Origin of the sequence: Rhizobium sp. CC1099 (assembly GCF_029714385.1) — a bacterium.
Taxonomy (GTDB): domain Bacteria; phylum Pseudomonadota; class Alphaproteobacteria; order Rhizobiales; family Rhizobiaceae; genus Rhizobium.
The window spans coordinates 3,393,183-3,442,500 of record NZ_CP121641.1; the positions used below are offsets into that span (position 1 = coordinate 3,393,183).

At 59.6% G+C, this 49,318-nt stretch carries 41 protein-coding genes, 1 tRNA gene, 2 rRNA genes and 2 pseudogenes (2 of these 46 only partly in view); 14 read left to right on the forward strand and 32 right to left on the reverse strand.

The window, feature by feature from the left end; translation table 11 throughout:
• Positions 1–675, forward strand: partial view of a lysylphosphatidylglycerol synthase domain-containing protein gene (locus QA644_RS16975; RefSeq protein WP_283069667.1) — the 3' portion only. Its footprint begins 297 nt before the window's first position; only the last 675 of its 972 coding nucleotides appear in the window; its start codon lies beyond the left edge, outside the window; its stop codon occupies positions 673–675.
• Here the strand turns inward: QA644_RS16975 and QA644_RS16980 are convergent.
• Both QA644_RS16980 and QA644_RS16985 read right to left on the reverse strand, forming a co-directional pair.
• Positions 625–2,157, reverse strand: coding sequence for a phospholipase D-like domain-containing protein (locus tag QA644_RS16980; RefSeq protein WP_283069669.1), 1,533 nt, complete (start codon positions 2,155–2,157; stop codon positions 625–627). The genes QA644_RS16975 and QA644_RS16980 overlap by 51 nt on opposite strands.
• Positions 2,158–2,248: 91 nt before the next feature.
• Positions 2,249–3,496 carry a transposase gene (locus QA644_RS16985; protein WP_283069671.1) on the reverse strand — a complete coding sequence of 416 codons (1,248 nt, stop codon included), beginning with the start codon at positions 3,494–3,496 and terminating at the stop codon, positions 2,249–2,251.
• Between the two features lie 62 nt (positions 3,497–3,558).
• Here QA644_RS16985 and tnpA point away from each other — a divergent pair.
• Both tnpA and QA644_RS16995 read left to right on the forward strand, forming a co-directional pair.
• A pseudogene (gene tnpA, locus QA644_RS16990) lies at positions 3,559–3,789 on the forward strand (IS200/IS605 family transposase); the annotation flags it as partial.
• A gap of 170 nt (positions 3,790–3,959) precedes the next feature.
• On the forward strand, positions 3,960–4,724 hold the full coding sequence (locus tag QA644_RS16995; protein WP_283069672.1) for a TIM barrel protein: 765 nt from the start codon (positions 3,960–3,962) through the stop codon (positions 4,722–4,724).
• A 115-nt stretch (positions 4,725–4,839) separates the two neighbouring features.
• On the opposite strand, the gene QA644_RS17000 is transcribed toward QA644_RS16995, so the two are convergent.
• From QA644_RS17000 to QA644_RS17055, 12 genes are all read right to left on the reverse strand, one after another.
• On the reverse strand, positions 4,840–6,564 hold the full coding sequence (locus QA644_RS17000) for an ABC transporter substrate-binding protein (protein ID WP_039846210.1): 1,725 nt from the start codon (positions 6,562–6,564) through the stop codon (positions 4,840–4,842).
• Positions 6,565–6,642: 78 nt separating this feature from the next.
• Positions 6,643–6,924, reverse strand: a complete 282-nt coding sequence (locus QA644_RS17005) for a DUF2160 domain-containing protein (RefSeq protein ID WP_027507881.1) — start codon at positions 6,922–6,924, stop codon at positions 6,643–6,645.
• Between the two features lie 11 nt (positions 6,925–6,935).
• Positions 6,936–7,763, reverse strand: a complete 828-nt coding sequence (locus QA644_RS17010) for a carbohydrate ABC transporter permease (protein ID WP_074069775.1) — start codon at positions 7,761–7,763, stop codon at positions 6,936–6,938.
• Between the two features lie 10 nt (positions 7,764–7,773).
• Positions 7,774–8,640, reverse strand: a complete 867-nt coding sequence (locus QA644_RS17015) for a sugar ABC transporter permease (RefSeq protein ID WP_283069675.1) — start codon at positions 8,638–8,640, stop codon at positions 7,774–7,776.
• A 2-nt stretch (positions 8,641–8,642) separates the two neighbouring features.
• On the reverse strand, positions 8,643–9,713 hold the full coding sequence (locus tag QA644_RS17020; protein ID WP_074069777.1) for an ABC transporter ATP-binding protein: 1,071 nt from the start codon (positions 9,711–9,713) through the stop codon (positions 8,643–8,645).
• A 9-nt stretch (positions 9,714–9,722) separates the two neighbouring features.
• On the reverse strand, positions 9,723–10,802 hold the full coding sequence (locus tag QA644_RS17025; RefSeq protein ID WP_283069676.1) for an ABC transporter ATP-binding protein: 1,080 nt from the start codon (positions 10,800–10,802) through the stop codon (positions 9,723–9,725).
• 42 nt (positions 10,803–10,844) lie between these two features.
• On the reverse strand, positions 10,845–12,362 hold the full coding sequence (gene glpD, locus QA644_RS17030) for a glycerol-3-phosphate dehydrogenase (RefSeq protein ID WP_194728277.1): 1,518 nt from the start codon (positions 12,360–12,362) through the stop codon (positions 10,845–10,847).
• A gap of 203 nt (positions 12,363–12,565) precedes the next feature.
• Positions 12,566–14,569: an aldo/keto reductase gene (locus QA644_RS17035; RefSeq protein WP_283069677.1), complete on the reverse strand. Its 2,004-nt coding sequence runs from the start codon at positions 14,567–14,569 to the stop codon at positions 12,566–12,568.
• Positions 14,570–14,611: 42 nt separating this feature from the next.
• Positions 14,612–15,697, reverse strand: coding sequence for a sn-glycerol-3-phosphate ABC transporter ATP-binding protein UgpC (gene ugpC, locus QA644_RS17040; RefSeq protein WP_283069678.1), 1,086 nt, complete (start codon positions 15,695–15,697; stop codon positions 14,612–14,614).
• 13 nt (positions 15,698–15,710) lie between these two features.
• On the reverse strand, positions 15,711–16,553 hold the full coding sequence (locus QA644_RS17045; protein WP_022716007.1) for a carbohydrate ABC transporter permease: 843 nt from the start codon (positions 16,551–16,553) through the stop codon (positions 15,711–15,713).
• On the reverse strand, positions 16,550–17,410 hold the full coding sequence (locus tag QA644_RS17050; RefSeq protein ID WP_092587031.1) for a sugar ABC transporter permease: 861 nt from the start codon (positions 17,408–17,410) through the stop codon (positions 16,550–16,552). Before QA644_RS17050 ends, QA644_RS17045 begins: the two co-directional genes overlap by 4 nt.
• Positions 17,411–17,486: 76 nt before the next feature.
• Positions 17,487–18,761 carry an ABC transporter substrate-binding protein gene (locus tag QA644_RS17055; protein ID WP_074069784.1) on the reverse strand — a complete coding sequence of 425 codons (1,275 nt, stop codon included), beginning with the start codon at positions 18,759–18,761 and terminating at the stop codon, positions 17,487–17,489.
• A gap of 86 nt (positions 18,762–18,847) precedes the next feature.
• On the opposite strand from QA644_RS17055, the gene QA644_RS17060 reads away from it, so the two are divergent.
• The 3 genes and pseudogenes from QA644_RS17060 (at position 18,848) to QA644_RS17070 (ending at position 23,636) form a co-directional block, all read left to right on the forward strand.
• The gene (locus QA644_RS17060) at positions 18,848–19,759 is read left to right on the forward strand and encodes a helix-turn-helix domain-containing protein (RefSeq protein ID WP_194730243.1); all 912 of its coding nucleotides are present in this window, start codon (positions 18,848–18,850) and stop codon (positions 19,757–19,759) included.
• Between the two features lie 146 nt (positions 19,760–19,905).
• Positions 19,906–20,311: pseudogene (locus QA644_RS17065) on the forward strand (ISNCY family transposase); the annotation flags it as partial.
• A gap of 280 nt (positions 20,312–20,591) precedes the next feature.
• Positions 20,592–23,636, forward strand: a complete 3,045-nt coding sequence (locus tag QA644_RS17070) for a PAS domain S-box protein (protein ID WP_283069679.1) — start codon at positions 20,592–20,594, stop codon at positions 23,634–23,636.
• Positions 23,637–23,703: 67 nt separating this feature from the next.
• On the opposite strand, the gene QA644_RS17075 is transcribed toward QA644_RS17070, so the two are convergent.
• Positions 23,704–24,096, reverse strand: coding sequence for a response regulator (locus tag QA644_RS17075; protein WP_283069680.1), 393 nt, complete (start codon positions 24,094–24,096; stop codon positions 23,704–23,706).
• A 441-nt stretch (positions 24,097–24,537) separates the two neighbouring features.
• On the opposite strand from QA644_RS17075, the gene QA644_RS17080 reads away from it, so the two are divergent.
• Positions 24,538–25,173: a response regulator transcription factor gene (locus QA644_RS17080; protein ID WP_074070446.1), complete on the forward strand. Its 636-nt coding sequence runs from the start codon at positions 24,538–24,540 to the stop codon at positions 25,171–25,173.
• Positions 25,174–25,227: 54 nt separating this feature from the next.
• Here QA644_RS17080 and QA644_RS17085 read toward each other — a convergent pair whose 3' ends face one another.
• From QA644_RS17085 to QA644_RS17105, 5 genes are all read right to left on the reverse strand, one after another.
• Positions 25,228–25,557, reverse strand: coding sequence for a hypothetical protein (locus QA644_RS17085; protein ID WP_283069681.1), 330 nt, complete (start codon positions 25,555–25,557; stop codon positions 25,228–25,230).
• A 669-nt stretch (positions 25,558–26,226) separates the two neighbouring features.
• Complete coding sequence (gene otnK, locus QA644_RS17090; protein ID WP_283069684.1) at positions 26,227–27,507, reverse strand: 3-oxo-tetronate kinase; 1,281 nt, start codon at positions 27,505–27,507, stop codon at positions 26,227–26,229.
• A 3-nt stretch (positions 27,508–27,510) separates the two neighbouring features.
• Positions 27,511–28,287: a 2-oxo-tetronate isomerase gene (gene otnI / locus QA644_RS17095; protein ID WP_283069686.1), complete on the reverse strand. Its 777-nt coding sequence runs from the start codon at positions 28,285–28,287 to the stop codon at positions 27,511–27,513.
• Between the two features lie 11 nt (positions 28,288–28,298).
• Positions 28,299–29,234: an L-threonate dehydrogenase gene (gene ltnD, locus QA644_RS17100; RefSeq protein WP_074069792.1), complete on the reverse strand. Its 936-nt coding sequence runs from the start codon at positions 29,232–29,234 to the stop codon at positions 28,299–28,301.
• 86 nt (positions 29,235–29,320) lie between these two features.
• Entirely contained in the window at positions 29,321–30,637 is a 1,317-nt protein-coding gene (locus tag QA644_RS17105; RefSeq protein WP_283069687.1) for an MFS transporter, read from the reverse strand.
• Positions 30,638–30,865: 228 nt separating this feature from the next.
• Here QA644_RS17105 and QA644_RS17110 point away from each other — a divergent pair, with 228 nt between their 5' ends.
• Positions 30,866–31,864, forward strand: a complete 999-nt coding sequence (locus QA644_RS17110) for a LacI family DNA-binding transcriptional regulator (RefSeq protein ID WP_283072409.1) — start codon at positions 30,866–30,868, stop codon at positions 31,862–31,864.
• Between the two features lie 593 nt (positions 31,865–32,457).
• Here the strand turns inward: QA644_RS17110 and QA644_RS17115 are convergent.
• Positions 32,458–33,909, reverse strand: coding sequence for a DUF6880 family protein (locus QA644_RS17115; protein WP_283069689.1), 1,452 nt, complete (start codon positions 33,907–33,909; stop codon positions 32,458–32,460).
• A gap of 255 nt (positions 33,910–34,164) precedes the next feature.
• Between QA644_RS17115 and QA644_RS35180 the strand changes: the two genes are divergently transcribed.
• Complete coding sequence (locus QA644_RS35180; protein ID WP_349254104.1) at positions 34,165–34,491, forward strand: recombinase family protein; 327 nt, start codon at positions 34,165–34,167, stop codon at positions 34,489–34,491.
• Here the strand turns inward: QA644_RS35180 and QA644_RS17125 are convergent.
• Together QA644_RS17125 and QA644_RS17130 are read right to left on the reverse strand one after the other, a co-directional pair.
• A complete protein-coding gene (locus tag QA644_RS17125) occupies positions 34,397–34,651 on the reverse strand; it encodes a toxin-antitoxin system HicB family antitoxin (RefSeq protein ID WP_194728289.1) in 255 nt (84 codons plus the stop codon). The genes QA644_RS35180 and QA644_RS17125 overlap by 95 nt on opposite strands.
• Positions 34,648–35,037, reverse strand: coding sequence for a PIN domain-containing protein (locus tag QA644_RS17130; RefSeq protein WP_283069690.1), 390 nt, complete (start codon positions 35,035–35,037; stop codon positions 34,648–34,650). Before QA644_RS17130 ends, QA644_RS17125 begins: the two co-directional genes overlap by 4 nt.
• 67 nt (positions 35,038–35,104) lie before the next feature.
• Here QA644_RS17130 and QA644_RS17135 point away from each other — a divergent pair, with 67 nt between their 5' ends.
• Positions 35,105–35,602: a hypothetical protein gene (locus tag QA644_RS17135; protein ID WP_283069692.1), complete on the forward strand. Its 498-nt coding sequence runs from the start codon at positions 35,105–35,107 to the stop codon at positions 35,600–35,602.
• 79 nt (positions 35,603–35,681) lie between these two features.
• Positions 35,682–35,957 (forward strand): hypothetical protein, encoded by a 276-nt coding sequence (locus QA644_RS17140; RefSeq protein WP_283072458.1) that lies wholly within the window; start codon positions 35,682–35,684, stop codon positions 35,955–35,957.
• Between the two features lie 555 nt (positions 35,958–36,512).
• Here QA644_RS17140 and QA644_RS17145 read toward each other — a convergent pair.
• The 5 genes from QA644_RS17145 to QA644_RS17165 all read right to left on the reverse strand — a co-directional run bounded on the left by QA644_RS17145 (position 36,513) and on the right by QA644_RS17165 (position 43,079).
• On the reverse strand, positions 36,513–39,068 hold the full coding sequence (locus tag QA644_RS17145) for a DEAD/DEAH box helicase (RefSeq protein ID WP_283069693.1): 2,556 nt from the start codon (positions 39,066–39,068) through the stop codon (positions 36,513–36,515).
• 273 nt (positions 39,069–39,341) lie between these two features.
• Complete coding sequence (locus QA644_RS17150; protein WP_220372578.1) at positions 39,342–40,118, reverse strand: ABC transporter permease; 777 nt, start codon at positions 40,116–40,118, stop codon at positions 39,342–39,344.
• The gene (locus tag QA644_RS17155; protein WP_165435002.1) at positions 40,102–40,872 is read right to left on the reverse strand and encodes an ABC transporter ATP-binding protein; all 771 of its coding nucleotides are present in this window, start codon (positions 40,870–40,872) and stop codon (positions 40,102–40,104) included. Before QA644_RS17155 ends, QA644_RS17150 begins: the two co-directional genes overlap by 17 nt.
• Before the next feature lie 75 nt (positions 40,873–40,947).
• Positions 40,948–41,949, reverse strand: a complete 1,002-nt coding sequence (locus QA644_RS17160) for an ABC transporter substrate-binding protein (RefSeq protein WP_220372576.1) — start codon at positions 41,947–41,949, stop codon at positions 40,948–40,950.
• Positions 41,950–41,996: 47 nt separating this feature from the next.
• A complete protein-coding gene (locus QA644_RS17165; protein WP_283069696.1) occupies positions 41,997–43,079 on the reverse strand; it encodes a 4-oxalomesaconate tautomerase in 1,083 nt (360 codons plus the stop codon).
• A gap of 109 nt (positions 43,080–43,188) precedes the next feature.
• On the opposite strand from QA644_RS17165, the gene QA644_RS17170 reads away from it, so the two are divergent.
• The 3 genes from QA644_RS17170 to QA644_RS17180 all read left to right on the forward strand — a co-directional run bounded on the left by QA644_RS17170 (position 43,189) and on the right by QA644_RS17180 (position 45,494).
• Positions 43,189–44,091, forward strand: coding sequence for a LysR substrate-binding domain-containing protein (locus QA644_RS17170; protein ID WP_239596751.1), 903 nt, complete (start codon positions 43,189–43,191; stop codon positions 44,089–44,091).
• 223 nt (positions 44,092–44,314) lie between these two features.
• Positions 44,315–44,914 (forward strand): recombinase family protein, encoded by a 600-nt coding sequence (locus tag QA644_RS17175; protein ID WP_283069699.1) that lies wholly within the window; start codon positions 44,315–44,317, stop codon positions 44,912–44,914.
• Complete coding sequence (locus QA644_RS17180; RefSeq protein WP_283069700.1) at positions 44,898–45,494, forward strand: hypothetical protein; 597 nt, start codon at positions 44,898–44,900, stop codon at positions 45,492–45,494. Before QA644_RS17175 ends, QA644_RS17180 begins: the two co-directional genes overlap by 17 nt.
• A 61-nt stretch (positions 45,495–45,555) precedes the next feature.
• On the opposite strand, the gene ltrA is transcribed toward QA644_RS17180, so the two are convergent.
• The 4 genes from ltrA to QA644_RS17200 all read right to left on the reverse strand — a co-directional run.
• Entirely contained in the window at positions 45,556–46,917 is a 1,362-nt protein-coding gene (gene ltrA / locus QA644_RS17185; protein ID WP_283069701.1) for a group II intron reverse transcriptase/maturase, read from the reverse strand.
• Positions 46,918–47,385: 468 nt separating this feature from the next.
• Positions 47,386–47,462, reverse strand: a tRNA-Met gene (locus tag QA644_RS17190).
• A 108-nt stretch (positions 47,463–47,570) separates the two neighbouring features.
• Positions 47,571–47,685: ribosomal RNA gene (gene rrf / locus QA644_RS17195) — 5S ribosomal RNA — on the reverse strand.
• A 131-nt stretch (positions 47,686–47,816) separates the two neighbouring features.
• Positions 47,817–49,318 (reverse strand): 23S ribosomal RNA (locus tag QA644_RS17200) (it continues 1,441 nt past the right edge of the window).

Below are 49,318 nucleotides of genomic sequence, written 5' to 3' on the forward strand. Positions count from 1 at the left end.
CTGAGCAGCGGCGCTGTGCGCTACCGCTTCTATTCTCGCTGGGGCTTGAATGCCGAAGAAGTTGCAAAGGTCATCCTGTTTTGCGGCGTGACCGTAGGCATCGGCCTTTCGGCCCTTGCGGGCATCGCCCTCATCATCAATCCGCAGGATGCCGCAAATCTCCTGAAACTCGGCCCGGCCAGTCTGTTCGCGCTTGGCTGCGCCTGTCTCAGTCTGCCCGTAGTCTATGTCATTCTGTCCGCCATCGTCCGCACGCCGCTGCATCTTTGGAAATGGTCTTTCGAAATGCCCCGCCTGAAGCTCGCATTGGGCCAGGTCGTCATCGGCACGGTGAATTTCATCTTCGTCGCAGCCTGCCTGCATCAGATGCTGGCCGTACAAGGCCAGGCGAGCTACGTGCAGACGGCCACGGCATACGTGCTCGCCAATATCGCTGTCCTCGTTACCCACGTACCTGGCGGTCTAGGCGTCATCGAGGCCACCGTCAGCTATGTCCTGCCCGGCGCCGCCTCGATAGGGGCACTGGTGGCCTTCAGGGTGATTTATTTTCTGATTCCGCTGCTGATCGGCCTGCCGGTCTTCGCGATCAGCGAAGTCGTCGTTCCGAAGCCAAAGCAGGTACCGTCAGAAGATCGCTCTCAACAGTCGGCTCATGCGCAGACGCAGCTTCTGTAGCGGCCGGTAAGGTCGCCGGGGGTCCACGAAAGCAGTTCCGATGATCGGCGATGTCTCGCCTCGCGCACCGATCGCAAAGTGGCGAAGGCCGCGCTTACGGGTGTTCAGCACGTCTATGGCGTTGAGCAAAGACCGCTTCGCCGTCTCCATGTCTCTGACAGCTTCGCTCGTCGCATCGAGATGCTCGGCAATCAGCCGGTGGCGAAACGACGTTATCGCCCGCCGGTGAGCAGCACTTTCCGCCTCGATCGCCAGGTCGCATTCCGTATCGAGTCCCTCCGAACGATTGTTGAGATTCGAAGAGCCGATGCGAATGAAACGGTCGTCGACGATGATAAGCTTCGAATGGATGCCAACCTCCTGCTCGCCCCCCTTCCCGTCCGGGACCACCGGGTACATCACGCGCAGCCGGTCATAGCGATCGATGCGCTTCAGCCTGCGGATCAGCCGGTCGCGGTTGCGGCCCATTGCCAGCTTTTCGATCAGTCCGTGTGAACTCTTCGTAACCAGAACAGCAATCTCCGGGCCATCTGCCTCCTTGAGGCGTTTCGCGATGACCCGCGCCACGCCGAAGGAGGCAAGATATTGGGTCTCGATATAGATGTATTTCCTTGCCGCATTAATGGCATCGCGCGTCAGCCGAAAGGCTTCAAACCGCCCGCGTTTGCCGATCCATCCTGGCTCGGTGAGGGCAATCGCCGCCGTCACATTCTCCATTTCCGGCGGGAGCGTATGCGGCCATGACACGCCGCCCTGCGGAGTTACTTCGACCAGCTTGCCGGTCGCCTGCTTCCACCGCCGGCGGCACACGTCGCCGATCAGCCGCGCAGCGCTGCCTGAGACCATCGACTGCATATCATGCACAGGATCGTATGGCACACCGTCCGGAGCCTTTCGAAGCGGATTGTCGGCCCGATGATCAGGCTCATCCCAGCGCCGGGCGGTCAAATCTACACCGCCGAGGAAACCGATGCTGTCATCGATGGAAACCAGTTTCTGATGGTGGCAGCCACGCAGAGGATGGCGCAGATCGAAACGCAGGCTGATCTGCGGATGTGTGGAGAAGCCGTTTTCCTTGAAAAGCTTCAAGGATTTGCCGGAATAGACCGGCCCCATGCCCCAGATCAATATCCGGATCTGCAGCCGCGGATTTTCATCGGCAAGCGCCAGCAGAAGTTCGCCGAGCGTTTCCGAGCTTTGATGTGGCCTCAGCCGGATATCGGGATTGAAATCCCAGCCGATGATCCAGATCGAATGTCTTGCCTGTCGCAGAACCTCATCAAGCGCTGCGAAATAGGCAGCGCCGTCAACCAGAAAAGCCGCCTTATCCGCTTTGCCAACTCGCCAGACGTTTCGTCCGTTGCGGATAATGCCGCCCGGAATGACCGGAAGAGCGGCGCGGCGCCGACGCGCGACCGTCGTGATATAATCAATTGCTTTTGTTGTCTTACGGCTATCGGATACGGCTCGAAAATCGGTCATTCGCTGTCCAGCGCCCTTGAATATTATGCGCTGGAAACGCCCGAAATACGCGGCTTGTTCCCGGATGGAGCAAAAGCACCGGTTGTTTATCTTAACATCTTCCCCCGCTTGAAAGCGGGGGATTTCCGAGGGGGCGCGAAGCTCCGCCGATCGTTATCGCTTCAACGGAGAGCCGCTGCCCTTCCTCCACGATCATAGACGCCGTGTTCCGACGCAGGATGTTGATTGCAGCATTGTGGTCGGCATGGGCGCGCAAGCCGCATTGGCAACAGCGGAAAGACGCTTGGCTTTCGCGGCTTTCCCTGTCCACGGCTGCGCAGGCCGAACAGGTCTGCGAGGTGTGGCGGGGATCGACCTTGCACAGGTATCCGCCCCGTTCTTCGAGCTTGTAGGCCAACACGGTTTCAAAGCCGTGCCAGCCTTGTTCGAGGATCGCCCGGTTCAGGCCCGCCTTCTGGCAGACGTTGGTTCCGGGCGCGTCCACGGTTCCCCTGGCGCTGCGCGTCATGTTGCGCGTGGCGAGGTCTTCCAGCACGACCGTTGCGAAGCGACGGGCGATATCAAGACTGGCCTTGTGCCGCCAATCCTGCCGGATGCGGGCAGCACGGGCCTGCAAGGCTGCAACGCGGCGGCGGGCCTTGGCGTGGCGACTCGACCCGCGCTTGCGCCGCGCCAGAACGCGCTGGGCCCGGCGCTTCCTGCGCTCGATCTCCGCAAGGCCGGCAGGCATCCACCAATGCTCCCCGGTCGAAAGCGTCAGCGTGTTCGCCACGCCCCGGTCGATCCCCACGGCGGGCAAATCGTTTTGCGGGACGGCATGGTCGATTTCGCAGGCGAAGGCGATGTGCCAGCCGTTCGCCGCCAGGCTCACCGTCACATTCATGGTCTTGCCACGCAGGCGCCGCGTGTCGCGGAACTTCACCCAGCCGATCTTGGGAAGGCGCGCGGCGGACCACTTGCCGTTCAGGTGCTTGACCTCGATCTCCCGCCCCTGAAAGCGGAAGGCGCCGTTCACGCCCTTCTTGCGGCGCGAGGGATATCCTGCGCGCCCGGCGAAGAAGTTGGCATACGCCTTATCCAGATCGCGCAGGGCCTGCTGCTGGGGCGTCACATGCACGGCGGCAATCCAGTCGAACGCGGCCCGCAGTGCGGTCAATTCCCGCGCCTGGGCGATGGAGTTCAAGCGGTTCCCGGTCTGCCGCCGGTAATGCCGCCACCAGTCCCTGCGCTGCTCCAGCGCCAGATTATAGACCAGCCGCACAACCCCCGCGAACTGCCGCAACAGGACTTCCTGTTCGGCGGTCGGAGCGAGCTTGTAGCGGAAAGCGCGGTGGATCATGTTACGATTCTATCAATTGCTCCAAGGAGCGCAACCGTGGATCGTACCGGCAGGCATGTCGTCTAGACGGCGAGGACGATCATGTTCACCTGCTGGTGCATTACCCTCCGAAGATCGCCCTGTCGAAGCTGGTCAACAGCCGCAACGGCGTATCCAGCCGACGTCTGCGCGAGAGCCGCCCGGAAATCACCGGGCGCTACCACAACGGCGTTTTGTGGTCGCCGTCCTCCTTTGCGGCAAGCTGTGGCGGCGCACCGCTCTCGGTGATCGCCGAATATGTCAAATCCCAGCGCGAAGTGGCCCAAGGCCGCTCTCGCGTTCCTCCCCGGCCTGAACGCCGGGGTATCCCGCGAAGTTCACGATGACATGCCGCCGCAATCTGCTCGACCGATGGAAGCCGTTAAATCCGCATTGCCGCCTGCAGGCATTTGACGCGTTGCTATGGCACCAGGGAGAAATCATCATGCGCCAATACTCAGCCTGTATCGAATGGCTGTTCGCCGAACCCGGTGACCGTTTCGAAGACCGCATCTACCGCGCCAGGAAGGCCGGTTTGCCGGCAATCGAGTTCTGGCGGTGGACGGACAAGGATCTCGGCGCGATTTGCGCTGCCCTCAAGCAGACCGGCCTCGCCGTATCCAGCATCGTGACAGAGCCGATGATTCCGTTGACAGATGCCACCAACAAGCAAAAGTGGCTTGAAGGACTGGCCGCGTCGGTAAAGGTCGCCCAGAGGCTCGCCGCTCCTATCCTCATTGCACAGGCAGGTGACAATCTCCCCGGCCGCTCGCGGCAGGAGCAGCGCCTTGCGCTGACGGCTGCGCTGCGCGCCGGCGCCGATGTCCTGAGGGGCACGGGTGTGCGCCTCGGCGTCGAGCCACTGAACACCCGCATCGACCATATCGGTTATTTTCTGGAATCCACCCGCGAAGGCCTCGACATCACTGACGAGATCGATCGCCCCGAAATCGGGATCGTCTACGATATCTACCATTCGGCCGTGATGGATGAGCGAACCGAGGACGTGATCGGCGACCGGATTTCGCGCGTGTTTCATGTACACGTCGCAGACCACCCGGGTCGCAACGAACCCGGCTCCGGTAGCATCGATCTGGCGCACCGCCTCAACTGGCTGTTTGAGAGAGGATACGCAGGACGCGTGGGACTGGAGTATCGGCCGCTTACGCAAGGCGTTATGGCGGTCAGAAATGCGATTGGCGTGCTTTGATAGAGATCCGCTGGCAAGCTGCGATGACGCCGCGCATATCGTAAGCATACGGGTCGCGGCGGCCATTGCAGGGCGGGCCGGAAGCCTCGTTTCTTCCGACCCGCCCCGATGACGATCAGTTCGACTGCCAGCTCTTGACCAGTTCGTCGTAATTGACCGTTACCGGCTTCTCTTTCTCGTTCTCGACCTTCAATTGCGGAGCGAGGTTGCCCTTTGCGACGGCATCCTTGTTCCAGTATTCGAGATCCTGCTCTTCGGCGAGCTTCGGGCCGACATCGCCCTGGACGCCGGCGCGTTCCAGGCGCTGCAGTACCTTTTCCTGCTCGGCGCAAAGCGAATCCATGGCTTCCTGGGGGGTCTTCGCGCCCGACGAAGCATCGCCGATCGCCTGCCACCAGAGTTGTGCGAGCTTCGGATAGTCCGGCACGTTGGTGCCCGTCGGCGACCACTGCACGCGGGCGGGCGAGCGATAGAACTCGACCAGACCGCCGAGCTTCGGAGCGCGTTCGGTGAAGCTCTTGTCACGAATGGTGGACTCGCGAATGAACGTCAGCCCGACGTGGCTCTTCTTCACGTCGACCGTCTTCGACGTGACGAACTGAGCATAGAGCCAGGCGGCCTTGGCACGATCGTCCGGGGTCGACTTCATCAGCGTCCAGGAGCCGGCATCCTGGTACCCGAGCTTCATGCCGTCCTTCCAGTAGACGCCGTGCGGCGACGGGGCGAAGCGCCACTTCGGCGTGCCGTCCTCGTTCACGACCGGCAGGCCCTGCTTCACGAAGTCGGCGGTGAAGGCCGTGTACGTAAACATCTGCTGGGCGATCTCACCCTGCGACGGAACCGGGCCAGATTCGGAGAAGGTCATGCCCTGGGCTGCCGCCGGAGCGTAGGCCTTCATCCAATCCAGATACTTCTGGATCGAATAGACGGCTGCAGGACCGTTGGTGTCGCCGCCGCGTGCGACGCAAGAGCCGACTGGACGCGAGTTCTCGTCTACCTTGATGCCCCATTCGTCAACCGGCTTGCCATTTGGAATGCCTTTGTCGCCGTTGCCGGCCATGGAGAGCCAGGCGTCGGTGAAGCGCCAGCCGAGCGACGGATCCTTCTTGCCGTAGTCCATGTGGCCATAGACCTTCTTACCACCGACCTCACGTCCGGTGAAGAATTCAGCGATGTCCTCATAGGCCGACCAGTTGACCGGCACGCCGAGGTCGTAGCCGTACTTCGCCTTGAAGTCTGCCTTGTTCTTCTCGTCGTTGAACCAGTCGTAGCGGAACCAGTAGAGGTTCGCGAACTGCTGGTCGGGCAGCTGATAGAGCTTGCCGTCCGGCGCCGTCGTGAAGGACTTGCCGATGAAGTCGTCGATGTCGAGGTTGGGATTGGTGACGTCCTTCCCCTCGTTCGCCATGAAGTCGGTCAGACTGCGTGCCTGCTGATAGCGCCAGTGCGTACCGATGAGGTCCGAGTCGTTGATGTAGGCGTCGTAGATGTTTTCGCCTGACTGCATCTGCGTCTGCAGTTTTTCAACGACGTCGCCTTCGCCGATCAGATCGTGGGCGATCTTGATGCCGGTGATGGCGGTAAAGGCTGGTGCCAGCACCTTCGATTCATATTCGTGCGTTGTGATCGTTTCGGAGACAACCTTGATGTCCATGCCGGCGAAAGGCTTTGCCGCATCGACGAACCACTGCATTTCCTTTTCCTGGTCCGCACGGGAAATCGTCGAGAGATCGCCGACTTCCTTGTCCAGAAAGGCTTTCGCCTCATCCATGCCGGCATAGGCGGAGCCCGCCATGGCCAGCAAGATGCCTGCTGTTGTCGCTAGTAAATGCCGTCGCATAATATCCTCCCAGGGTTTGCGATTGCAGTCTTCACGTCTCAGGCGGCCAGTCCCCCGGCCATCTGTATTACCCTGCCGTCACACGTAGCGGAACACGCCAATGGCGTAGACTACGGCGAGGGCAAGAGCCCACCACAGGTTGGGCCCGACAAGGCCCAGCCATGCGAGATGAATGAATGCTGCACCGAGCAGCGAAATGAAAAGCCGGTCACCGCGCGTCGTTTCGAAACGCAGCACGCCGACCCGCGGCGAGCCCCCCGGCGCGAAATATTCCCACACGCTCATGCCGATCAGCAGCACGAGGATCGTCAGGAAGAACAGTGCCGTGGGCAGCGTCCACGCCATCCAGGAAAAGTTCATATCAATCTCCCTCAAACGCGTCCAAGAGCAAAGCCCTTGGCGATATAGTTCCTGACGAAATAAATGACGAGCGCGCCCGGCACGATCGTCAGCACGCCGGCAGCAGCCAGCACGCCCCAATCCATGCCGGCCGCCGAAACGGTGCGCGTCATGATCGCCGAGATCGGCTTTGCAGCCGTGGTCGTCAGCGTGCGGGCAAGAAGCAGTTCGACCCACGAAAACATGAAGCAGAAGAAGGCTGCGACGCCGATCCCGCTTGCGATCAGCGGCATGAAGATCTTCACGAAGAAGCGCGGGAACGAATAGCCGTCGATATACGCAGTCTCGTCGATTTCCTTCGGCACACCCGACATGAAGCCTTCGAGGATCCACACCGCCAGCGGCACGTTGAAAAGGCAATGCGCCAGAGCAACGGCAACATGCGTGTCGATGAGGCCGAACGCCGAATAGAGCTGGAAGAAAGGAAGCGCGAAGACGGCCGGCGGTGCCATTCTGTTCGTCAGCAGCCAGAAAAACAGGTGTTTGTCGCCGAGAAACCGGTAGCGCGAGAAGGCGTAGGCCGCCGGGAGCGCTGCAAGCACCGAGATCACCGTGTTCATCACGACGTAGATGATGGAATTGATATAGCCATTGTACCAGGAGGGATCGGTGAAGATCACCCTGTAGTTCCTGAGTGTCGGGTTCTGCGGCCAGAGCGAGAATGCGCCGGTGATCTCGGCATTCTCCTTGAAGCTCATATTGATCAGCCAATAGATCGGCAGCAGCAGAAAGACGATATAGATCGTCGAGACGACCCAGGAGAAGTTGCCGGCGGGTTTGTATTTCATCGTGGTTTCCATGACCCTCTCCTCATGAATTCGCGTCGCTGCTGGTCATGACCGTGTAGAATATCCACGAGAGCAGCAGGATGATCAGGAAGTAGACGATCGACATGGCGGCTGCAGGTCCGAGGTCGAACTGGCCGACCGCCATCTTCACGAGATCGATGGAAAGGAATGTCGTGGAATTGCCCGGTCCGCCGCCGGTGACAACGAAGGGTTCGGTATAGATCATGAAGCTGTCCATGAAGCGCAGGAGCACCGCAATCAGCAGCACGCGCTTCATCTTCGGCAACTGGATATAGCGGAAGACGGACCAGCGCGAAGCGCCGTCTATCTTCGCAGCTTGATAGTACGCCTCCGGGATCGAAACGAGACCGGCATAGCAGAGCAGCACGACAAGGCTCGTCCAATGCCAAACATCCATGATGATGATCGTGATCCACGCATCGATAGGGTCGCGGACATAGTTGTAGTCGAGCCCCATCGCTTCCAGGCTGTGGCCGAGCAAGCCGATATCGACACGGCCGAAGACCTGCCAGATCGTGCCGACCACATTCCACGGGATGAGGAGGGGAAGCGACATCAGCACGAGGCAGACGGGAACGCCAATGCCTTTTTGGGGCATGTTGAGCGCGATGAAGATGCCAAGCGGGATTTCAAGCGCCAGGATGATGAAGGAGAACAGCAGGTTTCGCTGCAGGGCTTCCCAGAAGCGGTCGGAATGCAGGATGTCGTCGAACCAGTCGGTGCCGGCCCAAAAGAACTCGTTGTTGCCGAAGGTGTCCTGAACGGAATAGTTCACGACCGTCATCAGCGGAATGGCCGCCGAAAACGCGACGAGCAGCAATACCGGCAGGACGAGAAACCAGGCCTTGTTGTTCCAGGTCTTTTCCATGATCAGCCCTCCCTGCCGACCCGCCACGAACCGGCGTAGATGCTGATCGCATCCGGATCGAAGCTGACGCGCGCATCCGCTGGAATTTCCACATCTTCCCGCACGACGATGGCGATCGGCTGATCCGCAAACCGCGCGCGAACGATCTTTTGCCTGCCGATATCCTCGACCTTCGAAATCGAGACGGGCATGCCTTCACGGCCGAGGCGGATGAATTCGGGACGGATGCCAAGTTCGATCTTGGCCGCACCATTCGTTTTCGGCGCGTAGCCGAGATTGATCGTCTCACTGCCAATCTTGACGGTATTGCCGGCAACTTCCGCCGGCATGACATTCATCCCCGGCGAGCCAATGAAATAACCCACAAACGTGTGGCTCGGGCGTTCGAATAGTTCCGCCGGCGTGCCGATCTGCACGATTTCTCCCTCATACATGACGACGACCTTCTCGGCGAAGGTCAGCGCCTCCGTCTGGTCGTGGGTCACATAGACCATCGTGAAACCGAACTGCTTGTGCAGCCGCTTCAGCTGCGACCGCAGCACCCATTTCATGTGCGGATCGATAACGGTCAGCGGTTCATCGAAGAGAATGGCGTTGACGTCGTTTCGCACCAGACCGCGGCCAAGCGAAATTTTCTGTTTCTGATCGGCCGTAAGCCGTTGCGCCTTGCGCTTGGCCCAGTCCGCAAGATCGATCATCTCGAGAATTTCGCGAACGCGCCGATCGACGTCGGCCTCCGAGACACCCCGGTTGCGAAGCGGAAAAGCGAGATTGTCGTAGACCGTCATCGTGTCGTAGATGACGGGGAACTGGAAGACCTGCGCGATGTTGCGGGCTTGCGTCGATAGCATCGTTACGTCCTGGCCGCCGAACAGGATGCGCCCGTGCGAAGGCTGCAGCAGACCGGAGATGATGTTGAGAAGCGTTGTCTTTCCGCATCCTGACGGACCAAGAAGCGCATATGCGCCGCCGTCGGTCCACTCATGATCGACTTCCTTCAGGGCATAGTCCTTGTCCGTCTTCGGATTGGGTCCGTAGGCGTGGCGGATATGGTCGAGCGTGATCCGTGCCATTCTGTCCCCCTATGCCGCTAGCCGCGTGGCGGCGATGGCGCGGCCGTTCTCGCCGAACGCCATCAGATGACGCGTGTCCAGGAACACGTCGACATCCGTATCCGGCTCGATATCATGAATGCCGTGCGCTAGCATAACCCAGCGCACCCCTTCGTAATCCAGATGCACGAAGCTCTCGGAGCCGGTGATTTCGGAAATCTGCGTTCTGGCGCGAAGCTTGGGCGCATCAGCGGTCTGTGGTTCCAGCGCAAGATGATGCGGATGAAACGCGATGGTGACCGGACCGTCCGCGATTGCCGCAAGATGTGCCGGCACCGGAATACCGATTAGGCCATTATGCTGAAAGCTCGCGCCTGCTTTCCAAACCGAAATGAAATTCAGCGGTGGGTCGGCAAAGGTCTTGGCCGTCACCAGATCGGCTGGCCGGCGATAGACGGAAATCGTCGGACCGAATTGCGTCACGCTTCCCTGATCGAGGGTCGCGGTATTGCCGCCGAGCAGCAAGGCTTCCGAAGGTTCCGTCGTCGCATAGACGAAAATCGCGCCCGACTGGGAAAATATCCTCGGCAGTTCCTGGCGCAGTTCCTCGCGCAGCTTGTAGTCGAGATTGGCAAGCGGTTCGTCGAGCAGCACCAGACCTGCATTCTTGACAAGGGCGCGCGCAAGCGCGGTCCGCTGCTGCTGCCCGCCCGACAGGTTGAGCGGAGTACGCTCGAGATAAGGTGTCAGCTTCAGGAGTTCTGCCGCCTTGCGCACTTCCACATCGATCGCCTTCGCGTCCCGGCCAGCGATCCTGAGCGGCGAGGCGATATTCTCATAGACGGTAAATGCGGGGTAATTGATGAATTGCTGGTAGACCATCGCGACATTGCGCTTCTGCACCGGCACGCCGGTCACATCGGCGCCATCGAAATGGATGGAGCCGCTGGTTGGACGGTCAAGTCCAGCCATGAGGCGCATCAACGACGTCTTGCCGGAAAGCGTCGGTCCCAGCAGGACGTTCAGCGTACCCCTTTCAAGTGTCAGATCGGTCGGGTGAATATGGTATTCACCACCCACCATCTTAGCGGCATTCCGCAATTCAAGCATTCCGGTTCCCGTGCCTCCTCACGACGGGGACGACATGGCGCTTCATCCCGCAAGTTGCGCAGGGATCGCGGCCATGTACTCCTCCAATTTCTGTACTTCATCCAATTGCAGATATAGCCCGTTCTTGGTCCTTCGCCACAGGATGTCTTGAGCGGTGACGGCCCATTCGTTGCGGACGAGATAGCGGACCTCGGCCTCGTAGAGATCGGAACCGAAGCAGTGGCCGAGATCGGCGATAGATTTAGCCTCTGCGAGCAGGCTTGCGGCGCGCGTGCCGTAGCGGCGCACCAGCCGGCGGGCATGGGCCTCGGCAAGGAACGGATAGTCCGCTTTCAGCTTGCTCACCTCGGCCGCATAGCCCTTGACCGGGAAATCGCCGCCTGGCAGATGGCTCCTCGCCGTCCACGGGCCGCCCTTCTTGCCGATCGCCTCGCCGATCTTTTCCAGCGCATGCTCCGACAGCCGCCGGTAGGTGGTCAGCTTGCCGCCGAAGACATTGAGCAGCGGCGCCTCGCCACCTTTGCCTTCGAGCTGCAGCACATAGTCGCGCGTCGCCTCCTGTGCCTTCGAGGCGCCGTCGTCATAGAGCGGCCGCACCGCCGAATAGCTCCAGACGATGTCGTCCGGGGTCACCGGCGCGTTGAAATATTCGCTGGCGGCGGCGCAGAGATAGCCGGTCTCCTCCGCAGAGATGCGCACGTCCTTGGGATCGCCGCTATAGTCGCGGTCGGTGGTGCCGATCAGCGTGAAGTCGTCCTCGTAGGGGATGGCGAAGATGATGCGGTTGTCGGGGTTCTGGAAGAAATAGGCGCGCGGCCCCTCGAACTTCTTCTTGACGACGATGTGGCTGCCCTGCACCAAGCGCACATGGCGGGCCTCGGTCTCGCCAAGGGCTGCACGCAGCACCTGGTCGACCCAGGGACCGGCGGCATTGACCAGCATGCGGGCCTGATGCCGGCGCCTTTCGCCGGTCAGCATATCGCAGCTGTCGATTTCCCACAGGCCGTTGTCGCGCCGCGCCGCCACCACCTTGGTGCGCGGCATGATCAGCGCACCGCGGTCGGCGGCATCGCGGGCGTTGAGCACCACCAGCCGGGCATCGTCGACCCAGCCGTCGGAATATTCGAAGGCCTTGGCAAACACCGGCTTCAGCGGCCGGCCCGCCGGATCGCGGCGCAGGTTCAGCACGGCGGTCGGCGGCAAAAGCCTGCGGCCGCCAAGATGGTCGTAGAAAAACAGCCCCAGCCTGATCAGCCAGGCCGGCCGGATGCCGCCCTTGTGATAGGGCAGCACGAAGCGCAGCGGCCAGATGATGTGCGGCGCCATCGCCCACAGCACCTCGCGCTCCATCAGCGATTCGCGCACCAGCCGGAACTCGTAATGCTCCAGATAGCGCAAGCCCCCATGGATTAGCTTCGTCGCCCCAGACGACGTGCCAGAGGCAAAGTCGCCCATCTCCGCCAGCGCCACCGAATAGCCGCGTCCAGCAGCATCCCGGCAAATGCCGCAGCCGTTGATCCCGCCGCCAATCACGAAAAGGTCGTGATGTGTTTGGCCCACTTTACCCCTCCCCGTGCGCCGTCGTCGATTTGCGCAACAGCACAAATCGAAAGTTTCTGAAGTAAAAACGAAAACCATTCGCGTGTCAAACGAATGTTTCTCGCATCAAGGCAGGATAAGAAAAAGCCGCTACCCGATTGGGTAGCGGCGCATTATGAAGCGGATGAGAGTGTAGGAAACCCGGCATGAACCAGGCTGATTTCCTAGCCCTCCAGCCACTTTACCTGTTCGAGCGTAAGCTCGATGTCGAGGGCCGAAAGACTATCTTCCAGTTCGGCGATCGTGCGCGGGCCGATCAGCGGAATGACTGGGAACGGCTGGGCGATCACATAGGCGAGCGCGATATGGATCGGGTTTCGGCCGAGCTTATTTGCCAGTTCATTCGCGCGGTCGCGGCGTCCGAAATTGCGATCGGAATACCAGCAGCGGACGATTTCCTCATCGTCGTGCTTGTCGCGTCCTGCCCGGTCGGTGAAGAAGCCGCGGCCCTGGCTGGACCATGCGAAGTTCGGAATCTGCTGTTCGTTCAGCCATTTCTTCCATTCGTCGTCCGAGGCCGCGACGCATCCAGCCCAGATCGGATCGAGCATTTCGGCCAGCGAAAAGTTATTGGAAAGCGCCGCAGGCGCTTTCTTGCCGGTCTTTGCCGCATAGGCCATTGCCTCGTCCATCCGCTCACGGGTCCAGTTCGAGCCGCCGAAAATCCCGCGGATGCGGCCGCGATTGACTTCGGCATCCATGGCATCGACGAACTCTCCCACCGGAATACCGGTATTGTCCCGATGCATGAAGTAGATGTCGACATAGTCCGTCTTCAACCGCTCGAGCGACTGATCGAGTTGCTTGGCGATCATGTCCGGGTAGCAGAGCGGCGAATGCGCCCCCTTGCCGATCAGCACGATCTCGTCACGCGAAACATTGCGGCTCGTGTGCCAATCGCCGAAGATACTCTCCGTCTTGCCGCTTCCGTAAACATAGGCCGTGTCGAAGACGTTGCCGCCCGCCTCGTAGAAGGCATCGAGCGTCAGCGAGGCGGCCGCAAAGTCCGGAAAGAACTCGAATCCAAGCGTTACGACGGAGGCCTGTTTAGAGATGCCCGGTATCTGGCGCTGCGGAATGCTGCCGCCAGGCCGGACTGCTCCGCCCGCAATATTCGTGGTTCGTTTTGACGCCTTCTCGACACCATATTCGAGGCCGACAGAGGCCCGCCATTTGTCGAGAACGCGAAGATTGCCGGTGGAATCGGCCCAACTCATGCCCGGCGAAGCGAATTCCTTCTCGCCGGCGCGGATTGCATCTCCAGCCGCATCGACTTCGAAGGAATAGAGCCAGCGGTCTTCCTTGACCTCGATCGTTTCCTGCTCGGCTCCCTTGAAAATCTCGATCGTGCCAACGCCGCCCTTGTGACCTGAGGCGAACCAGAAATCCTTGACCTCGATGCGGCCTTCGGAGCCGATGACGCGAAGCGTATTGTCCTGCTGGGCCATGATGGAGCAGGAGACTTCGGCAATGATGCCGTTTTGGAATTTCAAGACGGCGGAGGCCCATTCGTCTACGCCGGACTGTCCGAGGTGCGCCACGCCAAAAACCTTCTCCGGCTCGAGGAACGGCTTGCCTTCAACCGCGCCGGCGATCAGCCGCGCCATCGAGACGGGGTAGCCACCGACATCCAGAATGCCGCCGCCCGCCGTATCGTTGGCGAACAATCGATGCTCGGGCTTGAAGCCGCCCATGTTGAAACCGAAGCTTGAGCGGATGATGCGCACCGTGCCGATCACGCCGCTTTTCACCAGTTCGACGATCTTCGCCGTCTGGGGATGCAGGCGGTACATGAAGCCCTCGCCAGCAAAGACACCGGCCTTGCGCGCTTCATGGTAGATCGCATCCGCATCGAAGGCCGAAAGCGCAATCGGCTTTTCCACCAGCACATGCTTGCCAGCGCGAATCGCCTTGATCGCCCACTCGGCATGACCGGTATGCGGGGTGGCTATATAGACGGCGTCGATCTCCGGATCGGTCAGCAGCGCGTCATAGCCTTTAACGATGCGGGCGCCGGGAAAGCCATCGCCAAGGCCGGGCTTTTCCGGATTGCGGCTCGCGATCGCCACCAGTTTACCCGTACGCGAATGGGCAATGCCGTCTGCAAAGGTGCGGGCGATGGTGCCGGGGCCGATGATGCCCCAGCGGATCGGTTGCTCTGAACTCATGACTATTCCTCTTTCGTATCTTCGTCTTGGGAGCGGATTTCGTCAGCGCAAGCGATAGCCTGCGCTGTCGAACAGGAAGGTGCGTTTTGCCGATAGCGCGACGGTGAGCGTGTCGCGATCAGCTGCAGAACGGGATTCCGGACGTTCGATGATGAGTGGCTGGCCGCCCGCAGCGGTCGCATAGATGTAGCTGGTATTGCCGAGGTGTTCGGCAACATCGACCGCGACAGTGAGGTCGGCGTCGCCACTGCCCTGGTCGGCAAAATGCTCGGGCCGCACGCCGAGCGTTACTTGTGCCCCTTTTTCGGTTGCCGCCAAAACCGGCAGCGTCAGGCGGACGTTCCTGTCGCCCGCCAAGGCGACTGTCACGTTCGATGCATCGCGTTCAACAACCTCTGCCGCCAGAAAATTCATCTTCGGCGAACCGACGAAACCGGCGACGAACTGGTTAGCCGGATCGTCGTAGAGATCGAGCGGCGCGCCGATCTGCTCGATGTTGCCGGCACGCAGCACGACGATTTTGTCGGCAAGCGTCATTGCCTCCGTCTGATCGTGCGTGACATAGATCATCGTCGCGCCGAGCTGCTTGTGCAGCCTGGAGATTTCCACCCGCATCTGCACGCGCAGTTCTGCATCGAGGTTCGAGAGCGGTTCGTCGAAGAGGAAGACCTCGGGCTCGCGAACGATGGCGCGGCCGATCGCAACACGCTGGCGCTGGCCACCGGAGAGTTGCTTGGGGCGGCGTTCCATCAATTCCTTGATCTGCAGGATCTCGGCGGCGTGGCGCACCCGTTTCTCGGTATCCTCTTTCGGGTTGCCGTTCATGCGCAGGCCGAAAGAGAGGTTGTCTGCTACCGTCATATGCGGGTAGAGCGCATAGGACTGGAAAACCATGGCGATGCCGCGGTCGGCGGGCTCGACATTGTTGACGACCCTGCCGCCGATCGTGATCTCGCCCTCCGAGATATCTTCGAGGCCGGCGATCATCCTAAGCAGGGTGGATTTTCCACAGCCCGAAGGGCCGACGAAGACGACGAACTCGCCGTCCTTCACGTCGAGATTGGCGCCATGGATCACGCCGAAGGCGCCAAAGCGTTTTACAACATTCCTGAGTGAAAGCTCCGCCATGCGGCCTCCCCTATTATTTGATTGCACCGGCCGCGATGCCGGCGATGAAGTGGCGCTGCAACAGCACGAAGACGACGAGGATCGGCGCGGTCAGCAACATCGCACCCGCCATGATGCCGCCCCAGGAGACCTTGGTGAGGCCGATCAGCGTTCCAAGAGCTACCGGCGCCGTCATCATTCCGGGCCTGGAATTGATGAGCAGCGGCCAGAGATAGTTGTTCCAGGATGCCAGGAAGAGAATAATCGAGAGCGCCGCCATTGTCGGACGGGCAAGCGGCAAGGCGATGCGCAGGAAGATCTGCCACTCCTTGACGCCTTCGACGCGGGCGGCATCGAAGAGCTCGTTCGGCATCATCGAGAAGGACTGGCGCATGAAGAGCACGCCCAGCGAATTGAAGAGCGGCGGGACGATCAGCGCCACCCAGGTATTCGCCAGCTTGAATTCACGCGCCACCATGATGAATTGCGGGATCACGACGACGGCGAAAGGCAGGGTGATCGTGCCGAGAATGATGGCTGTGACGACGGAGCGACCGGCGAATCGATAGCGGGCAAGCGCCCAGCCGGCCATCGATGTCAGGAGCACCGACAAGAAGGTGTAGATGACCGCGACGGTGATCGAGATGAACATCGCCCGGAGAAAATTCGTATCGGCCTCCAGGTTCCTGAAATTCTCAACGAAATTCGTCGACGGCCAGAGCACGATGTCCGGGCTGAAGATGCCATTGTCCGGCATGGTCGAGAAGACGAACATCATCCAGAGCGGAAAGAGCCAGATGATGGCAAGCGGCGTCAGCACGATATGCAGCGCAATCTTGCGCATCAAGAGGGACTGCGACTTGGACCTCGACTTCATTTCGGCTCCCTCCCCACCCAGAGATTGAAAAGCGAAATCGCAATCGCCAATGCGGCTATCGTGTAAGCGATCGCCGACGCGTAGCCGAAATTTAGCGATGTGAAGCCCTGCCGGTAAAGAAGCAGGCCGAGCGTTTCCGTGCCCCCGCCCGGGCCGCCGCGATTGGTAATGAGGAAGGGTTCGGTGAAAAGCTGCATCGTGCCGATCACCGACAGCACCACGCAGAAGAGGACGATCGGCTTCAGGAGCGGCAGGGTGATGTGAAAGAACTGCTGTACCTTGCTGACGCGATCGAGCGTCGCAGCCTCGTAGACATCCTCGGGGATCGACTGCAAGCCGGCTAAGATGATGATCGCGTTATAGCCGGCCCAGCGCCAGGTAACGGCGATTATGACGAGGGCCATCGCCGCGTTCGCATTGTCGAACCAGGAAACGGGAGCGATGCCGACCGAACCGATCAGCTTGTTGACGATGCCGAAGTCGATGCTGAACATCAGCCGGAAGACGGCGGCATAGGCGACCTCGCCGACGACGACGGGCGCGAAGAAGGCGAAGCGGAAAAGAGGCCGCGCCTTCAGCAGCGGCGAATTTAAGAGCACCGCCATGACGGTTGCAAGCGCAATCATCACCGGTACCTGGATGACCAGGATGATCAGCGTGTTGTAGAGCGCGTTATAGAAAGCCGGGTCGCCGAAAAGGCGCCCCCAATTCGACGCAAGGCTGAATTTCCAGGGATTGACGCGCGTATTCTGGAACGAAATCAAGAACGAGTTGATGATCGGCCAGACCCAGAAGGTCGCGAAGACCAGCAGATAGGGCGCAAGGAACGCATAGGCGCTCCGGGTCCTGAACGGCATTTATTTCCTCCTCACAAGCGAAACGAGCCACCTTGTAGGTGAATGCCGGGCGCGCACCAGGCGCCCGGCCGGTTGCTCATTCTGCGATCGGAAGGCCGGTCGCCGAGGCGATCTGGTTGGCCGCATCGTCAAGTGCAGCTTTCGCATCCGGATAACCGCCCGCGAAATACTTCGTCTGCGCTGCCTTGTAGATCGCGTCCGCATCGCTCTGAAACGCCGTCCCGCGGCTCGGCACGATCTTCGGCAGCGTCGAAAGGATATCTGCCCAGACCTTCTGCCCGCCCCAGTAAGGCAGCGGCTCGTTGACGAAAGGATCCTGGACCGCCGACAGCAGCGAAGGGACGAGGCCGAAGGACTTCAGCATCGTGACCTGGCCCTCATTGGTTGCCAGCGCATAGTTCAGATAGGCCCAGGCCGCTTCCTTGTTTTCGGAATTGGCGTTGATGGCGAGCGACGAACCGCCGAGGTTTGCGGCATGCGGGCCGTCAGCCGTGAGGCTCGGCATCATGTAGACGCCCCATTTGCCGGAAAGGTCCGGCGAGCCTGAGCGTATCGTGCCCTCGTACCAGCCGCCATACATCTGGCTTGCGACCTTGCCGGCGGTATTGGCCTGGATTTTCTGGTCCCAGATGGCGGCTGTCAGCGTACCGGCGTCCTTCATCTGCTTGACCTTTTCGAGGGTCGCGACGCAGGCCGGCCGGTTGATCGTGATCGTCTGGCCGTCGGTGGAGAAATAGCCGCAGCCCTGCTCGTTGGCGATCATCCGGAACCATTCGCTATCGCCGTTGAAATCGGCCTGGGCCATGACGACGCCGGGATTGGCTTCGGAAATCTTCTTACCGGCGGCGATGAAATCGTCCCAATTCTTGATCGTTGCCGGATCGACGCCGGCCTTTTCATAGAAATCGCGGCGGTAAAAGACGGCGACCGGGCCGGAATCCCACGGCATCGCATAGGCGACGTCATCCACCTCCAGCTCGGTGCGTTTGAAGTCCGGGAATTTCGCCTGGATTTCCGCCGTATAGCCGAGATCCTTCAGGTTGGCGAAGCAGTCCGGGAAGCGGTTCCAGAAGATTTCCGCCTCGAAATTTTCGATCGTCACGATGTCCGGCAGGCCGTCGCCGCCGGCTGCGCAGCCGGCAAGAGTCTTGTCGAAGACTTGGCTGTTCCCGAGGTCTTCGACCGTGACCTTGATATCGGGATATTGCTTGTTGAAGCCTTCGAGCGTGGATTTCAGCGCCGATGCCGCGACGTTCCAGCTCCAGATGGTGAGATTGCCCGACTGCGCGAATGCGGAACCGGAAGAAAGCAGTGCGACCGCGGCGGTCGCACCGATAAGTTTGAAGCGCATTGAAAATCCTCCCTTTTCAATTGCCGTCCTTTAGCGAACGTGGCTAAGTTATCTGTAAGGGAGCCGCTGTCTCCTAAAAAGGGAATATCAATTTGGCGGAAAGTAAGGTTGCCAGCAGAGCCATCTATCAACCGGGCGCAAGCAGCATCGAAGGCTCGCCGACAGAGCTGCAGCTGTTTCATGCCCATCCACCGGTGATGGCGATGCCGCACTGGCATGCGCAGGTGGAGGTGAATTACATCATGCGGGGCACTGTGCATTACCGCATGAACGATCACGAAATGACGCTCAAGGCTGGCGACATGTGCCTCTTCTGGGGCGGCCAGCCGCATCAGATGGATGAATCCTCGGAAGATTCGCTCTACGCAGGTGCCCATTTGCCGCTTGTCTATTTCTTCCGTCTCCGCCTTCCCGCTGAAATCTCCAGCCGCCTGATGAAGGGCTCGACGCTGTTGACGTCTGCCACCGATGCCGCGGACAAAGAGAACTTTTCCCGCTGGTTCCGCTACGCGAATTCGGGCAATCCGGCAAAGGCGCAGCATGCCGTCGACGAGTTGCTGCTCCGTATCGAGCGCATCGCATTCGAACCCTATTCGATGACGGTCGTCGGCTACGGTGGAACGGAGGCCGATCAGCCCCATGCGCAACCGTCACGCAGCATAGTCAGGATGTGCGATTTCATCGCCGCCAATTTCATGGAGGACATCGACACCGTCGATATCGCCCGGGCGGCGGACCTGCATCCGAAATATGCAATGAACGTCTTCAAGAAATCGACTGGAATGACGCTCAGCAAATATCTCAATCTGCTGCGCCTCTCCCGCGCCCAGGCATTGCTGATGGCCGACGATACCAATGTGCTTCAGGTGGCGATGGACAGCGGTTTCGGCTCCATCAGCGCCTTCAACAAATCCTTCCGCCACATCGCCGGCATGTCTCCCTCGGACTTCCGAAGAGACATTCGCCTCGCCACATCCAGCGGCGCACCGGCAAGCTAGACTGGTTCCCGTCCATAAACGTTAAACTTCTAAAACGGTGTGAAGAATCACGATATTGCCGGGCGTAAAGCCCGGCTGCTTCAGGTACACCTTTAGGTCAAACTACTGATTCTAAAGACAAACCCGCAACCGCCGGGCAGCCGAGAATGCGCCAAGAACGCACCGTCCAGGCCAGTGTATTCGAGCTCTTTCGCCGAACAGGAGATCGGTCGTGAATTGAAGGCGATGTCGCAATGGTCGGATGAGCATCGCGATCTGCCCGGGCTGGTGACGCGGGAACTACGCCCGGCATGGTCTCAAGGAGACCACCCATTGGGGGATGTCGGCCGAGGCAGTGCCGCGCTGCGCATTGCTCAAGCATCGCCAGTTGAGTTGTCAGGAGTTGGCGTTCCATGTGGAAGTGTCCGCCCCGTTCCATGTGGAAGTGTCCGCCCCGTTCCGGGCTTTTGCCCGACAGCCGTGGGGCGGAGCCCGAGGAAGTCTGTCCTACACAAGACGATCAGCGCGATCCGGCCGCAAACCCTTGAAGAGATCAACCGGGTGCTGCTGGCTCGTGGAGGTCTCAACCGGCATGCCGGGATAGATCTGACCCGCCTTGAGCCAACCCTGAACCATCCCCGGCCCGCGCCAGGCCAGATCAGCGAGACCCGGATTGCGAGCGCCCAGCCATAGGAGCAATATAAGGAACACATAATATTCATCTGGCCGTCTGGGGAACTCGGCGATCATGTTACGGAATCACTTAATCCTCGCCGTCGCCGGCGTCGTTCTCGTTTTAAGTCTAGTCCTGGCCGGTCTATGGATCTGGACGGGAAACGTCATCGTCTCGATCATGTCCGAGCGCCTGATCCGAGAGGTGACGCATGCTGTGCATCGCGACGTCGGTCATTTGGTGCGCGGCGCCGACAAAGCGGTTTCCCGGTTGGCCAATGGTCTTGTTCGTCACGACCTATCGCCCGGCGACCCAGATGCTGTCGCACAGGAGCTCCATGCATTGCTGGCCGAGGAACCCGATGTCGACTGGATGTTTTTCGGCAACGAGGCCGGCGGGATGGTTTCGGTCGGGCGATTGGCAGATTCAAGCGTCGTGTTTCTGATCACCGATAAGTTTCGCGCAGGCGTCGTGCGCGAGTTCGAAGCACTGCCAAGCGGCAGGATCGGCCGATTGCGGAAGTCGGAAGGCGCGATCGATGCACGCCGGCGGATTTGGTACGCGCAGGCCAAGGAGACGGGCAAGCGATACTGGACCGAGCCCTATCTCGGTGTGGCCGAGCCGATCTTGGGCATCTCGCTCTCCGTCCCGGTCTTCAACAAGAACCGCAACTTCGTCGGGGTGTGCGGGATCGATCTCATCCTCACTCAGCTTTCCAGGTTCTTGCAGACGCTCGAAATCGGCGACAACGGCAGGGCCTTCATCATCGATGCCACCGGACATTTGATTGGCGCGTCGGGAGGAGTATCACCCGTCACCATCGGCGCCGACGGCGGGCACCTGCGCCTGCAGGCATCAGAGGCGACCGATCCCATCGTTCGCGAAACCGCCCGCTACCTTCGTCGGTACCCTGGCATCGCCGGGTCCTCGTCACCCGGACCGCACGTGTTTTCCTTCAGTGACCCCGAGGGCGGCAGGATCTATGCGGCGGTCGATCGCGCCGCTGTCCCCGGCGCACTTAACTGGACCATCATCTCAGCGGTGCCAGCTTCGGATTTCCTGATGCCTGTATATCGTGCGGCCTATCTCTCGATAGGCGTCGGAACGGTCATCGTCGCTGTCTTCGGGGTCCTCGGACTAGGGCTGGTCGGTCGCACGTTGCGGCCGCTGACTGCCTTGACGCAGGCGGCGCACGCGATTGCAAACGGCGAATGGCGAGACGTGCCCAAGGTTCGTCGAAACGATGAGGTCGGCCTGCTTGCCCAGGCGTTCGCTCTCATGACCTTCCGTCTCAAGGAGACATTGGAGGGCCTGCGTCGAAGCGAGGCCAACTTCGCAGAAGCGCAACACGTTGCCCATGTCGGCTATTGGGAACGTGACCTCGGCACAGACTGTCTTACCTGGTCAGACGAGACATACCGCATCTTTGGGCTGACGCCGCGCGCAGACACGGTGGTCAGTCTTGCCGAAGCGGTTGAGCGGATCCATCCAGAGGATCAGTCGAGCTGGAGCAAGGCCGCGGCAGAGGCCGTGCGTGGCGAATCTCGCTACGACTTGGAGTACCGCATCGTCCGGCCCAGCGGCGAGCTGCGCATCGTTCACAGCCAGGGCGATCTAACAAGGGACGCGTCGGGACGGCCGCACAGCATGTTTGGTACGATCCAGGACGTTACCGAGCGCAAGCGGGTGGAAGAAGCGCTGCGGGACAGCGAGGAGCAGTGGAGAGCCGTATTCGAGAACAATCCGACGATGTACTTCATGGTGGACGCGAGTGGCACCGTCGTGTCTGTGAATCCCTTTGGGGCGGAGCAGCTTGGGTACACGGTCGACGAACTGGTCAACCGACCCGTACAGGACATCTTTCACGAGGCAGACCGAGAAACCGTCCAGAGGCATGCGGCCGCCTGTCTCGAACATCTCGGCCGAGCCATGAGCTGGGAACTGCGCAAGATACGCAAGGACGGCTCGATGCTCTGGGTCCGCGAGACGGCCCGAGCGATGGTGATCAAGAAGCGACCTGTCATCCTGATCGTGTGCGAGGACATCACCGAGCGCAAGCGCGCCGAAGAGGCCGCCCGGCGGAGTGAAGAAGAGCTTCGCGAGGTCATCGAGACAGTTCCGGCGATGGTGTGGACCGCCTTGCCCGACGGCCGTGTCGATTTCATCAATCGGCGTTGGCAGGAGTTCACAGGCTTGTCCCTGGACGCAACGGCAAGAGCGAGCTGGGGCGCTGAAGCCCGATTTCACCCCGACGACCTCGAGCAGTATATGTCCAGTTGGCGTGCCTCCTTGACCACGGGCCACCCGTTCGAGGTTGAGGTGCGGATCCGTCGGGCGGCCGACGGCGAATATCGCTGGTGGTTTGAAAATGCCGTGCCGCTGCACGATGAGCACGGAAACATTCTCAAATGGTATGGGTTTCTCGTCGACATTGAAGATCGCAAGCGGGCCGAGGAGGCCCTGCAGAAGGCGCAGGCCGAGCTCGCGCATGTCGCGCGCGTGACGACGATGGGCGCCCTGACCTCCTCCATCGCCCACGAGGTTAACCAGCCGCTCGCCGCCGTGGTCGCCAACGCCAACGCCGCCCTGCATTGGCTCGCCAGCCAGCCCCCCAACCTCGACGAGGCGCGGGAGACGGTGACGCGCATCGTCCGTGACGGGCACCGGGCCGGCGAAGTCATCGGCCGGGTGCGCGCGCTCCTGAAGAAGACAGCCACTGTCACGGCGCAGGTGGACCTGAACGGCCTCGTCGAAGATTCGGTAGCCCTCGTCCAAGGTGAGGTACGCCGCCATCGGATCCTGCTACGGACCGAGTTGGCTAACGACCTCCCGCGCGTTGCGGGCGACCGGGTGCAGTTGCAGCAGGTAATCCTAAACCTGGTGATGAACGGCGTCGAGGCGATGAAGACGATCGCGGACCGGCCACGCAAGCTGCTGATCAGGTCCCTACTCGACGCATCCGGGGCCGTGCTGGTCGAAGTGCAGGACACCGGCGTCGGATTGGAACCGCAGAGTATGGAGCGGGTGTTCGAGGCGTTTTACACGACGAAGGCAGAGGGTCTGGGCATGGGCTTGGCCATCTGCCGGTCGATCATCGAGGCGCACGGGGGGCGGCTGTGGGCCAGGCCGAATGAGCCTTGGGGAGCTGTGTTTCAATTCACCCTGCCTTCAGCCCCGGACGAGAGCGCTCCTGGCGAGCACCCCGGCCTAACGCCGGCAGTGTGAGGTGGCGGGTCCTGGCGACACCTCATGCATCACCTTCGACGTGCAGCCTGGCGTCTGCAGCCCCTCATCAATCATTGTCGCCGTCGCTACGGCGCGCTAGCGCAGAACGGATGCACTTCAGCAGATCCTGCTCGCCAAACGGCTTTGCCAGATAGCCGACAATGTCCGGACCCAACCCACGCGCGTGCACATTCTCGTTCGGATAGGCAGTGATCAGAACGGTCGGAATGCTCTCGCCCAACGCAACGAGGCTGCGGTGCAGATCAAGCCCACTCATTCCGGGCATATGGATGTCCGTTACCAGGCAGGCCGTGCGGTTTAGATGGGGGAATTTCAAGAAATCATCGGCGGATGAAAAAGCCTCGGCATCAAATCCCAGCGACCTCATGAGTCCCTTGGTGGCCTCGCGCATCGACTGGTCATCATCGACGATCGCAATTAGAGGCTTCTTCGTTGGCACTGCTGCCTCCAAATTCGCGATAGGCGTTATTGCAGAAATCTAGGTGTGGTCGCGGCTGTAAGATACATCAGCCTGCAGGGGCGACAAAGGCATAGGGAGCTATACGATGGTATAGATTGTTTACGACTTGTCGTCGCGAAGAGCCGATCTCGCCAGGATGAGTTTTTGGTCCAGCTGGCTGCCGGCTTGGCGTGCGGGCGATGGCAGGAGGTGCAACGCCTTAGCCGGCAGCCCGATCCCATCATAACTGGCCTTGTGGCTGAGGGAATTAGGGCGCATTCTGATGTGCGAGAAAGCTTCGGTTCGGCACCGGCTGAGGAGAGAGGGGAGTGTTCTCATTGCGGCATCGCCACTCTGTCGGTTGGGCTCGCCCCGATGCCGCAGCAGCGGGTGCAGACACCGCGTGTCCGCAAGAGCCGGCTCCCCCTGAGGTGCGCTGACATGAGGGAGGTGCCAGCAACCGCCATCGTCATCGATGATGATCCGGCGATCCGCGAGGCGCTTGGCAGCCTGCTGCGATCCGTCGGTTTTGACGTGAAACTCCTCGCCTCTGTGGACGACTTCCTCAAGTCTGGACGACCCAACGGGCCGACCTGCCTCGTGCTGGATGTGCGGCTGCCGGGACAAAGCGGTCTTGAATTTCAACGAGAGTTATCGCGGAGAAATATTCAGCTGCCGATCGTCTTCATCACCGGGCATGGCGACATTCCCATGTCCGTCCAGGCGATGAAAGGGGGCGCGATTGAGTTCCTGACGAAACCGTTCCGCGAGCAGGATCTACTCGACGCCGTTCACGTCGGCCTGGCGCGCGACCGCGCTTGGATTGAGAATGAAAAAGCGTTGGCGAAGTTGCGTGCGAGTTTTGATAGCCTGACCCCGCGGGAGCGCGAGGTGATGGCTATGGTGGTGATTGGTCGGCTAAATAAACAGATCGCCGCCGATCTGGGCGTGAGCGAAATTACCGTAAAGGTTCATCGCAGCCAGGTCATGCAGAAGATGCGTGCCAAGTCCTTGCCCGAACTCGCCCTCATGGCGGACAAGCTGAAGCTCGAGCCAGGAAAGCCGCAAGGCTCTTAGGTCCGCCCGGCCAATCCTCCCGACAAAAGAGTCCTTGGAGGGCACCGCTTGACCTTAATGTATCGTCACGGAATGCTGCGAAAGGCAAAGCTCCTCAAAGTCCTCTACAAGGCGGACAAGCCCGAGCGAGTAGCACAAAAGACCGAACCGCGTCCCAGTCGCGTACAGGGTAAATGCAGATGTCCGGGATTGCAAAGCTTGCCCCCCGAGAGGCGCGATTGTTTCGCGCGGCATGACGGAAAACCTCATCAAATGCGCTTCAGGGTCCAAATTCGGCACTAATGGATAGTCTCGCGGCATCTGGATCGGATAACCTGATGCTATCGTCCAGCCTTCTGACATGCGCTGCAGATCGATTTCGATGCGGTTGAGGTCTTGTGTCATGGTGACAATCCTTAAAAGGAGCGCGGAGGAACGAACAGGCAAATGGTGCGACCCGTGGGCTCGCCGGCCACCGTGCATTGGTGAAACTGCCCGTCCGGACTGTTCTTGATGCGAGTATCCAGTGGCGTTATGAGCTCCCCAGTGAGCTTGATGACATATCCGCGGGGGCCTTCGAGGACCCCTTGATCGTGGATCTCGCGGCAATCCATCCCGCTGCAGCACGAAAACGGATATGTCCATCCGTGCGGCTGTGCCGCCGTTGGCGTCGCATCATGCGCCACTGCCGGAGCAGCGATCACGACTGCAAAGAAAATAGCCGCTGCCTTGCTCATGATCCGCACCTCGATGGTGAATTGAACCAGCTTCGGTTTCGAAGCTTCCCATTCGAAAGATTGAGCCGCTGTGAAATAGCATTTCCGTCTTTTCGGGCGGCTCCGCCTCCCCGATGTGCCGCCCGTCCATTCATGGCGCTTTGGGAAACGGCCCCGGGGGAGAATGTACACTGACGATAGCAGCACGTTGTCGGACCTGCCTATTGATCAGGAGGAAGGATCAGATACCAACGAGGAAGGGATGACTTATACGAGGGTTTAGGTGCGCTTTTACGCGGGACTAGATAGTACCCCCCAAGAACCGACGTCGATGGAAGTCCTCGACCCGATGACCAAGTCAGTGCATCATTGCTAGCGCAGCCGTGAAGAAATCCTCGCCTCCGAAGTTTCCGGATTTCAGAGCCAGAAGCATGTCACCCTGCTTATTGCCGACCGTTCGCAGCACCGGTACACCAGGCGCGATTTCCAGGCCGATCAGAAATGCTGGAATGGCGAGCCTGTCGACCGCTGCGCCGGAGGTTTCGCCGCCGGCGATCACCAGGCGCCGCACGCCTCTTGTCACAAGTTCCTCGGCAATGATCGACGTCGCGGTTTCGATCGCGTGGCCCGAGGCGTCCCGTCCGTATTGCGATTGCAGCCGGGAAACGGTTTCCGGCGACGCGCTCGCTGCGACGACGACGGGGCCGGCGGAAATGCGCTCTCCGGCCCAGGAAATCGCGGCGGACATCTCCTCGGGGCCGGCAAGCAGTTTTTCCGGATCGAGCCGCAGAACGGGCAACGACCGTTCGGCGACGTCTAGCTGCCGGAGCGTTGCGCTGGAGCAGCTGCCGGCAACGATCGCGGCAAGCCCGCCCACGGGGCGCATGGCGTCAGCAGTTGCTGCGGTCGTGGAGGATACCCGGCCTGAGCGCGTAAGGGCGCGGGCGAGACCAAGACCGAGGCCCGATGCGCCGGTAGACACCGGTGTCTGGAGCGCCACCTCGCCGAGCGTTTCAAGATCGTGTTCGAAGATAGCATCCGCGATCGCGGCGGTCGCGCCCGCGGCGCGCAGAGCCTCAAGCCGCGCCTTTACCGCACCGGCTCCGGCCGAGACCGTTGCCAGATCGACGATATCGACCGCACCGCGCGACTGCCGGGCCATGACGCGCACCAAATTGGCATCATGCATTGGATTGAGGGGGTGATCCTTTAGCGGGCTTTCGTTCAGCGGTCGCCCGCCGACAAAGAGGTGACCGAGATAGACGGTGCGTCCAGTTTCCGGAAAGGCGGGCGTAACCAGCACCGTGCCGCCGCCGGCAGCATTGTTCAGCGCCTCCGTCACCGGACCGATATTGCCGGCATCGGTCGAATCGAAGGTCGAGCAAACCTTGTAAAGCACATGGGCCGCCCCGCGCTTGCACAGCCATCGTTCGGCCTCCGTCGCCGCAGCCACGGCGTCAGCGGCCGCGACGGAGCGAATTTTCATGGAAACGACGACTGCGTCGACATCCGGCAGCACCAGCGACGGGTCGGGAATGCCGACGGTCTGCACGGTGCGAAGACCGTTCTTCGTTAGCGTGTTGGCAAGGTCTGACGCGCCGGTGTAATCGTCGGCGATCGATCCGAGCAGGATGGTCATCCGCTAGCTCCTTGCAAAAGGTCTGAACCAGTCGAGGCCGTCCAGCGTCTGGCCCCGGGGGATATATTCGCAGCCTACAAAGCCGCCGTAACCAAGCCGGTCAATTTCCTCGAACAAATAGGGATAGTTTAGCTCCTCCCCGTCCGGCTCATTGCGCGACGGCACGCTAGCAACCTGGATATGGCCGGTCATCGGCAGCAGCCGGCGCAACCCCATGACCACGTCGCCATGCAGGATCTGGCGGTGATAGACGTCGAACTGAAGCTTTAGATTGGGCAGGCCGAGGTCGGTGATGAACCGCTCAGCGGCACCGAAATCATTGAGGAAATATCCCGGCATGTTTCGTCCGTTGATGGGCTCAATCAACAGATCGATACCGTTCTCTCCGAGCCGCGCCGCAGTGTAGGCCACGGAATGCCGATAGCAGGTTGCGGCCTCTGTATCAGAGGGCTCGACAAGCCCTGCCATCAGATGCAGCCGCTTTGCGCCGGTCGCCGCCGCATAGTCCAGTGCCTGTTCCACGTCAGACTTCAATTCGTTGAACCGCCCAGGAAGAGCTGCGATACCACGCTCGCCCGCTATCCAATCACCCGGCGGCAGATTGAACAGTGCCTGCCGCAGGTTGTTGCGGGTTAGCCGTTCGGCGATCGCTTCCGGCGGGGCTTCATAGGGAAAAAGATATTCGACGGCGGCAAATCCGGCATCCGCTGCAGCATTGAAGCGATCGAGGAACGACCATTCGTTAAACATCATCGTCAGGTTGGCCGCGAAAATGGGCATACCTACCTCCTTTATCGCGACTCTTTGACTGTGCCAGGCAATTTCGCACCTGAGAGCTGGGCATAGAGCCGGGCGAGCGAGGAATCGTCGTCACGGCCCATACCGGCGCCTGAAGCGGCAAGGTACATCTGCAAGGCGGCCGCCACCAACGGTACCGGATAACGCTCCGAACGCGCCATGTCTTGAACGATGCCGAGATCCTTGACGAAAATCTCGATGGCGCTGAGCGGCGTATAATCTCCCGCCAGCACATGCGGGATCCGGTTTTCGAACATCCACGAATTGCCGGCCGACGCCGTGATCACCTCGTAGACCTTATCGAGATCGAGGCCTTGCTTGGCAGCGAAGGCGATCGCTTCGCACGCAGCTGCGATGTGCACGCCGGCAAGGAGTTGGTTGATCATCTTGAAGGCTGCCCCTGTGCCAGCCGCATCGCCAAGTTCATAGACCTTGGCGGCCATGGCATCGAGGGCCGGGCGAGCCGCTTCGAAGGCAAGCCTGGAGCCGGACGCCATGATCGTCAGCTCGCCGCTCGACGCTTTTGCCGCGCCGCCGGAAATTGGCGCGTCGAGGTAGTGTAGGCCGATGGCTTCCACCTGGTGTGCCAGGTCTCGCGCGACGGCAGGATCCATTGTCGCCGAAGAAATGAATACGGCTCCTGGTTTCATTAGGCTTGCGACACCTTCCGCACCAAACAATAGGGCCGCGGTCTGCGCGCCGTTTACGACGACTGAAACGATGATGTCAGCGCCCCGAACCGCGTCGGCGGGCGTGGCCGCGCCACGCCCGCCATCCGCGACGAAGCGATCGATGGCGGCAGGAGCGATGTCATAGCCGACGACGTCGAGGCCCGCGCGCTTCATCGACCGGGCCATGCCGGCCCCCATGGAGCCGAGGCCGATCACGGCAGCGACCGTCTGTCCCAGATTTTCAGCATGCGATGCCATGACGATATTCTCCAGGTTTTTGAAAATCTAGCGGGGCCCGCCCCCCTTCGAGCCGTAGATCTCCGGAGGGCGGCAGCTTGGAAGGTTTAGCGATTGACGGTTTTTCCGGGAACCGCCAGCACGGCCAGCGAGCCGACGACGAGCGCTGCAGCCAGGAAATACATGCCCGTGCTGTTGCTGCCGGTGAGGTCCTTCAGATAACCCACCAGAAACGGCCCGAGAAATCCGGCGAGGTTTCCGACCGAATTGATCCAGGCAATGCCGGCGGCCGCACCCGTACCGACGAGAAACGCCGTCGGAAGGGACCAGAAGAGGGGTGCGCAACTGATGGCGCCTGCGGTGGCGAGCGAGAGGCAGGCAATGGCGACTGTCGTGCTTGCAGCCGTCGTTGCTGCGACAAAACCGCCGGCCGCAATGAGGGCGGGAATGACGAGGTGCCACCGCCGTTCCCGCAACCTGTCGGAGGAGCGTCCGAGCGCCAGCATGACAACGAAAGCGCAGATGTAGGGGATTGCGGAAATCAGGCCGATATTCAAATTTCCGGTTACGCCCGAGGCCTTCACAATGGACGGCATCCAGAAGTTCAGTCCGTACTGCCCGAGCACGAAGCAGAAGTAGATAAGGCACATCAACCAGACGCGGCGGTCCGTCAGTGTTCCGGCAATGCTGTGGGGGCTCGAGACCTTGGCTCGGTTCTCCGCTTCGATATTGGCCGTCAGCACCGCCTTTTCATCTTCGTCCAGCCATTTGGCGGCACGGATCGTATCATCGAGGTAGAAGTACGTGGCGACGCCGAAAAGGATGGCCGGAATGGCTTCGATGAGGAACATCCATTGCCAGCCGGAAAGACCGTGCGTTCCGTGGAAGCTGTCCATCAGCAGGCCCGAAAGCGGATTACCGAAGATGGCGGATATCGGGATCGCGGACATGAACGTGGTAATGATCTTGGCGCGGCGGTGCGCCGGATACCAGGACGTCAGGTACAAGATTATGCCGGGAAAAAATCCCGCCTCGGCAACGCCCAGAAGGAAACGCAGGATATAGAAGACGGTTTCCGACGAGGTGAACATGAAAGCGGCGGAAACGAGGCCCCAGGTGACCATGATACGGGCCATCCACACCCGCGCGCCAACCTTGTTCATGATGACGTTGCTGGGCACTTCAAACAGAAAATACCCGATGAAGAAAATGCCTGCGCCGATGCCATAGGCCGCTTCCGACAGGCCGAGTTCACTCGCCATCTGGAGCTTCGCGAAGCCGACATTGACGCGGTCGAGATACGCGACCACGTAGCACAGCATCAAAAAAGGGACGATTCGCCAGAATACCTTGCCATATGCACGATCCTCCACCGCCTGTGCGGGATACACGCCATCGACTGGCGCCTGCGTTTGCAGCGTCATGATTTCCTCCAAGGGTTTACCGCAAATCTCCTTCCGCGGTACGCCGGCCGGGATGTTGGCAGCGCTGCCATTTTATTTAGACCATTTTGGCAGCGCTGCCAATAGGGAAATTGGCAGCGCTGCCAAAAAGGAACTTGCTTCTTGGTGAAAGCGGTGAAAAATGGTGGCACGGTGGATTCTACTCGCCCGCCACTGAGGTAGCCGCCAGGGTTGGATTCAAGCATGACCGTGGAATTCAAACATCAGGCTACAGTGACGCTTGCCGAGGTCGCAGAAGCGGCCGGGGTCGGCGAGAGCACTGTATCACGCGTGCTGCGCAACCACGGTTCCTTTTCCGACAAGACGCGGGACCGGGTCATGGCAGCGGTCGAGCGGCTGGGTTATGTACCGAACCGGATCGCGGGAACTCTCGCCTCCACCGGTTCGCGTCTTGTTGCCTTCGTCGTCCCATCGCTTTCAAACATCGTCTTCCCCGACGTCCTGAGAGGCGCCAGCACCATTCTGGAGGAAAACCGATACCAGGCGGTTTTCTCCGTCAGCGACTATGATCGGGAGAAGGAGGAAGCCCTGACCGCCGCGATGCTCGCCTGGCGGCCGGCGGCAGTCATGGTGGCGGGATACGAGCACACTGACGGCACCGTAAAGAGATTGCGCGCGAGCGGTTGCCGGATCGTGGAACTGCTCGATCTGGACGGTGATGCTCTCGACATGGCGGTCGGTTTTTCCAACCGTGCTGCCGGACGGGAAAGTGCTGCTTTCCTGCTAAAGCGGGGCTATCGCCACATCGGCTATGTCGGTCACGACCTGAACCGCGATACCCGCGCCGGCAAGCGGTTTTCCGGCTTCTGCGAAGCGCTCGCCGCTAGCGATGCGACCCTCGCCGATCGCGAAATTCTCGCGGGGGGATCATCCGTGGAGAACGGCAGACTGGGGCTGGAACGCTTGCTCGCCCGGACCGCAGATCTCGATGCGGTGTATTTTTCGAACGACGACATGGCGCTTGGTGGTTATTTTCATTGTCTCGCAAGGGGAATATCGATCCCCTCGCAGCTTGCCATTTTCGGCTATAACGGTCTCGATATCGGCCGGGCAACGCCGCAACCGCTCTCGACCATCCGCACCCCGCGCGTTGAGACCGGAAAGGTGGCCGCACAGCTTGTCGTCAATAATGCGCCATCCCAGGTCGTCGATCTCGGATTTGAGCTGATCGAAGGGGCAACCGCCTGACTTGACGTCTGGCGGGCAAAATATACGTCGGTGCTTCTGGCCTATGACTAGACACGGTAGCAGACATAGAACTTCACAACCTGATCTAATTCCTGGAATCGCTTAGTCACGGATAAACCGCTGACCTGCGATCGCTAGACGGGGTGTATGGGTGTATGCATCGCTGACCGGGGATTTATGCTTTTTATGCTAGCTTTTGCTTGAGGGAATTCCGAACGCAAAAAGGGCTCCGAGTTTCCTCGAAGCCCATTGAATTTGTCGTAAGCTTTGGTTGCGGGGGCTCACAACCAACGATTCCTGCGATTGGCCGAGCGCCGCATACCGAAGCTGGCACTTTAGACATGGTGTAGGTCGAGAAATGGAGTTCCGCGCCGGGCTTCTTTCCGGCAATTCCACGTACCAGGATTGCGGGCCGCCGTCTGAGCGATCGACCAGCGATAGCCGCGCGCCTTTTAGTGCTCACCCTCGCGAATGGGCTCCTTTCTTCACGGCACAAGCTGTAAGCCAAGTCCGCCTTCGGCCATGGCGAAGCGGCCGGACGCAAGGATAACTCCTGTTGAAATGCAGTCTTGTGAACAGGAGCAATGAGAACTTCAGTTTCGTTTCACGAGCGCCCAGAAGCCGGATTTTCGACCATGGGACTTTTGCAGACCGGCACTATAATAAGCATGGGAAGATATCCCGCTGACGGTAGTGGCCTCGGCGTCTGAACTGGCGGCAAGCGCATCCAGTTTCTTTAGATAACGCGCCGCATGTGGATAGGCCTTCGAGCGAGCGCGAGAGAGAATATCGTTGAGAAGCGCGCGATAGAGGACGACGGCGGCCAGAGGGTGATCGTGCTGCAGGGCGTCGGCCACCGGCGGTAGCATGTAATACTGTCCTCCATCCCATTCATTTCGGCGTTCGATCACCAGTTTCGCGGCGAGGTCGAGCCTCGGCCACTCCACCAGAAACGCCAGCGCCCGATAGATATGTTTCGACGCGAGAACAAGGGCGAAAGCCCGGTCGAGCGCCGAGAACTCCTCGAAGTCCGGCAGGGCGGCGATATATTCCCGCAACGTACCGGCATTCAGCGATGTCTCGAACGCCGACCATCGCAGCGTTTGGGCCGCATCCTTTTCGTCAATCGCTTCCAGTATCCTCGCCTCAAGGCTCACCCGCTCCGATGAGGTCGCCTCTTGCGGCATCATGCCGTCTGCCAGGTCGGACGCCGACACATATTTCAGTCCACCGGTTTTCTCACGTCGAACCCACCCGAACGCTTCTTGCGCCCTGCCCGCCTCCAGCAGGCGTTCCGCCATGCCGATCGTATCCTGCAAGTTCGGATGCTTCTTTTCCTCAAGCGCGATCAACCCGTCCAGATCGCCAAGCACGTGAGCAATGAGTTGCCTTATATCCCGGTATTGCGAGGCGTTCGAGAAGACATAGCAGTCTTTCGATTTCGCATCCTTCGCTTCCTGCTCCTGTTGAAGGACTGCCAGATCGGCATCCCACTTGCGCAAGACCTCCTTCGGCAGATGGTCTACCACCTCATGCGCCACATCGACCAGATAGCCGTGGCTGCTGTCACCCAGCGCCTCCACGATTCTCTCCGGCAGCAGACCGATCTCTTCTTCCAGCTTCGGTGTCAATTGGCCGAGCTCCGCGATCGCCTGATGATAGACGTCCTGCACATGGCCGTAGGAATCGTCGATCCGCTCAAACACCCGTTCGTGCGTGGCGATGAACCGTAACAGTCGGTCGATGGCCATGGCGGGTGACGCTTCACCCAGTTCGCCCGAGATGGTTACAACCGTCGCCGCCAGGTCGTCGCGAAAAGTTCGCGCCTTGTCCCAGTCGATGAAGCCCCGCGCCCTTTCCAGCCCACCGAGCCTGCGATCCACGAGTTTCGCAATCGCCTCCGGACCCTTCCGGGCGGCAAGCGCGGCCGACACCAGTTTGCGGAACGAGGCGTCGCGTTCAGCCTCATCCAGCACCAGCCGTGCAAGCTTTTCGGCTCCAAGCTCTGTTAGCGTATCGATGGAAATTGCAGATTTACGCGCCATGGGAGATGGGTTCCGGCAAATCGGACATCAATGTCAGTCGTCTTCTGCCAGATGGTACGCTGTCGGAGCAAGCGAGAATGGAAACCGGATCATTTTCGGCATGGCTTTCTCGGCACGTTGACGCTGTATATCCGCAAGCGAACCGCTCGCGCATTTCGCAGGCTATTTCGCTATGCTATCGCCACCGATGTCGCGCAACACCCCTTCTGTTGCACGCCTGGCTACTCCGAACACCGCCGATATTCCCAACTTCGCATGTGCCGGCTTCATGCCGAGAAGCAGGGCTGGCGCGTTATCGAGGAATATACCGATCACGCGATCTCCGGCGCCTCCCTTCTCCGTCCTGGTATCCAGGCGCTGATCGCAGACTCCACACGCAGCCGCTTCGACCTGATCCTCGCCGAGGCAATGGACCGGCTGTCGAGCGACCAGGAGGATATTGCCGGGCCTGTTCAAACGCGCAGACTCATTCCGGTAGCTCATCGTATCAAATGGTGTCCTCCGGCAGCGGCGGCACATCCGGCGCTTTGTCCAGCAAGCTTGTCAGAGCACCACGCTTCATCGTGCCTGCACGCGCCTTGAGGAATTCGCTCGCCGTCTCCACGGCCCCGATCTTCTGCGCGACCGCCGAAACGATCCACTGATTGAGCGACACGCCGTCCTCCATGGCGAGACGTGCCGCCGTCTCCTTGAGCGACTGCGGCAGTTGCAGCGGATATTTGTAGCGTTGGGCCTGCGTCATGTGTTCAGTCTCCTGACGATCTCTCCCGGTGTTATCACGGTGACGCCCAGCCCGAGCGCCGGGCGGAAATCCTTGACATTATGCGTCACGATGGCCTCGGCCTGTCCGTTCAAGGCAGCCTCAAGCACCATTTCATCTGCGACATCGGCCAGCATCGGGCGCGTTCGAAACGAAATATCGACGCCCTCAGAAATGGCGGCAAGCGCGCTCATCACCGAAGCGACAAGGCTGTGGCCAGTCGCCTGCCGGGTTCCCAGTCGACTCAGCACAGCCTCATACTCCAGAAACAGCGCTGTCGAACAAAGTGGTGTCACCAGTCCTTGATCAGCGAAACGCAGAAGCAAGTTGCTCGCTCCATTGCGGCTGCGAAACGCCGCCACGATCACATTGGTATCCAGAACAAGTTGCATGACAGGCAATTTATAGACATCTCATAGGATGTCAATGTTTTGCATGATGGTTCCCGTTATACATCGTCATCCGCCGCGCTTCTGTCCGATTATCGTTGGCGGCAATGCGGACTGCAAAGTTCTCGCGCGCCATCTGCCTACCAATTTCAACCTGAATATCGATGACGTTGCAGTATATTACCTTATTGGGGCGGCCCCTATCGGTCGCTTGCGAACTCCTCCTTATGAAATCCCTGGCGCGGCCAAGCAGGCATTTGAAAAGTGTCGGAGCAGTGGTAGCGGCGGCAGCGGCAACACATACGGTCTACATTTGGAATGGATCTTTTGCCTCGGTCTTAGCTTCTCGCTGATCGTCGTGGGGTCTACCGTCATCAAGCCAATCGCGCTGGATCTTGCCGCGTCCAAAAACGAGGACCTGTTGCGTAGGAAAATTGAACTGCACCAAATTAGCTTCCTCATCTTGTCGTTAACAGTTCACCGCCCCGTTCTTATACGCGGCAGCCGTCGCTGTAGTCAGCGTGAGGTTCATCGAAGTCACTGAGCTTGTCGTTTCCTGTGGGGTCATTGCCATGTTCTGCGTGGCGACGCTCGCCACAACAAGCAAAGCCGGAGCTGAAGTGATGATTGAGCTCGACCGCATCCATGATCATAAGATCAACCGCCTCGACGAACTACTGCCCTGGGAACTGGGAACCTGTCGCCGTGACCGGCGCCGAAGCCGCCTGATGGCCACGATAACCCATGTCTTCACCATCAACCATGTCGCCGAAATGCTTGGCGAAGACCTGGAGCTCTTGGAGGCGATCGTCAACAATTCCGACAATCTAACCTATGGAAGTATCATCAGCGTCGTATACGGTGACGATGAGGCAATCACTGTCGGAGGGGTGGTGTGATCAGACTTCTCGCCGCGGTCGTAGCTTTTAGTTTTGGCACGGTCCTAACTGGGGAAGCAGCAAACTGCAGCGGAATGTGCCTGTCCAGCAAGTCGCGGCTTTCAGAAGGCGATCTCTTGGCTCCGGCTATAGATCGCGCGGCGAAAACGCCAGCCTCACGAAAACAACCTCAATTCCTCGATGAAACAAGGCGGCCCTGCCCGTAGGGATACGGAACTGATGGGTGGCTGCGGTTTCTGAAACCCAGAAACGCAACAAGCCCCACGGAGGGGGCTTGTTGGGATCGCAGGGATCATTGGTTGCGGGGGCCTGATGGCATGGAGACTTGTAATTCTCAGCCTCAAGTCGGCCCAGCATTGACAATTTCCGTTTACGCCAGAAGCGCCATTATGCACAGTAATCTCGCCGTCCGAAATGGGGCCGGAAGGAGACTGTCGGTTTCGGGCAAGTTTGGCAGACAACCGCCCTTCATCGACCACCTCTACGACATTATACGACATCTGGTGCGACAGTGCTCTTTGCCGACAACGGGTAGAAAACTTCAAAGACTGCGAGCTACTCAAGCCCCTCCAAGACACGCCAGGCGCGTTTGTACGTCGCCGCACCGCCGCCCATTGCAGTCGCCCATTGCTGGTCGGTCATGTTTGCAAGCGCGCCACGCAAAGATCGAATGTCATTCGGAATCCTGCGTTCCTTGAAGTGGGCTACCAGCGGCTCCGCCGCGCTACGTGGAACACCCAAGAGGCGGAGATCAATCGCTTCATCGGAGTTCACTCCGTAAAAAATGCGTGAGGGAAGATTCCGATAAGATTTTTCCGGCGACATCTTCTCAATCTCCTCGCCCGCGGTAAGGCTCTGCAAGGCAGAAACACCCCAAGATCCAGCAAGCGTCAGCTTCCCGTAAACCGCCCGACAGGTCGTTGACAATGCTTCTGTCATCGACTGACCATCGGCTATGAAGTAGTCTCGGGCGAGCTGGGGAAGGGACGCGCCTCCGACCCAGTCTTTTACGACATCTGCCAGGAATGTTCCGTCGGGACCCTTGCCACCCGTGGCGTCCTTCAGCTCCTCGCGAATCTCCGGGATCTTGAAAAGGATGCCGAATGCGTCCGCGAGCACGCCGTTACCAGATGCGAAGAGAGTATCCGGGCTCCACGAACTTCCTGAAATTCCGGACTTCCCAGTCTCCGCCAGTGCGCGACTCACGCTTTCCCAAGAGAAGCCGGTGCTATCCACGAGCGACAGCGGCTTGCCTTGAATGACATTGGCATATTGGTTCACGGCCTCAACCAGCGCGTTTGCCGATGAGGCATCCTCCTGGCGCAGCTTTTGATAGCTCAAACTTCCTCGGAGGATCTGCTCCACCTGCGATGCGAAGCGCGCGTGGTTTCCGATTTGCTTGTACGAATGCGCAAGGTACTGGAGAAATGTCGACCATTCCTTCATATGGTAGAGGGTGTGCAACTCGATTGGACGCCCCGACTTCGTCATCTTTCGCACCATCTCGAACAGGACGGAATCGAGAACCGAAACATTACGTTTCACAAAGGTCTGCAGGATCTCAGACCTCTCGGCGTCGGTTGCGGCGAGCGCGATGATCCCAGTTCCGGCCTGATCAGCTCGACCCGCCCGCCCTGCCAGGTTCCAGAAATCTTCTGGCGGCATTGTCTTGCCATAAGGGTACTGATGCGTGGCCAGGACGACCCCGGTTACTGGGAAGTTGACGCCTTGAGCAATGGTCGTTGTTGCGACGAGCGTGTCGATGTGCTCGCGCTCCACCAGCCACTCCATGAGGAGTTTCGCTTCATCCGATAGTCCGGAGTGATGCACGCCAATTCTGCGTCCGAGCAGTGAGGCCAATGCGAAGTCTTCGCCAAACTCGCGTTTGACGAAGTCGGTGACGAACTCAATGTCCTCGAAGCCCCTGGCGCCGAGCAACTCCTCTCGCTTCGCGGCACGGGAACCCAGTTCGGGATCGTCGTGAAGCGTCTTCGCGATCGACCACGTATCGGCAACCTTGCCTGCGACGACGATAACAGGTCCTCGATGATTAAGTGAGACTGCGGTGGCAGCCGCAACATTGGACAGGTTTCCGCTGACGTTTGACCATTTGAGACCGAGGGGACGTCCGAGAGAAAGCTCGATCTCGTCCTCGATCTTGATCGTATCCTTATTTGTGTGGACGGTAGTGAGCTTCAGTCGGAAATCACCGGGCTTATCCGTCTTTTCCGGCATCGCGACCGCGATTGCCCGGTCGTTCGGGCGCCACTCGAACTCCACCGTGATGTCAGCGTTGCTGTCGGGAGCAAGCCACTTCGCTACCTCGCCAGCATTGTGGATAAAGGGCGTAAGCAATAGAAACTGCGACTGCCGGCATTCGCGATTGATTGTTGCGAGAAGAAGTTCAAGCCGGAGCCCTCGCTCATCTCCCGAAAGGTTGTGAGCCTCGTCCACAACTACGAGGGTAAGCGGCCGACCGATCTTCGCTTCCCACCCACCGCGTAGAAGCATGTCAAGCTTCTCCGGCGTCGTCACGATAACTCGGAACGCGTTGGCGTCTTCCGTCTCCGAGAGTAACTGGGCTTCAACCCCGTCAATCTCAAGTGCCGGGCTCAGACGTTCGACGACAATTCCGAGCGGCGCAAAGTCTCGCCGCAGACGAGCGCAGACCTGGTTCACAAGAGCGCGCGTGGGTGCAATGTAGGCGACCCATCCTCTGTCTGCGTCGAATTGGTTCAACGCCTGCAGCATTCGGAACTGGGCGATGAATGTCTTCCCGCTGGATGTTGGAAGGCTCACGACGACAGCACGGTGACCGGATCCAAGCAAACCGTTGTCGCGCAAAGTTATACGCTGCGGCGGTAACATCTCGAAGATGGGCTTTTCTTGTGCCCGCGACACACGGTTGCGGACGAACCTCGAGACCCTGCTATTTACTGCACGGGTCACGGTCCATATGCTGTTTCGGATCATCCGCTCCGACACGTCGCTTAGAAGCGAGACAAGTGAGTGCATGTCGATGAGTTCAGCGCGAAGACAAGCTGTGAGGCTTCGATCGAACTGGCTTTGGAGTTGCTCGCGAATGTCGAAGCTTCCATCCGGTGAAGGCACCTTTCTCGACGCGTCCTTGCCCCAGGCGTCTGCATGTTGGCCGACGACGCCCTGAGGGCGGACAGATAGCCTCGCTTAATTGTCCAAGCTTACCGTGTATCCAAAAAGTGCTCCCCATCGTAAAACATCGCGGTCACGAAAACGCCTGCGATTTTAGCACTTTGATTGATCAATCCGCTGGGGGCTGGTTACGCGTTCGAACTCAAGGCCGAAAAAGAGCGGGGTGCCGACGGCGGCACCCCATACCAACCACATGATACTTGAATCGGTTAGCTACGCCGCTCTTTCTTCCGCGGCGTTCGGTCTCCACTTGATGAGTCGGCCTTCCAGAACATCGAGAATTCGGTCGATGATGAGTACGAACATGGCCAGGATGATGATGCCGGCAAACACGCCGACCGCGTCGAAGTTACCTTCCGCTTGCGCGATCAGATAACCGAGCCCTGCAGAGGAGCCGAGATATTCGCCGATGATGGCGCCGACCACTGCGAAGCCGACAGACGTGCGAAGGGAGGACAGGATCCAGCTTGCCGCCGCCGGAAAATAGACGTGCCGCAACAGATCGGAACGTTTGGCTCCGAGGATTCTTGCGTTTGCGAGAACCACCGGATTGACTTCGCGGACGCCCTGCATGGCGTTGAAGAAGGTGATGAAGAAAACAAGCGTTACGGCAAGCGCCACCTTCGACCATAGGCCGAGTCCGAGCCAAAGCACGAAAATCGGTGCAAGCACGACGCGCGGAATGGCGTTCAGACCCTTGATGAAGGGGTCCAGGATCCGCGCCGCGCTGCGGCTGAGACCGAGCCAAACGCCTGCCGCGACGCCCAATCCGGTACCGATGATATAACCCAGCACAGTCTCCGTCAGTGTGATTGACACATGACGATAGAAGCCGGGGTCGACAATCCAGCTGACGATTTGGTTGAAGATATCTAGCGGGGCTGGAAAGAAGAAGACATCGATGAAGCCGGCGGTCACGCCGAGCTGCCAGCCGCCGAGGATAAAAACCAGCATACCGAGCTGGATAATGCGTTCAGTCACGACGTTCATAGCTTTTCTCCACTTCGCCGCGCAGGGAAGCCCAGATATTGCGATACAAATCCATAAAGCGTGGATCGAGTTTGATCTCAGCCACATCCCGTGGCCGCTCGAGATCCACCGGGAAACTTTCGATGACTCTCGAACGAGGGCCGGCGGCCAGAATGGCGACGCGGTCTCCCAGCGCGATTGCCTCTTCAAGGTCGTGCGTGATCATGACCACGGCGCGACGTTCTTCCTGCCAAAGGCGCAGCAACTCATTCTGCATGAGGTGCCGCGTGTGGATGTCGAGCGCGGAGAAGGGCTCGTCCATCAGGATCACTTTGGGACCGGCAATGAGGGCTTGCGCCATCTGGACACGTTTCCGCTGGCCGCCGGATAGTTGATGCGGATAGCGGTGTTCGAAGCCCTTCAGCCCGACCTTGGCAAGCCAGCTCATCGAACGCTCGCGGCGCTCAGTGGCTGCAACACCCCTGAACATCAGTCCGAGCTCGACATTCTCAATGGATGTCTTCCACGGGAGCAGCGCGTCCTGTTGGAAGAGATAGCCGATGTCGTTCTGGACGCCCTTTACCGGCGTGCCGTCGATCGTCACCGTTCCGCTCGCGGGTTTCAGAAGACCTGCGATCGCGTTCAAAATGGTGCTCTTGCCGCAACCGGTCGGGCCGACGATGGCGAGAAACTCGCCATCGGCAACCGCCAGGTTGACGTCCTGCACCGCGACATAGGAACCAAACGACATTGTCACGGCGTCGATCGATACCATCGACTTTGCGTTTTGCTGTCCCGTCGGGATAGGCATGGGGTTTACGACAGCCAAAGACATGGCCTCCTCCTAGGATCAGTTGGTGGTCTTATCCGTTACCTTGTCCACGAAAGCGTTCGTGTAGGTTTTGGAAAGATCGATTGTTGCGGCAGCAACCTTTTCGTTGAAGCTCTTGAGAACGGCCAACGGCGTCTGCGTGTCGGTCTCGCTGAATTTGCCGTCCACCGAGAAAATCGGTTTGGCATTCTGGACGGCCTTCACATAGGTGTCCCGGTCGCCGGAGATGAATTCTTTCGGCAGTTTTTCGACGATCTCTTCAGCGCTATGTGTGTTCATCCATGCCAGTGCCTTGACCGTCGCGTTCGTGACCTTCTGGATGGTTTCCGGGTTTTCATCGATATAGGCCTGCGTCGCATAGAGGACAGAGGTCGGATAAATTCCGCCATAGATCTCCTTGGCACCCTCGTCGCTGCGGGCGTCGATCAAAATCTTGCCGACACCCTTGGCCTCGATAAAGGTCGCCGCGGGATCGTAGTTGACCAGAAGATCGACTTTCCCTTGCTCGAGCGCCGCGACTGCGGCCGCGCCGGAACCGACGCCGATCAGCGAGATGTCGTCGGCCGAAAGATTGTTGCGCTGCAGGTAGTAGCGCACGAAGAAGTCGGAAGATGATCCCGGTGCGGTGATGCCGATCTTCGCGCCCTTGATCGTTTCCGGTTTGGTCGGATCGAAGGATGAGTTTTTCCCGCCGGCCAGAACCAGGCCAGAATTGCGCGCAAGCTGGACAAAGCCGACGACCGCCTTGTTCTGCGACTGCATCTGGATCGTATGGTCGTAGAAGCCGACAGCGATATCCGTGGAGCCGGCAACAAGCGCCTGCAGCGTCTTGGAGCCGCCAGATGCGAAGTTTTCGACGGTCACCTCAAGACCTTCCTTCTCGTAGAGACCTAGGCCAGCTGCGACCGGGAAGGGCAGGTTGTTGAGGTTGTAGGACCCGACGCTGATGCGGACGGGTTCCGCAAAAGCCGAACCGGCGAAGGCGACCGTTGCCGCAAGGGCGAGTATGAGTTTACGCATGTGTATTCCTCCCTGATGCGTGGCGCCCTCCCGGCAACCACTTTCGATTATGCCGCGCAAACCATTTGCACGATAGGTTTTGCAAAGACCCGGCCCTCGAAGAGGCGTCGGGCCGTCCGCAGGATTCCGGCAACTGTCTTGCCGTCGCGGGTATCCAGTTTTACTTCCAAACGACCGCTTGGATGTTCCAGAACGAGGACGACCGGCGGCTTGCGGTCGCCGATCAGTTGCGAGGCGACGGTTCCGTCGCTAATGCAGGCTGTGGCGATGCCGACCGCACCGGTCGTTGCGAGAGAAGGGTGGCACTGGTGCGGCATGAAATAGCGTACGCCGAGATCGCCGCCGTTGTTGGGCCTGGAGATCAGCACCGGCTTTGGCGTCACCTGGTTACTGACATCACCCATGCCCATGCGCCGGCCTGCCTCAAGCCGTAGCGTTTCGAGACGATACAGCATTGCCCCGTTGGCATTGAGCTCGGCAGCCGATTCATTGCCCGTCACACCGAGCGCGGCGGCCTCGAGCAGCATCATCGGCATCGCGCAATCGATGCAGGTGACGTCGATGCCGTCAATCCTGTCTCGCGGGTTGCCGGTGGGAAAAAGCTTGCCGGTGCGTGCCCCGGCAGCATCCATGAAGGTCAGCGCGATCGGCGCAGCATTGCCGGGCACGCCGTCGATCGAGGCATCTCCCATATAGGCGACGCGGCCATCAGGGGTCGGAACCTCCGCTTCGATGAGTTTACCGGTATTGACGTTGTGAATGCGCACGCGGGTTACGCCCGTCGCCGCCTTGACCAGGCCGGCCTCGATCGCGAACGGCCCGACGGCCGCCAGCATATTTCCACAGTTAGGTGAGGTATCCACGAACCGCTGATCGATGCGGACCTGGGCGAACAGATAATCCACATCGGCATCGGACACGGTTGCCGGGCCGACGATGGCAACCTTGCTGGTGACGGGGTTGCCGCCGCCGATACCGTCAATCTGCAGAGGATGACCAGACCCCATGACCGAAAGCAGGATCTGATCGCGTTGACGCGAATCCGATGGAAGATCGGATGCGAGAAAGAACGGTCCTTTGGAGGTGCCGCCTCGCATCAGAACACAGGGAATGGAAATCAGGTCGTTCATGGTTGTGTCCGCATACTGATGTGATTTAAATATCAATCAGCTTCTTTGTTGCAGTAAGCGGCAAAACGATTGATATGTGAAATGCGAATATCAGAGGGAATGATGCGCTATGAGCATTAATTGCGAGATATTGGATCTGCGCGCGTTTCTATCGGTCGTCGAATTGGAAAACTTCCATCGCTCTGCCGAAGCGCTCAATCTGTCACAGCCCGCACTCAGCCGTCGAATTCAGAAGCTGGAGCTGGCAATCGGGGCGCCTTTGCTCGAGCGCACCACGCGTCATGTCTCGACAACCGCCCTTGGCGCGGAGCTGATCCCGTTGGTGCGACGAATGCTTGAGGAGTTCGACACGTCGCTGTTTGCGGTGCGCGATGTCGGATCTCAGCGCAGCGGCCTTGTGACGATCGCATGTCTGCCAACGGCCGCTTTCTATTTTTTGCCGACCGTCATTAAGCAATTCAGCGCCGAGTATCCGAATATTCGTTTTCGCATTCTCGATCTGCCGGCCACCGACGGTCTGCAGGCCGTCGCCCGTGGGGAAGTCGAGTTCGGCATCAATATCATGGGCTTTTCAGATCCCGACCTCATCTTCGACAGGCTCATCGAAGATCCATTCGTGCTGGCGGCACGCAAGGATCATCCGCTGACGGCGAAGAGCGAGCTCGAATGGGATGACCTGGCGCCCTATCAACTGATCACAGTTCACCGGTCGAGCGGCAACCGTACGCTTCTTGACGCAGCATTGGCGAAATCGAACCTGAAACTGCGCTGGTCCTATGAAGTCACGCATCTCTCGACATCGCTTGGTTTGGTGGAAGCGGGGCTTGGAATTTCGGTTCTGCCGAAACTCGCTACACCACAGGAAGAGCACCCGTTCCTCGTCACGAGACCTATTGGCAATCCTCAAATCTCGCGAACGATCGGCATTGTGCGCCGTCGCGGTGGGACGCTTTCGCCGGCAGCCGAACGTTTCATGACCATGTTGATTGGAACGTGGGCCGAAAGAAACTGAGCCCGCACTTTTTAGCTCACACTCTGCTTCCGCGGCTCGCGACTGATGGTCGGTGAATCGACCATACGATGCCGGCCAGCGGGTGGGCGTCTGTGACGGCGGCGAATGACAGATTGGACATTGCCAGATCGCCGCCTGTATAGAGCGGCAATCTGGATGAGATCAGCGCGACAATCTGGATGAGACTCTGGTGTCGCGGTTGTCGGGGAGCGTATCATCTTGATTGCCGCTCTATACGCATCTGTTGAACAATGAAGGCGTTACCGGTCCACGTGGCAAAAAATGGCGCGACACGGCCATTCGCGGCCATGTCAGCCGTGGCACCGGCATCCTCAACAACGAGAGCTACATCGGCCGCATGGTCTGGAACAAGCGCAACTATCGCAAGAACCCGGACACCGAGCGCAGAACTGCCCGCGTCAACGATGCAAACGAGTGGGTGCTGAGTGATGTACCGTCCATGCGCATTGTCCCTGACGAACTGTGGCAGCGCGTGAAGAGCCGGCAAAAGGAGATCGGTGATCTGTTTGATTTCGGGCAGAGTAACCGGCTGAATGCGACGCAGCGCCCGGAATATCTGTTGAGCCGCATGCTGGAATGCGCGGAATGCGGAGGCCCTTACGCAATCTCCGGCAAGGACCGCTATAGCTGCACCAACCATCGCAAGCGGCTGCCGATCGACGAGCTTGACGGCGAATGCTGCAGCAACACCAAAACCATCAAGCGCCAGGACCTGGAGGAACGGGTGCTGAACTGCATCCCCGTCGCCTTCTACTCTCTCGATATCTTCGACCGGGATTTCGGAGATGATGATCGCGCATGAAGTCGGCATGTTGAAGCGTGCGCCTTCCCGCAAAGATGCGTTGAACGCCGAGCTTGCGACGATCAAGGCAACCCAGAAGAGCCTGATGCAGAAAATCCACGACCGCCATGCTGAAGGCCGGCCACGCCTTGCCATCCTGGACGACCAGCTCGACGAACTGGAGGTAACGCGGGAGAAGCTGGTGCTGGAACTCGCCAGCGCCGAAGCGCCGGCGGAGGATTTTCAGGAGAAGATCACGAAGCTGAAGACGCAGTTCAATCCGGCCAACGTCGAGATTGCTATCCGCAAGCTGCTCTTCCTCGCCCGCAACAATGCCGACGAACACGCCAAGCAACGGCTGATGCCGATCGAGCGTGATCTCATCCAGACCGTCGCGATCGGCAAGACGCCGGGCCACCAGCCGGCATCCTTGCAGGTCCACGGCTCGATCGCCAACATCATGGCGTCGATGGAGGTCTTGGATCTGATGGAGCAGCAGTTCATCGCAGCCGCGCAGAACGATCTGATGGCGAAGATGCGAAGATTGCTTCTGGCGAGATTGACACGGAGCAGAATCGGCATAGGGGGCGATCGTATGTGATCGCACCCCTGCCACACCACCCGGCATGCGGGTCCGCACCGGGCGGTTCGAGGGATTGAGGTCAAGCGAGTCTGGGCATTCCGAGCTGGTCGGCCCATTTGATCGTGAGGATGGAGTTGAGGAGCTTGGCGCTGTTGCGCCACCAGCGACGGGAGTTTCCCGCCACCTGCAGCGCCACATCGGCTTTTGCTCCCCTCGCCATCAGTTCCCGGAAGATCGTCCTGCTTATCTTCCATTGCTTGAGCTGGATGGCTCTCAGGCGGTGACGCATCCACTTGTCCAGCTTTCGCCAGACCCCAGGTGTTTGCGCCAGCCTGAAGTAGGCTTTCCATCCGCGCACGAAGACGCCCAGCTGTTCGACCACGGCCTGCAAGGACCGTCCCGTCACGCGGGACGTCAGCTCGCGGATGCGATCCTTGAACGCCTTGATTGCCCTGTCGGCGACACCTCGTTTGACCACACCCCCCGGCGCCACCCAGAAGGTGTAGCCGAGGAACTTGCGGCCGAAGACGCTGGCAACGGCGCTTTTGGTCTCGTTCACCGTCAGGTGAAGTCGGCCATAGAGGCGCCGCAGCAGAGCCATCACCCGTTCACCCGCCCGCTGCGACCGCACATAGACATTGCAGTCGTCGGCATAGCGGCAGAACGCATGGCCCCGCCGTTCAAGTTCCTTGTCCACCTCATCCAGCAGCAGGTTGGCCAGAAGCGGCGACAGCGGCCCGCCTTGCGGCGTGCCCCTGATCCGCTTGACGGTCGCATCCCCATCGACAATGTCGGCGTTCAGGTACGCCCGGACCAGGCGGATAATGCCGGGATCGGGGATTTTCCTGCGCAGACGGTCGATCAGGATGTCGTGGTCAACCCGGTCGAAGAACTTCTCCAGGTCCACGTCCACCACGACCCGCCGCCCGGACTGCACGAACGATTGCGCCGCCAGGACGGCATCGTGCGCACTCTTTCCCGGGCGGAAGCCGTAGCTGTGCTGGCTGAAGGTCGGATCAAGGATTGGCTGGAGGACTTGCAGGAGCGCCTGTTGGATCAGGCGGTCCAGCACCGTGGGGATGCCAAGCTCGCGCTCGCCGCCCCCCGGCTTCGGGATCATCACGCGACGCACCGGCTGCGGCCGATACGTCCCTTCCTGTAGGCTGTCGCGGATGGCCGGCCAGCACTTGCGCAGCATCGCGGCCGTCTGGTCGATGTCCAGTCCGTCCGCGCCCGCCGCGCCTTTGTTGGCCCGCACCTGCTTCCAGGCCTGCAGAAGGTTCTCTCGCCTCAGGGCCGCGTCCAGCAGCCCCGCGCCTGTGTCGTTCCTGTGCCGCGGCGGGGGCTCGGCTTCGTCGAGATCGGAGCTCCGGCAGGCTTCACCCGCCTCCTTCTCCAATCGCCCGGACACTCCCGGCATCTGACGCAGGGCCTTGCTCATCCTCGGAGGAACTTCACTCTCTCTCGTTCGGCCCTTCGTTTGCACCAAGGCGCTCCCTACTACGGCCTCTGCTGACTTCTCGCTCCGGCTCGACACCGTCGCCCTTTCAGGCGCAAAGCGAGATCTCCCCAGGTAAGAACGCACTCCTTCACTGCACGACCGCCGGATTTACGCTGCCTCCCCTCGGTCACAAGGGCTTCGCGGTTTGTTGCCCGCTCGCCCTGGTCGGCACCGCCTCATATCCGGTTCTTGTCCATCGGCCCGCAGTTTCGATCCACGCTTCCTCCCCACGGTCGGTCACCCTTCCGCAGTTGCGCTTCTCTTCGCTCGCTATGACCAGCTTACGGTGGGACTTGCACCCACAAGAATGTGCCCATGCTGGGCGCACAACAAAAAAAAAGCTCCTCGACGCTTACGCGGAGGAGCTTCGGTGCAAATACCCCGAATGGGAGAATTTGCAAGTTTCAGTGGTTGCGGGGGCAGGATTTGAACCTGCGGCCTTCAGGTTATGAGCCTGACGAGCTACCGGGCTGCTCCACCCCGCGTTATTGTTTTGAAGCGGAACGGACCGCTGTTGTTGCGGCCGGTTTATATCGGCTTATGGCCGTTGTTTTGTTTTGAGAAGATTGTGATTTTGTTGTTGCGTTTTGCAGACCTGGCGGCGACCGACTCTCCCGCGTCTTGAGACGAAGTACCATGGGCGCTGGGGCGTTTCACGGCCGTGTTCGGAAAGGGAACGGGTGCAGCCACCCCGCCATAACCACCAGGTCAGCGAAGCGCAACGATTTGAGAAGCTGGTGAAGTTTTCACTTCGTTTTGTTGAACACGTCATTGGCGGGGAAGCGCTTGTATGCTGCTTCTTATCGCCTGGCTCATTTTGATGAGCATTGTCAATGAGAACGATCAAGCCGATCGAGCTATTAGTACCGGTAAGCTTCATGCATTGCTGCACTTCCACACCCGGCCTATCAACGTGGTCGTCTTCCACGGCTCTGATAGGGAACACTCGTTTTCAGGTGGGTTTCCCGCTTAGATGCCTTCAGCGGTTATCCCTTCCATATGTAGCTACCCTGCTATGCCCTTGGCAGGACAACAGGTCCACCAGAGATATGTCCATCCCGGTCCTCTCGTACTAGGGACAGATCCTGTCAATATTCCTACACCCACGGCAGATAGGGACCGAACTGTCTCACGACGTTCTGAACCCAGCTCACGTACCGCTTTAATTGGCGAACAGCCAAACCCTTGGGACCTGCTCCAGCCCCAGGATGCGATGAGCCGACATCGAGGTGCCAAACAACCCCGTCGATATGGACTCTTGGGGGTCATCAGCCTGTTATCCCCGGCGTACCTTTTATCCGTTGAGCGATGGCCCTTCCACGCGGGACCACCGGATCACTATGACCGACTTTCGTCTCTGCTCGACTTGTCAGTCTCGCAGTCAGGCGGGCTTATGCCATTGCACTCGACGACCGATTTCCGACCGGTCTGAGCCCACCATCGCGCGCCTCCGTTACTCTTTCGGAGGCGACCGCCCCAGTCAAACTACCCACCATACACTGTCCCGGATCCGGATAACGGACCGCGGTTAGACATCCATGACGATAAGGGTGGTATTTCAAGGATGGCTCCACGGAAACTGGCGTCCCCGCTTCAAAGCCTACCACCTATCCTACACATGCCGACACGAATGCCAGTGTAAAGCTATAGTAAAGGTGCACGGGGTCTTTCCGTCTGACCGCAGGAACCCCGCATCTTCACGGGGAATTCAATTTCACTGAGTCTATGTTGGAGACAGCGGGGAAGTCGTTACGCCATTCGTGCAGGTCGGAACTTACCCGACAAGGAATTTCGCTACCTTAGGACCGTTATAGTTACGGCCGCCGTTTACTGGGGCTTCAGTTCAAAGCTTGCACCTCTCCCTTTAACCTTCCAGCACCGGGCAGGCGTCAGACCCTATACGTCGTATTGCTACTTCGCAGAGCCCTGTGTTTTTGATAAACAGTCGCTACCCCCTGGTCTGTGCCACCCCATCCTGGTTGCCCAAAATGGGGTCACGCTTCTTCCGAAGTTACGCGTGCAATTTGCCGAGTTCCTTCAACATAGTTCTCTCAAGCGCCTTGGTATACTCTACCTGACCACCTGTGTCGGTTTCGGGTACGGTCTATACGGTGGAGCTGTTTCCTGGAACCGCGTCCCTGCAAGATCAATCCAATAAGACCTTACAAGTTGAGCAATCCGTCACTACCACCAGGCCCACGAATATTAACGTGGTTCCCATCGACTACGCGTGTCCGCCTCGTCTTAGGGGCCGGCTAACCCTGCTCAGATTAACTTTAAGCAGGAACCCTTGGTCTTTCGGCGAGAGGGTCTCTCACCCTCTTTATCGTTACTCATGTCA

Coding starts and splice junctions, on each gene's coding strand:
- QA644_RS16980 (WP_283069669.1), bottom strand. CDS start 2,157: ATGACCGATTTTCGAGCCGTATCCGATAGCCGTAAGACAACAAAAGCA.
- QA644_RS16985 (WP_283069671.1), bottom strand. CDS start 3,496: ATGATCCACCGCGCTTTCCGCTACAAGCTCGCTCCGACCGCCGAACAG.
- QA644_RS16995 (WP_283069672.1), top strand. CDS start 3,960: ATGCGCCAATACTCAGCCTGTATCGAATGGCTGTTCGCCGAACCCGGT.
- QA644_RS17000 (WP_039846210.1), bottom strand. CDS start 6,564: ATGCGACGGCATTTACTAGCGACAACAGCAGGCATCTTGCTGGCCATG.
- QA644_RS17005 (WP_027507881.1), bottom strand. CDS start 6,924: ATGAACTTTTCCTGGATGGCGTGGACGCTGCCCACGGCACTGTTCTTC.
- QA644_RS17010 (WP_074069775.1), bottom strand. CDS start 7,763: ATGGAAACCACGATGAAATACAAACCCGCCGGCAACTTCTCCTGGGTC.
- QA644_RS17015 (WP_283069675.1), bottom strand. CDS start 8,640: ATGGAAAAGACCTGGAACAACAAGGCCTGGTTTCTCGTCCTGCCGGTA.
- QA644_RS17020 (WP_074069777.1), bottom strand. CDS start 9,713: ATGGCACGGATCACGCTCGACCATATCCGCCACGCCTACGGACCCAAT.
- QA644_RS17025 (WP_283069676.1), bottom strand. CDS start 10,802: ATGCTTGAATTGCGGAATGCCGCTAAGATGGTGGGTGGTGAATACCAT.
- QA644_RS17035 (WP_283069677.1), bottom strand. CDS start 14,569: ATGAGTTCAGAGCAACCGATCCGCTGGGGCATCATCGGCCCCGGCACC.
- ugpC (WP_283069678.1), bottom strand. CDS start 15,697: ATGGCGGAGCTTTCACTCAGGAATGTTGTAAAACGCTTTGGCGCCTTC.
- QA644_RS17045 (WP_022716007.1), bottom strand. CDS start 16,553: ATGAAGTCGAGGTCCAAGTCGCAGTCCCTCTTGATGCGCAAGATTGCG.
- QA644_RS17050 (WP_092587031.1), bottom strand. CDS start 17,410: ATGCCGTTCAGGACCCGGAGCGCCTATGCGTTCCTTGCGCCCTATCTG.
- QA644_RS17055 (WP_074069784.1), bottom strand. CDS start 18,761: ATGCGCTTCAAACTTATCGGTGCGACCGCCGCGGTCGCACTGCTTTCT.
- QA644_RS17070 (WP_283069679.1), top strand. CDS start 20,592: ATGTCCGAGCGCCTGATCCGAGAGGTGACGCATGCTGTGCATCGCGAC.
- QA644_RS17080 (WP_074070446.1), top strand. CDS start 24,538: ATGAGGGAGGTGCCAGCAACCGCCATCGTCATCGATGATGATCCGGCG.
- QA644_RS17085 (WP_283069681.1), bottom strand. CDS start 25,557: ATGACACAAGACCTCAACCGCATCGAAATCGATCTGCAGCGCATGTCA.
- otnK (WP_283069684.1), bottom strand. CDS start 27,507: ATGACCATCCTGCTCGGATCGATCGCCGACGATTACACCGGCGCGTCA.
- otnI (WP_283069686.1), bottom strand. CDS start 28,287: ATGCCCATTTTCGCGGCCAACCTGACGATGATGTTTAACGAATGGTCG.
- ltnD (WP_074069792.1), bottom strand. CDS start 29,234: ATGGCATCGCATGCTGAAAATCTGGGACAGACGGTCGCTGCCGTGATC.
- QA644_RS17105 (WP_283069687.1), bottom strand. CDS start 30,637: ATGACGCTGCAAACGCAGGCGCCAGTCGATGGCGTGTATCCCGCACAG.
- QA644_RS17115 (WP_283069689.1), bottom strand. CDS start 33,909: ATGGCGCGTAAATCTGCAATTTCCATCGATACGCTAACAGAGCTTGGA.
- QA644_RS35180 (WP_349254104.1), top strand. CDS start 34,165: ATGTGCCGGCTTCATGCCGAGAAGCAGGGCTGGCGCGTTATCGAGGAA.
- QA644_RS17125 (WP_194728289.1), bottom strand. CDS start 34,651: ATGACGCAGGCCCAACGCTACAAATATCCGCTGCAACTGCCGCAGTCG.
- QA644_RS17135 (WP_283069692.1), top strand. CDS start 35,105: ATGATGGTTCCCGTTATACATCGTCATCCGCCGCGCTTCTGTCCGATT.
- QA644_RS17140 (WP_283072458.1), top strand. CDS start 35,682: ATGATTGAGCTCGACCGCATCCATGATCATAAGATCAACCGCCTCGAC.
- QA644_RS17150 (WP_220372578.1), bottom strand. CDS start 40,118: ATGAACGTCGTGACTGAACGCATTATCCAGCTCGGTATGCTGGTTTTT.
- QA644_RS17155 (WP_165435002.1), bottom strand. CDS start 40,872: ATGGTATCGATCGACGCCGTGACAATGTCGTTTGGTTCCTATGTCGCG.
- QA644_RS17160 (WP_220372576.1), bottom strand. CDS start 41,949: ATGCGTAAACTCATACTCGCCCTTGCGGCAACGGTCGCCTTCGCCGGT.
- QA644_RS17165 (WP_283069696.1), bottom strand. CDS start 43,079: ATGAACGACCTGATTTCCATTCCCTGTGTTCTGATGCGAGGCGGCACC.
- QA644_RS17170 (WP_239596751.1), top strand. CDS start 43,189: ATGAGCATTAATTGCGAGATATTGGATCTGCGCGCGTTTCTATCGGTC.
- QA644_RS17180 (WP_283069700.1), top strand. CDS start 44,898: ATGATGATCGCGCATGAAGTCGGCATGTTGAAGCGTGCGCCTTCCCGC.
- ltrA (WP_283069701.1), bottom strand. CDS start 46,917: ATGAGCAAGGCCCTGCGTCAGATGCCGGGAGTGTCCGGGCGATTGGAG.